Source organism: Salmonella sp. SJTUF14076 (genome assembly GCF_015534835.1).
Lineage (GTDB): Bacteria > Pseudomonadota > Gammaproteobacteria > Enterobacterales > Enterobacteriaceae > Salmonella > Salmonella enterica.
Genome location: NZ_CP064674.1, coordinates 461,374 through 519,044 on the forward strand (window position 1 = coordinate 461,374; position 57,671 = coordinate 519,044).

50 protein-coding genes, 1 tRNA gene and 3 rRNA genes (1 of these 54 running past the window's edge) are annotated in these 57,671 nt (G+C 52.8%); 31 read left to right on the forward strand and 23 right to left on the reverse strand.

Annotated features, from left to right (window positions below; all coding sequences use genetic code 11):
- From HU143_RS02190 to rrf (HU143_RS02205), 4 genes are all read left to right on the forward strand, one after another.
- A 23S ribosomal RNA gene (locus HU143_RS02190) occupies positions 1 to 2,212 on the forward strand; it begins 696 nt to the left of the window's first position.
- Positions 2,213 to 2,314: 102 nt separating this feature from the next.
- Positions 2,315 to 2,430, forward strand: a 5S ribosomal RNA gene (gene rrf, locus HU143_RS02195).
- A 14-nt stretch (positions 2,431 to 2,444) separates the two neighbouring features.
- Positions 2,445 to 2,520 (forward strand) — tRNA-Thr (locus tag HU143_RS02200).
- Positions 2,521 to 2,559: 39 nt separating this feature from the next.
- Positions 2,560 to 2,675: ribosomal RNA gene (rrf, locus tag HU143_RS02205) — 5S ribosomal RNA — on the forward strand.
- Between the two features lie 817 nt (positions 2,676 to 3,492).
- Here rrf (HU143_RS02205) and HU143_RS02210 read toward each other — a convergent pair.
- The 3 genes from HU143_RS02210 to HU143_RS02220 all read right to left on the reverse strand — a co-directional run bounded on the left by HU143_RS02210 (position 3,493) and on the right by HU143_RS02220 (position 8,232).
- Positions 3,493 to 3,714, reverse strand: a complete 222-nt coding sequence (locus HU143_RS02210) for a membrane protein (RefSeq protein WP_000825645.1) — start codon at positions 3,712 to 3,714, stop codon at positions 3,493 to 3,495.
- Positions 3,715 to 3,949: 235 nt separating this feature from the next.
- Positions 3,950 to 7,063 (reverse strand): efflux RND transporter permease subunit, encoded by a 3,114-nt coding sequence (locus tag HU143_RS02215; RefSeq protein WP_023227273.1) that lies wholly within the window; start codon positions 7,061 to 7,063, stop codon positions 3,950 to 3,952.
- 11 nt (positions 7,064 to 7,074) lie between these two features.
- The gene (locus tag HU143_RS02220) at positions 7,075 to 8,232 is read right to left on the reverse strand and encodes an efflux RND transporter periplasmic adaptor subunit (RefSeq protein ID WP_000160383.1); all 1,158 of its coding nucleotides are present in this window, start codon (positions 8,230 to 8,232) and stop codon (positions 7,075 to 7,077) included.
- Positions 8,233 to 8,645: 413 nt separating this feature from the next.
- On the opposite strand from HU143_RS02220, the gene envR reads away from it, so the two are divergent.
- On the forward strand, positions 8,646 to 9,308 hold the full coding sequence (gene envR / locus HU143_RS02225) for an acrEF/envCD operon transcriptional regulator (protein WP_001085725.1): 663 nt from the start codon (positions 8,646 to 8,648) through the stop codon (positions 9,306 to 9,308).
- A 26-nt stretch (positions 9,309 to 9,334) separates the two neighbouring features.
- Here the strand turns inward: envR and HU143_RS02230 are convergent, their stop codons facing one another.
- From HU143_RS02230 to HU143_RS02295, 13 genes are all read right to left on the reverse strand, one after another.
- Positions 9,335 to 11,410, reverse strand: a complete 2,076-nt coding sequence (locus HU143_RS02230) for a putative bifunctional diguanylate cyclase/phosphodiesterase (protein WP_001519073.1) — start codon at positions 11,408 to 11,410, stop codon at positions 9,335 to 9,337.
- Positions 11,411 to 11,560: 150 nt separating this feature from the next.
- Positions 11,561 to 11,725 (reverse strand): DUF2556 family protein, encoded by a 165-nt coding sequence (locus HU143_RS02235; RefSeq protein ID WP_000620015.1) that lies wholly within the window; start codon positions 11,723 to 11,725, stop codon positions 11,561 to 11,563.
- 82 nt (positions 11,726 to 11,807) lie between these two features.
- Entirely contained in the window at positions 11,808 to 12,692 is an 885-nt protein-coding gene (gene yhdJ / locus HU143_RS02240) for an adenine-specific DNA-methyltransferase (RefSeq protein WP_000642613.1), read from the reverse strand.
- 85 nt (positions 12,693 to 12,777) lie between these two features.
- Positions 12,778 to 13,074, reverse strand: coding sequence for a DNA-binding transcriptional regulator Fis (gene fis / locus HU143_RS02245; protein ID WP_000462905.1), 297 nt, complete (start codon positions 13,072 to 13,074; stop codon positions 12,778 to 12,780).
- Between the two features lie 25 nt (positions 13,075 to 13,099).
- Positions 13,100 to 14,065, reverse strand: coding sequence for a tRNA dihydrouridine synthase DusB (gene dusB, locus HU143_RS02250; RefSeq protein ID WP_001219664.1), 966 nt, complete (start codon positions 14,063 to 14,065; stop codon positions 13,100 to 13,102).
- A gap of 661 nt (positions 14,066 to 14,726) precedes the next feature.
- The gene (gene prmA / locus HU143_RS02260) at positions 14,727 to 15,608 is read right to left on the reverse strand and encodes a 50S ribosomal protein L11 methyltransferase (RefSeq protein ID WP_001145849.1); all 882 of its coding nucleotides are present in this window, start codon (positions 15,606 to 15,608) and stop codon (positions 14,727 to 14,729) included.
- An 11-nt stretch (positions 15,609 to 15,619) separates the two neighbouring features.
- Positions 15,620 to 17,071 carry a sodium/pantothenate symporter gene (gene panF, locus HU143_RS02265; RefSeq protein ID WP_001175682.1) on the reverse strand — a complete coding sequence of 484 codons (1,452 nt, stop codon included), beginning with the start codon at positions 17,069 to 17,071 and terminating at the stop codon, positions 15,620 to 15,622.
- Positions 17,061 to 17,303, reverse strand: a complete 243-nt coding sequence (locus tag HU143_RS02270; RefSeq protein ID WP_000340018.1) for a YhdT family protein — start codon at positions 17,301 to 17,303, stop codon at positions 17,061 to 17,063. Before HU143_RS02270 ends, panF begins: the two co-directional genes overlap by 11 nt.
- A gap of 108 nt (positions 17,304 to 17,411) precedes the next feature.
- Positions 17,412 to 18,761 carry an acetyl-CoA carboxylase biotin carboxylase subunit gene (gene accC, locus HU143_RS02275; protein WP_000884627.1) on the reverse strand — a complete coding sequence of 450 codons (1,350 nt, stop codon included), beginning with the start codon at positions 18,759 to 18,761 and terminating at the stop codon, positions 17,412 to 17,414.
- A 10-nt stretch (positions 18,762 to 18,771) separates the two neighbouring features.
- Entirely contained in the window at positions 18,772 to 19,242 is a 471-nt protein-coding gene (accB, locus tag HU143_RS02280; protein WP_000354626.1) for an acetyl-CoA carboxylase biotin carboxyl carrier protein, read from the reverse strand.
- A 392-nt stretch (positions 19,243 to 19,634) separates the two neighbouring features.
- On the reverse strand, positions 19,635 to 20,234 hold the full coding sequence (gene msrQ, locus HU143_RS02285; RefSeq protein WP_001240053.1) for a protein-methionine-sulfoxide reductase heme-binding subunit MsrQ: 600 nt from the start codon (positions 20,232 to 20,234) through the stop codon (positions 19,635 to 19,637).
- A complete protein-coding gene (msrP, locus tag HU143_RS02290; protein WP_000723876.1) occupies positions 20,235 to 21,239 on the reverse strand; it encodes a protein-methionine-sulfoxide reductase catalytic subunit MsrP in 1,005 nt (334 codons plus the stop codon).
- A gap of 112 nt (positions 21,240 to 21,351) precedes the next feature.
- A complete protein-coding gene (locus HU143_RS02295; protein WP_023227271.1) occupies positions 21,352 to 22,326 on the reverse strand; it encodes an MDR family oxidoreductase in 975 nt (324 codons plus the stop codon).
- A 203-nt stretch (positions 22,327 to 22,529) separates the two neighbouring features.
- On the opposite strand from HU143_RS02295, the gene csrD reads away from it, so the two are divergent.
- The 8 genes from csrD to tldD all read left to right on the forward strand — a co-directional run bounded on the left by csrD (position 22,530) and on the right by tldD (position 34,991).
- Positions 22,530 to 24,470: an RNase E specificity factor CsrD gene (csrD, locus tag HU143_RS02300; RefSeq protein WP_001241381.1), complete on the forward strand. Its 1,941-nt coding sequence runs from the start codon at positions 22,530 to 22,532 to the stop codon at positions 24,468 to 24,470.
- Positions 24,471 to 24,777: 307 nt separating this feature from the next.
- The gene (mreB, locus tag HU143_RS02305; RefSeq protein ID WP_000913396.1) at positions 24,778 to 25,821 is read left to right on the forward strand and encodes a rod shape-determining protein MreB; all 1,044 of its coding nucleotides are present in this window, start codon (positions 24,778 to 24,780) and stop codon (positions 25,819 to 25,821) included.
- A 64-nt stretch (positions 25,822 to 25,885) separates the two neighbouring features.
- Complete coding sequence (mreC, locus tag HU143_RS02310; RefSeq protein WP_000802538.1) at positions 25,886 to 26,938, forward strand: rod shape-determining protein MreC; 1,053 nt, start codon at positions 25,886 to 25,888, stop codon at positions 26,936 to 26,938.
- Positions 26,939 to 26,940: 2 nt separating this feature from the next.
- Complete coding sequence (gene mreD / locus HU143_RS02315; RefSeq protein WP_000179403.1) at positions 26,941 to 27,429, forward strand: rod shape-determining protein MreD; 489 nt, start codon at positions 26,941 to 26,943, stop codon at positions 27,427 to 27,429.
- An 8-nt stretch (positions 27,430 to 27,437) separates the two neighbouring features.
- Positions 27,438 to 28,031, forward strand: coding sequence for a Maf family protein (locus tag HU143_RS02320; protein WP_000210307.1), 594 nt, complete (start codon positions 27,438 to 27,440; stop codon positions 28,029 to 28,031).
- Positions 28,021 to 29,490 (forward strand): ribonuclease G, encoded by a 1,470-nt coding sequence (gene rng / locus HU143_RS02325; protein ID WP_000123188.1) that lies wholly within the window; start codon positions 28,021 to 28,023, stop codon positions 29,488 to 29,490. The genes HU143_RS02320 and rng overlap by 11 nt, the downstream gene beginning before the upstream one ends.
- A gap of 110 nt (positions 29,491 to 29,600) precedes the next feature.
- Complete coding sequence (gene yhdP / locus HU143_RS02330; protein WP_023227270.1) at positions 29,601 to 33,401, forward strand: AsmA2 domain-containing protein YhdP; 3,801 nt, start codon at positions 29,601 to 29,603, stop codon at positions 33,399 to 33,401.
- A 144-nt stretch (positions 33,402 to 33,545) separates the two neighbouring features.
- Entirely contained in the window at positions 33,546 to 34,991 is a 1,446-nt protein-coding gene (gene tldD, locus HU143_RS02335; RefSeq protein ID WP_000055940.1) for a metalloprotease TldD, read from the forward strand.
- A 122-nt stretch (positions 34,992 to 35,113) separates the two neighbouring features.
- Here the strand turns inward: tldD and aaeR are convergent, their stop codons facing one another.
- On the reverse strand, positions 35,114 to 36,043 hold the full coding sequence (gene aaeR / locus HU143_RS02340; protein WP_000440300.1) for an HTH-type transcriptional activator AaeR: 930 nt from the start codon (positions 36,041 to 36,043) through the stop codon (positions 35,114 to 35,116).
- Positions 36,044 to 36,224: 181 nt separating this feature from the next.
- Here aaeR and aaeX point away from each other — a divergent pair, with 181 nt between their 5' ends.
- From aaeX to HU143_RS02365, 5 genes are all read left to right on the forward strand, one after another.
- Positions 36,225 to 36,428, forward strand: coding sequence for a p-hydroxybenzoic acid efflux pump operon protein AaeX (gene aaeX, locus HU143_RS02345; RefSeq protein ID WP_000051840.1), 204 nt, complete (start codon positions 36,225 to 36,227; stop codon positions 36,426 to 36,428).
- A 7-nt stretch (positions 36,429 to 36,435) separates the two neighbouring features.
- Positions 36,436 to 37,368, forward strand: a complete 933-nt coding sequence (gene aaeA / locus HU143_RS02350; RefSeq protein WP_000855134.1) for a p-hydroxybenzoic acid efflux pump subunit AaeA — start codon at positions 36,436 to 36,438, stop codon at positions 37,366 to 37,368.
- 5 nt (positions 37,369 to 37,373) lie between these two features.
- On the forward strand, positions 37,374 to 39,341 hold the full coding sequence (gene aaeB, locus HU143_RS02355) for a p-hydroxybenzoic acid efflux pump subunit AaeB (protein ID WP_000510913.1): 1,968 nt from the start codon (positions 37,374 to 37,376) through the stop codon (positions 39,339 to 39,341).
- Between the two features lie 179 nt (positions 39,342 to 39,520).
- Entirely contained in the window at positions 39,521 to 39,979 is a 459-nt protein-coding gene (tnpA, locus tag HU143_RS02360) for an IS200/IS605-like element IS200F family transposase (RefSeq protein ID WP_053505584.1), read from the forward strand.
- 244 nt (positions 39,980 to 40,223) lie between these two features.
- Positions 40,224 to 40,496 carry a barstar family protein gene (locus tag HU143_RS02365; protein ID WP_001103887.1) on the forward strand — a complete coding sequence of 91 codons (273 nt, stop codon included), beginning with the start codon at positions 40,224 to 40,226 and terminating at the stop codon, positions 40,494 to 40,496.
- Positions 40,497 to 40,555: 59 nt separating this feature from the next.
- On the opposite strand, the gene yhcN-B is transcribed toward HU143_RS02365, so the two are convergent.
- The 3 genes from yhcN-B to argR form a co-directional block, all read right to left on the reverse strand.
- Positions 40,556 to 40,822, reverse strand: coding sequence for a DUF1471 family stress response protein YhcN-B (yhcN-B, locus tag HU143_RS02370; RefSeq protein WP_000853277.1), 267 nt, complete (start codon positions 40,820 to 40,822; stop codon positions 40,556 to 40,558).
- A gap of 115 nt (positions 40,823 to 40,937) precedes the next feature.
- A complete protein-coding gene (gene yhcN / locus HU143_RS02375) occupies positions 40,938 to 41,201 on the reverse strand; it encodes a peroxide/acid stress response protein YhcN (protein ID WP_000695693.1) in 264 nt (87 codons plus the stop codon).
- A gap of 365 nt (positions 41,202 to 41,566) precedes the next feature.
- Positions 41,567 to 42,037 (reverse strand): transcriptional regulator ArgR, encoded by a 471-nt coding sequence (gene argR / locus HU143_RS02380; protein WP_023227757.1) that lies wholly within the window; start codon positions 42,035 to 42,037, stop codon positions 41,567 to 41,569.
- A 414-nt stretch (positions 42,038 to 42,451) separates the two neighbouring features.
- Here argR and mdh point away from each other — a divergent pair, with 414 nt between their 5' ends.
- The 10 genes from mdh (at position 42,452) to HU143_RS02430 (ending at position 52,068) form a co-directional block, all read left to right on the forward strand.
- Positions 42,452 to 43,390 carry a malate dehydrogenase gene (gene mdh, locus HU143_RS02385; protein WP_000861586.1) on the forward strand — a complete coding sequence of 313 codons (939 nt, stop codon included), beginning with the start codon at positions 42,452 to 42,454 and terminating at the stop codon, positions 43,388 to 43,390.
- Positions 43,391 to 43,509: 119 nt separating this feature from the next.
- Positions 43,510 to 44,139 (forward strand): GntR family transcriptional regulator, encoded by a 630-nt coding sequence (locus HU143_RS02390; protein ID WP_023227758.1) that lies wholly within the window; start codon positions 43,510 to 43,512, stop codon positions 44,137 to 44,139.
- Complete coding sequence (locus tag HU143_RS02395; RefSeq protein ID WP_023227759.1) at positions 44,126 to 44,791, forward strand: GntR family transcriptional regulator; 666 nt, start codon at positions 44,126 to 44,128, stop codon at positions 44,789 to 44,791. The genes HU143_RS02390 and HU143_RS02395 overlap by 14 nt, the downstream gene beginning before the upstream one ends.
- A 210-nt stretch (positions 44,792 to 45,001) precedes the next feature.
- Complete coding sequence (locus tag HU143_RS02400; protein WP_000433390.1) at positions 45,002 to 46,270, forward strand: SLC13 family permease; 1,269 nt, start codon at positions 45,002 to 45,004, stop codon at positions 46,268 to 46,270.
- Between the two features lie 32 nt (positions 46,271 to 46,302).
- A complete protein-coding gene (ttdA, locus tag HU143_RS02405; protein WP_000045349.1) occupies positions 46,303 to 47,202 on the forward strand; it encodes a L(+)-tartrate dehydratase subunit alpha in 900 nt (299 codons plus the stop codon).
- Positions 47,202 to 47,819, forward strand: a complete 618-nt coding sequence (ttdB, locus tag HU143_RS02410) for a L(+)-tartrate dehydratase subunit beta (protein ID WP_023218130.1) — start codon at positions 47,202 to 47,204, stop codon at positions 47,817 to 47,819. The genes ttdA and ttdB overlap by 1 nt, the downstream gene beginning before the upstream one ends.
- A gap of 155 nt (positions 47,820 to 47,974) precedes the next feature.
- A complete protein-coding gene (locus tag HU143_RS02415; protein ID WP_023227760.1) occupies positions 47,975 to 48,214 on the forward strand; it encodes an oxaloacetate decarboxylase subunit gamma in 240 nt (79 codons plus the stop codon).
- Between the two features lie 16 nt (positions 48,215 to 48,230).
- Entirely contained in the window at positions 48,231 to 50,000 is a 1,770-nt protein-coding gene (gene oadA / locus HU143_RS02420) for a sodium-extruding oxaloacetate decarboxylase subunit alpha (protein WP_064441643.1), read from the forward strand.
- Positions 50,001 to 50,015: 15 nt separating this feature from the next.
- Positions 50,016 to 51,317, forward strand: coding sequence for an oxalacetate decarboxylase subunit beta (locus HU143_RS02425; RefSeq protein WP_064441820.1), 1,302 nt, complete (start codon positions 50,016 to 50,018; stop codon positions 51,315 to 51,317).
- 19 nt (positions 51,318 to 51,336) lie between these two features.
- Complete coding sequence (locus tag HU143_RS02430) at positions 51,337 to 52,068, forward strand: triphosphoribosyl-dephospho-CoA synthase (RefSeq protein ID WP_023226595.1); 732 nt, start codon at positions 51,337 to 51,339, stop codon at positions 52,066 to 52,068.
- A 33-nt stretch (positions 52,069 to 52,101) separates the two neighbouring features.
- Here HU143_RS02430 and degS read toward each other — a convergent pair whose 3' ends face one another.
- From degS to zapG, 3 genes are all read right to left on the reverse strand, one after another.
- The gene (gene degS, locus HU143_RS02435) at positions 52,102 to 53,172 is read right to left on the reverse strand and encodes an outer membrane-stress sensor serine endopeptidase DegS (RefSeq protein WP_000497705.1); all 1,071 of its coding nucleotides are present in this window, start codon (positions 53,170 to 53,172) and stop codon (positions 52,102 to 52,104) included.
- 92 nt (positions 53,173 to 53,264) lie between these two features.
- Positions 53,265 to 54,632 carry a serine endoprotease DegQ gene (degQ, locus tag HU143_RS02440; protein WP_000716692.1) on the reverse strand — a complete coding sequence of 456 codons (1,368 nt, stop codon included), beginning with the start codon at positions 54,630 to 54,632 and terminating at the stop codon, positions 53,265 to 53,267.
- 156 nt (positions 54,633 to 54,788) lie between these two features.
- Complete coding sequence (gene zapG, locus HU143_RS02445) at positions 54,789 to 55,187, reverse strand: Z-ring associated protein ZapG (protein ID WP_001519074.1); 399 nt, start codon at positions 55,185 to 55,187, stop codon at positions 54,789 to 54,791.
- A 192-nt stretch (positions 55,188 to 55,379) separates the two neighbouring features.
- On the opposite strand from zapG, the gene zapE reads away from it, so the two are divergent.
- The 3 genes from zapE to rpsI all read left to right on the forward strand — a co-directional run bounded on the left by zapE (position 55,380) and on the right by rpsI (position 57,643).
- A complete protein-coding gene (gene zapE, locus HU143_RS02450) occupies positions 55,380 to 56,504 on the forward strand; it encodes a cell division protein ZapE (protein ID WP_001191222.1) in 1,125 nt (374 codons plus the stop codon).
- A 302-nt stretch (positions 56,505 to 56,806) separates the two neighbouring features.
- Positions 56,807 to 57,235 (forward strand): 50S ribosomal protein L13, encoded by a 429-nt coding sequence (gene rplM, locus HU143_RS02455; protein ID WP_000847559.1) that lies wholly within the window; start codon positions 56,807 to 56,809, stop codon positions 57,233 to 57,235.
- Positions 57,236 to 57,250: 15 nt separating this feature from the next.
- Positions 57,251 to 57,643 carry a 30S ribosomal protein S9 gene (gene rpsI, locus HU143_RS02460; RefSeq protein WP_000829815.1) on the forward strand — a complete coding sequence of 131 codons (393 nt, stop codon included), beginning with the start codon at positions 57,251 to 57,253 and terminating at the stop codon, positions 57,641 to 57,643.
- Positions 57,644 to 57,671 lie beyond the last annotated feature (28 nt).

A 57,671-nucleotide genomic window follows, 5' to 3' on the forward strand; every position in this document is an offset into this window, starting at 1 on the left:
GGGCAGGTTGAAGGTTGGGTAACACTAACTGGAGGACCGAACCGACTAATGTTGAAAAATTAGCGGATGACCTGTGGCTGGGGGTGAAAGGCCAATCAAACCGGGAGATAGCTGGTTCTCCCCGAAAGCTATTTAGGTAGCGCCTCGTGAATTCATCTCCGGGGGTAGAGCACTGTTTCGGCTAGGGGGCCATCCCGGCTTACCAACCCGATGCAAACTGCGAATACCGGAGAATGTTATCACGGGAGACACACGGCGGGTGCTAACGTCCGTCGTGAAGAGGGAAACAACCCAGACCGCCAGCTAAGGTCCCAAAGTCATGGTTAAGTGGGAAACGATGTGGGAAGGCCCAGACAGCCAGGATGTTGGCTTAGAAGCAGCCATCATTTAAAGAAAGCGTAATAGCTCACTGGTCGAGTCGGCCTGCGCGGAAGATGTAACGGGGCTAAACCATGCACCGAAGCTGCGGCAGCGACACTCAGGTGTTGTTGGGTAGGGGAGCGTTCTGTAAGCCTGCGAAGGTGGCCTGTGAGGGTTGCTGGAGGTATCAGAAGTGCGAATGCTGACATAAGTAACGATAAAGCGGGTGAAAAGCCCGCTCGCCGGAAGACCAAGGGTTCCTGTCCAACGTTAATCGGGGCAGGGTGAGTCGACCCCTAAGGCGAGGCCGAAAGGCGTAGTCGATGGGAAACGGGTTAATATTCCCGTACTTGGTGTTACTGCGAAGGGGGGACGGAGAAGGCTATGTTGGCCGGGCGACGGTTGTCCCGGTTTAAGCGTGTAGGTGTGTGTTCCAGGTAAATCCGGTTCACTTTAACACTGAGGCGTGACGACGAGGCACTACGGTGCTGAAGCAACAAATGCCCTGCTTCCAGGAAAAGCCTCTAAGCATCAGGTAACATCAAATCGTACCCCAAACCGACACAGGTGGTCAGGTAGAGAATACCAAGGCGCTTGAGAGAACTCGGGTGAAGGAACTAGGCAAAATGGTGCCGTAACTTCGGGAGAAGGCACGCTGACACGTAGGTGAAGTGATTTACTCATGGAGCTGAAGTCAGTCGAAGATACCAGCTGGCTGCAACTGTTTATTAAAAACACAGCACTGTGCAAACACGAAAGTGGACGTATACGGTGTGACGCCTGCCCGGTGCCGGAAGGTTAATTGATGGGGTCAGCGCAAGCGAAGCTCCTGATCGAAGCCCCGGTAAACGGCGGCCGTAACTATAACGGTCCTAAGGTAGCGAAATTCCTTGTCGGGTAAGTTCCGACCTGCACGAATGGCGTAATGATGGCCAGGCTGTCTCCACCCGAGACTCAGTGAAATTGAACTCGCTGTGAAGATGCAGTGTACCCGCGGCAAGACGGAAAGACCCCGTGAACCTTTACTATAGCTTGACACTGAACATTGAGCCTTGATGTGTAGGATAGGTGGGAGGCTTTGAAGTGTGGACGCCAGTCTGCATGGAGCCGACCTTGAAATACCACCCTTTAATGTTTGATGTTCTAACGTGGACCCGTAATCCGGGTTGCGGACAGTGTCTGGTGGGTAGTTTGACTGGGGCGGTCTCCTCCTAAAGAGTAACGGAGGAGCACGAAGGTTGGCTAATCCTGGTCGGACATCAGGAGGTTAGTGCAATGGCATAAGCCAGCTTGACTGCGAGCGTGACGGCGCGAGCAGGTGCGAAAGCAGGTCATAGTGATCCGGTGGTTCTGAATGGAAGGGCCATCGCTCAACGGATAAAAGGTACTCCGGGGATAACAGGCTGATACCGCCCAAGAGTTCATATCGACGGCGGTGTTTGGCACCTCGATGTCGGCTCATCACATCCTGGGGCTGAAGTAGGTCCCAAGGGTATGGCTGTTCGCCATTTAAAGTGGTACGCGAGCTGGGTTTAGAACGTCGTGAGACAGTTCGGTCCCTATCTGCCGTGGGCGCTGGAGAACTGAGGGGGGCTGCTCCTAGTACGAGAGGACCGGAGTGGACGCATCACTGGTGTTCGGGTTGTCATGCCAATGGCACTGCCCGGTAGCTAAATGCGGAAGAGATAAGTGCTGAAAGCATCTAAGCACGAAACTTGCCCCGAGATGAGTTCTCCCTGAGACTTAAAGTCTCCTGAAGGAACGTTGAAGACGACGACGTTGATAGGCCGGGTGTGTAAGCGCAGCGATGCGTTGAGCTAACCGGTACTAATGAACCGTGAGGCTTAACCTTACAACGCCGAAGATGTTTTGGCGGATGAGAGACGATTTTCAGCACTGATTCCGGATTTTCGGGAACGAAAGATAAAAGATTCGTTTCCGGCAACAGAATTTGCCTGGCGGCACTAGCGCGGTGGTCCCACCTGACCCCATGCCGAACTCAGAAGTGAAACGCCGTAGCGCCGATGGTAGTGTGGGGTCTCCCCATGCGAGAGTAGGGAACTGCCAGGCATCAAATTTAGTGTGCTGATATGGCTCAGTTGGTAGAGCGCACCCTTGGTAAGGGTGAGGTCCCCAGTTCGACTCTGGGTATCAGCACCACTTAATACGGTTAAAGTTCGGCATTTGAAAAAGAATTTGTCTGGCGGCAGTAGCGCGGTGGTCCCACCTGACCCCATGCCGAACTCAGAAGTGAAACGCCGTAGCGCCGATGGTAGTGTGGGGTCTCCCCATGCGAGAGTAGGGAACTGCCAGACATCAAATAAAGCAAAAGGCCCAATCGAAAGATTGGGCCTTTTTGCATTTATCTCTCTATGGAAAAAGTTATCGGATAATGACGCCGACGCGTTTTATATTTGGTTTATACCTTTCATACTTCAAGTCGCTTATGTGTTGGCTACGGATTACTCGGCCCATTCATGGGCCTCGCCCTGACGGGCCGTCGCACGCGACGTTTAAATCTGCTCCCGGCAGATTTGTCGCTCACCCCAGTCACATAGTTATCTATGCTCCTGGGGACTCACTCCCTTGCCGCCTTTAAGCAACTCGAATTATTTTGGGTATATAACATCTTCGTAGAGTGGATAAAAACCGTTTTAGTAAACGTGATTTCCCGCCATATATCCGCCTGAACCATCGAATGTGAACCGTGCTGAAGTAGATGTACAAACGGCTTTTACTTACGCCTCTAATAAGCAGTAGAGATATTCGCTGAGGACTAAGAATCTGGCCCATTAGGCTATTTTATTTGCCAGTTTGGCCGTGGGACAGTGCTCAAAATCCTCATGTATTACGTGTATGCTCCGGTTTATATCCAGACTGTCTGTAATAATTACGCCTAATGACCACGCTCTAAGTCTTACTGTATAAAGCCTGTTTTTAATGCGGCTTACGATGCTATCAAGCTACAATTTTGTCTGCATCGGACAAGGAATAGAATAAATACCATCGGGATGGGTGAGTAAGAAAAGAGAGCGTTTTATCGTGTTAACTTTCGGGGGACAGGCTGAATAGATTACGTCGCTGAGCATCCTTACGATTACTGAAAGCGCGGCATTGCCGCGCCTGCATGTATCATTTAGAAAGCGCAATGATACCCATCGTCAACCCTGCTACCGCCGCAGCGCCGCCAGCAATAGCGCCTGCTGTCTCCCAGTTATCCTGCGTTGTACCTTTCATACATGTATTGGTATGAACCAGCCGCCCTTGATCGTCATAAACCGGTACGCAAGGAGAATCATGTGCACAACCTGCCAATAAGGTGGTAAGCAATGCAACTGGAATTAGTCTTTTCATGGTGTTACCTCATTAATCAGCGTTTCGCAAAGTACAGCAACGTAAATGCTGGCTCTAACCGCTGCGAAAACGAGAGTTATTTTACCACCACAGAAAAAATGGCTGACATGAGGAATCATCTCAATTCATGTGAATTGTAAAAACTATGGAGAATGCAGAGGTAAGCGGAGAGGGGGAATAGCGGAGATAAAGACGTACCGTTTAAAAGGCGTCCGAAGACGCCTCTGTTTACCGGTTAATCATGATGGCGATTAAATCGGCGTTTTACAACAACGAAGAATACTGGCACGAAGAAGATAGCTAATAAGGTTGCGGTTAACATTCCCCCCATAACCCCTGTGCCTACTGCGTTCTGTGCCCCACTACCTGCGCCACGACTGATAACTAACGGCATTACCCCGAGAATAAAGGCCAGCGAGGTCATTAGAATAGGACGTAAACGCATACGGGATGCTTCCAGCGTCGCTTCAATCAATCCACGTCCTTCTTTTTCCATGAGATCTTTGGCGAACTCGACAATCAGGATGGCGTTTTTAGCAGAAAGGCCAATAGTGGTTAACAAGCCAACCTGGAAGTAAACGTCATTGTTCAGACCGCGCAATGACGCTGCAAGCAGAGCGCCAACCACGCCGAGCGGTACGACCAGCATTACCGAGAACGGAATTGACCAGCTTTCATACAGAGCGGCAAGGCAGAGGAAAACGACAATGAGTGAGATTGCGTACAGTGCCGGCGCCTGGTTACCTGACAACCGTTCCTGATACGACATACCTGTCCAGTCATAGCCAATACCGTTTGGCAGCTGTGAAGCCAGGTTTTCCATTAACGACATGGCTTCACCGGTACTTCGTCCGGGCGCTGCTTCACCGAGCAGTTCCATTGACGGCATCCCGTTATAGCGTTCCAGGCGTGGCGAACCATAAATCCACCGTGCTGAGCTAAAGGTAGAGAAGGGCACCATCTCGCCATTGGCGCTGCGTACATAAAGATTGTTGATATCTTCCGGCAGCATACGGAACTGAGCGTCAGCCTGAACGTATACTTTTTTCACTCGTCCGCGATCGATAAAGTCGTTAACGTAATAGCCGCCCAACGCCGCGGAGATGGTTTCGTTGATATCAGACAGCGAAACGCCGAGCGCCTGTGCTTTTTCTTGATCGACATCCAGCTTGAACTGTGGCGTGTCTTCCAGCCCGTTCGGGCGTACGCGCACTAATAGATCAGGATGCTTCGCGACCATACCCAGGAGTTGATTACGCGCTTTTGTTAACGCATCATGACCGAGTCCTCCCTGATCAATCAGTTCGAAGTCGAAACCTGTTGCGGTACCTAACTCGACAATTGCCGGCATGTTGAAGGGGAACACCAACCCGTCGCGAATCTGGCTAAAGGCGCGTGTCGCTCTGGCGATAACGGCTTCGACGCTATTTTCTTCACCGCTACGCTCTTCCCAGGGTTTAAGGCTGACAAATGCCATCCCTGAGTTTTGTCCCTGACCGCTAAAGCTAAAGCCGTTTACGGTAAACACGCTTTCGACGTTCGCTTTTTCATTATTCAGGTAGTAATGAGTGACTTGATCCAGCACTTTCTGCGTACGTTCTTGCGTAGCGCCAGAGGGGAGCTGAATCATGGTCAGGAATACCCCCTGATCTTCTTCCGGCAGGAAGGAGGTCGGGAGGCGTAAAAACAGAACCGCCATTCCGACTACAATAAGTAGATAGATAATGAGATAGCGACCCGTATTACGCACGATGCCGCTTACGCTGTTAGTATAGTGGTTAACGCTGTGGTCAAACCTGGTATTGAACCAGCCAAAGAAGCCGCTTTTTTTCTCGTGATGTTCAGCAGATACGGGTTTAAGCAGCGTAGCGCATAGCGCTGGCGTCAGAATCAACGCAACCAGAACGGATAGCGCCATTGCTGAAACAATAGTAATAGAGAACTGGCGATAAATTGCCCCGGTCGAGCCGCCAAAAAAGGCCATCGGGATAAATACCGCAGACAGTACCATCGCGATACCAACCAGCGCTCCCTGAATCTGCGACATGGATTTTTCTGTCGCCTCTCGGGGAGAAAGGTTATCCTCCATCATTACACGTTCAACGTTTTCTACGACCACTATCGCATCGTCAACCAACAGCCCTATCGCCAGTACCATACCAAACATCGTCAGAGTATTGATGGAATAGCCAAAGGCGGCGAGTACCGCAAAAGTGCCTAGCAACACGACAGGAACAGCGATGGTAGGAATCAGGGTTGCCCGGATATTCTGTAAGAACAGATACATTACCAGGAACACCAGAATAATTGCTTCAAACAGCGTTTTTACCACTTCGTGGATAGATATTTTTACGAAGGGCGTTGTGTCATAAGGATAAACCACCTTCATTCCCTGGGGGAAGAAAGGCTGCAGCTCCGCCAGTTTCGCTTTGATTGCGGTTGCGGTATCCAGCGCGTTAGCGCCGGTCGCCAGTTTAATACCGAGACCGGAGGCCGGTTTACCGTTAATGCGCGCTACAACATTATAGTTTTCACCGCCAAGCTCAATACGCGCGACATCTTTGAGATGGACGACAGAACCGTCGGTATTGACACGCAACGTAACTTTGCCGAACTCTTCCGGATCTTTCAGACGCGTTTGGGCGATGATTGAGGCGTTAAGCTGCTGGCCCGGTAATGCTGGCGTGCCGCCCAGTTGGCCTGCCGCAATCTGGTCGTTCTGTACTTTTAACTGGTTGATGACGTCAACTGGCGTGAGCTGGTATTTATTTAGCAGATTCGCATCCAGCCAGATACGCATGGCGTACTGTGCGCCAAATAGCTGAACGTCGCCCACACCATTAAGACGGCTGATAGAATCCTTAATGTTAGAGGCGACATAGTCAGAGATGTCGTCCTGGGTAGTGTTCGGATTATCCGAGACGAACCCGGCGACCATCAAAAAGCTGCTGCTGGACTTTTCAACGCTAATCCCCTGCTGCTGGACTTCTTGCGGCAGTAAAGGCGTGGCGAGCTGCAATTTATTTTGCACCTGAACCTGCGCGATATCCGGATCGGTTCCGGACTGGAAGGTCAGGGTGATGGTCACGCTACCAGCAGAGTCGCTGGTAGAGGACATATACATCAGGTTATCGATACCGTTCATATTTTGTTCGATAACCTGAGTAACCGTATCCTGTACCGTCTGCGCATCCGCGCCAGGATAGGTTGCAGAAATAGAAACCGCTGGCGGCGCAATGGTTGGATACTGCGCAACGGGAAGTTGCATTATTGCCAGTGCGCCAGCCATCATCAGGATAATGGCCAGAACCCAGGCGAAAATAGGACGTCTAATAAAAAAGTTTGCCATGTACGGTTACCTTATTGCGCCGTTTTCGCTGCAGGAGCATCGGTAGTGGCTTTCACCTGGACGCCCGGTCGCGCTTTTTGTAAGCCGCTGACGATGACCTTATCGCCCGGTTTTAACCCTTCGCTGATGAGCCATTTATCGCCAATAGCCTGCGCCGCCACGACATTGCGGGCTTCGACCTGGCTTTTATCGTTAACCACCATCACCATTGCGTCGCCGCGCGGCGTGCGGGTCACGCCCTGCTGGGGGACAAGGATGGCATTGGGCTGGACGCCTTCATCAATGCGGGCGCGAACAAACATACCGGGAAGCAGACTGTGTTGCGGGTTAGGGAACACCGCCCTGAGCGTGATAGAGCCGGTGCTTTCATCTACGGTAACGTCGGAAAATTGCAGCGTGCCTTTAATCGGGTAGACCTGACCATTTTCCATTACCAGTTGAACCGTGCTACTGGCGCTGTCTTTATGCAGGTTACCTTGTTCGACGGATTGCTTGAGTCGCATAAAGTCGTTGCTTGATTGCGTCACGTCGACATAAATCGGGTCGAGTTGTTGCACGGTAGCCAGTTCAGTTGACTGACCATTAGTCACCAGCGCGCCTTCAGTCACATTAGATTTTCCTATACGCCCGCTGATGGGTGAGGTGACTTTGGTATACGCAAGGTTAATACGCGCGCTTTCAACAGCGGCTTTTGCCGCCACAACGGCGGCATCGGCCTGGCGGGCGTCGGCAATCGCCTGATCATATTCCTGTTGGCTGATATATTTTGTGCCGACCAGTGGAACATAGCGTTTGACCGTCAGGTGCGCGATAGCCGCAGCCGCTTCGCTTTTAGCAAGTTCGCCTTTAGCGCTGTCATAATCAGCCTGATAAGTGGCAGGATCGATCTGATAGAGCGACTGCCCGGCCTCTACATCGCTACCTTCGGTGAAGTTTCTTTTAAGCACGATCCCGCTCACCTGGGGGCGAACCTCCGCAATGCGAAATGCGGACGTACGTCCGGGAAGTTCGGTCGTTACGGCTAGCGGCGCTGTTTCGACCACATGGACGGTGACTTGCGGCTCGCCGGCATGAGCCTGGGTATCTCCCTGGTCATTACAACCGGCCAGCAGCGCAGCAGAGAATATGATGAATGAGGGCAGGAGTGAAAACCTGGCATGTTTCGTCATTACTGTTCCTTAAAAAACCGAAAGCTCGTTATTCACCGGATAACGGTAAGGCGTTAACGCGCGAAAAATAGAATAGCAGTGGGGTATCCTACAAATTATTAGCTTGTGATGTAAGCAATACTTATTTTGGGATGGGGTTCACGGCACATAAAAGCAAAAAAAAAGAACTATTCCCTGTCGTTTCATAATGTCCCGATTAGTAAAATCATGATGTTGAATAACATAATTAGAAATATATATTTTATATGAATATGTTTTATTAATTTATTTGTTTTTATTATTGATTTGGCGATATTGTGCGAAATAAAAATAGCTGTCTCTCGTCTGACTAAAAAGGACATGGTAAAGTTGTTTTTTGTGCTGAGTATTTTATCAGCGTATTTATCGTTTTTATGGTCCAGGATATCTTAATTATGGCGAAGAAAACGAAGGCGGATGCGCTTAAAACGCGGCAACATTTGATTGAAACCGCTATTGCGCAGTTCGCTTTGCGCGGCGTTGCCAACACGACGTTGAATGATATCGCTGATGCCGCTGATGTCACGCGGGGCGCCATCTACTGGCACTTTGAGAATAAAACGCAGTTGTTTAATGAGGTTTGGTTACAGCAACCACCTTTACGCGAACTTATTCAGGACAGGCTTACGGGATGCTGGAATGATAATCCTTTACAGGATCTACGAGAGAAATTTATTGCAGCCTTACAATATATTGCGGCAGTGCCTCGTCAGCAGGCATTAATGCAGATTTTATATCATAAATGTGAATTCCATAATGGTATGATATCGGAACAGGCCATTCGGGAGAAGATGGGTTTCCATCATCAGTCGCTGCTTGAAGTATTACAGCGATGTATGGATAAAAAGCTGATCTCAGGCAGTCTTGATCTGGATGTCATATTAATTATTCTGCATGGTAGTTTTAGCGGAATAGTAAAGAACTGGTTAATGAATCCCACAAGTTATGATCTTTATAAGCAGGCGCCTGCATTAGTCGATAATGTATTAAAAATGCTAAGCCCGGATGGCAGTGTGAGGCAATTAATGCCAAATGAACAACAGGCGGAAGAAGCCTGAGATTATTTTGAGTTGATATTATATATTTACCTTGTGAATATATTGGCAGGGTCCCGAATATCGCGAGCAATTTCCTCTGCCGTACGCGGCTTGCCAAGCAGGAACCCCTGAAGCGTATGGCATCCTAACTGGGTCAAAAATTGTTGCTGCGTTTCATTCTCTACCCCTTCTGCCACAATTTGCAGATTTAACGCTTTCGCCAGCGCGACAATAGCCGCAACAATGGTCGCGCCGTCGCCTGCCTCGCTGAGTTCATGTACGAAAGCGCGATCAATTTTTAGTTCGCACGCCGGAAGACGTTTCAGATAGAGAAGGCTGGAATAACCGGTGCCAAAGTCGTCAATAGAGGCCTTAACCCCCATTTCCGTTAATCTGGTGAGTATAGCGACGCTTTGCTCTGGCTTGTTCATCGCCGTGGTTTCGGTGATTTCCAGAATCAATAAATCGGGACGGATACTGTGTCGGGCCAGGCTCCGCGTAATGGTGTCCACAAGCCCGGGCTGCTCAAATTGTAAGGCGGACAGGTTTACCGCCACTGACCATAAGGCGTATCCCTGTAAGTGCCACTCGCGGAGCTGTCGACACGCCTCGTCTATCACCCAGCTACCGATAGTGACGATAAGACCCGTTTTTTCCGCCAGCGGTAAAAACTGGTCAGGATTCAGTACGCCTTGTTTTGGATGATACCAGCGCAACAGGGCCTCAAATCCTACAATGGGGCCGGCAGGGGCCTGAAATTTAGGCTGGTACACCAGCCTGAGCTCTTGTCTTTCCAGCGCCAGCCACAGATCATTCATTAGCTGAAGCTGGGTTTGCGCCAGCATATTCATTGATGGCTGAAAGAAATGGTATCCGTTACGCCCCGTATGTTTCGTGTGGTACATTGCGGCATCGGCGTTGAACATCAGTTCCCGTTCGTTTTTTCCGTCCAGCGGATAGAGCGCTATTCCCACGCTAAGGGTGACGACCAGTTCGTACGGATCTATCGTAAAGGGCGCATCTATCGAATGTACCAGCGCGCTGGCAAGGGAAGCCGCTTCGTCAGGCGCGCTAACTTCCGCAAGCAGCACAAATTCGTCGCCGCCAATCCGCGCCAGGGTAAACTGCCCGCTCAGCGGTTGGTTCAGACGATGCGTGACCGCCACCAGTAGCTTATCGCCAATATCATGACCATAAGCGTCATTAACGGCTTTAAAGCCATCCAGATCCATAAACAGTAGCGCGAAAGACGTGCCTTCCCGATTCGCTTTGCTGATGGCCTGTTCCAGACGATCCTCAAGGAGTACCCGGTTTGGTAAACGGGTGAGCGTATCATGCAGCGCCAGCTGCGCCAGTTCCTGGTTCGCCTGCGCCAGCGAAGAGGCAAGTAGTGCGGTACGGGCCTGAAGCCGGGCGTCAAATAAAGAAACCAGCAGAGTAATACCCAGGATAGTCAGCGCGACCACGCTGACAAGAACAGCCAGCCAGTTGCTATCGACGCCACGATGCTCCATCGGCCAGTTTTGGGGGAAGTGTGCGGCCTTCATGCCGGCGTAATGCATGCCGGCGATAGCTATCCCCATTAATACCGCGGCGCCTGCTCGCCTCAGGGCGACATCTGTTCCCTCATGACGCAGGCGGAACGTGAGCCACAGCGCGCCGCAGGACGCCAGTAGCGCGATAATGATAGAGAGGGCAACCCACGCGCTATTCCAGACGATAATGGAAGCAAATTGCAGCGCCGCCATCCCGGTATAATGCATTGCGCTGATGCCCAGTCCCATCACCAGCGCGCCCGGCAGTAAACGGCGCAGGCGCAGTTTTTCAGCGCTGACCAGCCATAGCGCAAACAGGGAGGAGCCGATCGCGATCAGCATGGAGAGGCCGGTGAGGAACGGATCGAAGCGCATGTTCATCGCGTGATCCATCGCCAGCATCCCGACAAAATGCATCGCCCAAATACCGACACCCAGCGCGAAGCCGCCGCCCATTAGCCATATTCTGGCGTTTGATCGGGCGCTTCCGGCTACGCGTCCGGCCATATTTAATGCGGTATAGGACGCAAAAATAGCGACAGCAAATGAAACCGCCACAAGGATGTGGTTGTACTCACTAACCGGCATGTATCATTAGCTCATTGGTTATGCAGGAAAAGAACAGGACGAGACAGTATCACCCCTTCTTTTATCCTCAACGTGTTTTAATTCCCTGTTTTTATAAGGGATAAAAGAAATCCGGGCGATAAATAATCATAGGTTAAATCGCCCGATTCGCTACTCCAGATCGGTACAATTGATCAATTTAAGAGGGTTAACCGAATCCATGTTTCGGCACTTATCCTGTTCAGTCGCCATCAATTCGATCCATTGCATCAAAAGCGCATCAAAAAGAAAAACGGAGACGGCAAAAACAACCAGCCACCAATACTTACGTATCATCGTCAAATCCTGTGTATTCATGCCCATGCGTGCTGGGAATATACATGAAATTTTGACGCTGAAAAGCGGACTTACAATGCTTTTACTTCTCTGAAGATAGCGCGTTTATCCCGACATTTCGCTGCTTTTTGGACAGGTTTTGTGTTTTTCGCTTTTTGACTTTTGCAAGTTCATTTTCTGAATAATGCGAAGTGACGCTCAATCTTCTGAGCCCCATTTTTACGTACTCATTATTGAGTTCAATACCGATAAACTTACGACCTGACGCCGCTGCGACAGCGCCTGTGGTGAAACTGCCTGCGAAAGGGTCCAATACGGTATCGCTCGGGTTAGAAGAGGCCAGTATGATCCGTTTTAACAGCGCGCTGGGCTTTTGCGTAGGATGGTTTTCATATTCATCCATCAGATAACGTACGCGAGGAAATGACCAAACGTTGCCCGGCACTTTTTTCTGATTGTATGGTTGGGGCGGGTTTTTTCGATAATCGATTAGCGCGCGCTTAGCGCCCGTAGTGGTTTCGACCAGAATCGCATCACGGTTAAAGGTATAGCTTTTCGGGTTTTTTACCATCATCAGGATCGGTTCATACATAGAACCAAAGTATTTTTTCGCCTGCACCCCGGAACTATCATAGGACCAGACGATACGGCTTTTGATGGTAAAAAGCGTTCGGCATTTGAGATCGATATACGGCATATTTTCTGTGCTATTCATGATGTACATGGTGCCGTGTTTCTTCAGTACGCGGTGGCACTCATCAATGCATTCATACAGCCAGGCCAGAAAAGACGTTTCGTCCCAGGATTCCACCATACCGTCGAAATCTTTTCCGATATTGTAAGGCGGATCGGCAAAAATTAAGTCAATGCTTTCAGAAGGCAGTTTTTTAAGTTCTGTTAGCGCGTCACCGTGAATAATCTTCTTCGATTCATCGCCAAAGTACTGAGGTTCACATTCCGCTTTCATGACCAAATTCCATGTGATGCGTATAAAAAAGGCGCTTCCCCATGCCGAGTAGCGCCTTTTTAAACAAGCAGTTAGCTAATCGAAATTAGTTCATGCCGTATTTTTTTAATTTTTTACGCAGCGTACCACGGTTGATGCCCATCATCAGAGCAGCACGGGTCTGGTTACCACGGGTGTATTGCATCACCATGTCCAACAGGGGCTGTTCTACTTCAGCCAGTACCAGCTCATACAGGTCATTAACGTCCTGACCATTCAGTTGAGCAAAATAGTTCTTCAGTGCCTGTTTAACCGAGTCACGCAGGGGTTTTTGGGTTACCTGATCCTGAGAGTTAACGGTAGAAACGGTCAGTACGTCAGAATTTACGCGTTGTTCGAACATAGTTCTGTCAGCTCTTTATTTCTGTTTACGCAAAATTTTCGAAGTATGCCTCCAACGCCTCCAGCTGTTCGCTGGCGTCCTCAATAGCGTTGAATGTGCGCCGAAACTGGTCGTCTGGAGCGTGCTCCTGGAGATACCAGGAGACGTGTTTACGCGCGATTCGGTACCCTTTTGCCTGACCGTAAAAGTCATGCAGTTCCCGAACATGCGTGCAAAGCAAGCGCTTTACCTCTGCCAGCGGCAGCGGCGGAAGCAGCTCCCCAGTGTCCAGATAATGCTGGATTTCCCGAAAGATCCAGGGTCTTCCCTGAGCTGCGCGGCCTATCATCAGGGCATCCGCCCCTGTATAGTCGAGAACAGCTCTGGCTTTATGCGGGTTAGTAATGTCGCCATTCGCGATAATCGGAATGGAAACTTTCTGCTTAACTGCCCGAATACTGTCGTATTCAGCTTCTCCGTTGAACAAACAGGCGCGGGTGCGGCCATGAATGGTCAGAGCCTGAATACCACAATCTTCAGCCAGTTGGGCAATCTCTACGCAGTTACGGTGTTCCGGCGCCCAGCCGGTGCGAATCTTGAGAGTCACAGGAACGTCCACTGCGTTTACGACCCCGATGAGTATAGACTTCACTAAATCCGGGTACTGCAAGAGGGCTGAACCTGCCAGCTTACGATTCACTTTCTTCGCCGGGCACCCCATATTGATATCAATAATCTGGGCGCCGCTTTCCACGTTAATACGTGCGGCATCGGCCATCTCAACAGGGTCGCTACCGGCAATTTGCACCGTGCGAATTCCTGGCTCATCAACGTGCACCATCCGTAAACGAGATTTGTCGCTTTCCCACACTTGCGGGTTAGAAGACATCATCTCGGATACTGTCAATCCTGCTCCCATCTCATAGCACAGCGTCCGGAAAGGTCTGTCAGTAATGCCAGCCATGGGCGCTGCGATCAGGCGATTTCTGAGCTGATATTGTCCGATGCGCATGAGTTAAGAAATGACCATACTGTGACTGCAAGGCGGCGTATATTACGCATTTTTTGCACGAGATGAAAGGCCAAACTTTGAACAATCCACTGTTGTAGATCAATGAATCGTGCTTCAAAACAGCAAAATAAATTTATAATTCAGTAAAATCATAGGGTTATTTATTGTCGGCGGTTTTGTACGCGCTTACAAATTCCCGTAACTTCTCTCTATTTCTTCGTCCAGAAACAAGATAAGCGGAATAATCTGCTTTTTTTATAAGCTAATTACCCCAAATGAATGGGATCGCCGTCTCGTTTCAGGACAAGATCACTTCCCGCTGCGCGTGACTTTTCTCCATTGCCAGTCGGAAGGGGGCGCACAGATGCGCTTTTGTGTTCATGAATGGCACGCATAAATTTTTCCAGCTGCGCTGAAGAGAGGGCTAGCGGATGCTGCAGAACAACCCGGATAGCATTTACTAAGTACGAGGGCGATGGCTGCGACCCGTTAAAACGCCAGTACCTTTTGTCCGCTGGTAGCAGCTGTTTATCCAGACGGATAGTGACAAAGAAGTTATTTCAGGCATTCATTTGATGAATTTAATGATGTCTCGGTGACAGAAAGGTGTTAAGGCAGTTGTGTGGAGAAAAGCGTGGCCGGGCGACCACGCTGACAAGAATTATTTCTTACGGCCAGTAATGCGGCACCACTCTTCTTTTTCGACGACCGGGTCGAGAGTGAAAAGCTCGGCGTAAGCATCGCAGACGCTTTCCGCCTGGCTGGCGAGAATACCTGAAAGCCCCAGCAGACCGCCCTCAACGGGCAGTACGCTGATTAACGGGGCCAGTTCGCGTAATGGGCCTGCCAGGATGTTAGCGACAACCACGTCGGCTTTCATGGCTTCTGGCTGGTCTTTCGGCAGGTACAGCTCCAGCCGGTCAGACACGCCGTTGCGTTCGGCATTATCGCGACTGGCCTGAATAGCTTGCGGATCGATATCAATACCAATCGCCTTTGCCGCTCCCAGCTTCAGCGCGGCAATCGCCAGAATGCCTGAACCGCAGCCAAAGTCGATCACGGTTTTGCCGTTGAGATCGAGCCCGTCCAGCCATTGCAGACATAAAGAGGTGGTGGGGTGCGTACCCGTACCGAACGCCAGTCCCGGGTCGAGCATCACGTTGACGGCATTCTCGTCCGGAATGTCACGCCAGCTGGGACAAATCCACAGACGCTCGCCAAAACGCATCGGATGGAAATTATCCATCCATTCGCGTTCCCAGTCTTTATCTTCCAGTTGTTCGATTTTATGGGCAAATCCGGCACCCAGCAGTGGATGTTGCTCCAGAATCGCGACAACGTCTTTCATGTCTGTTTCGGCGTCGAACAGACCGATCACATCGGTATCGCCCCACAGACGGGTTTCGCCCGGCAACGGCTCAAAAACCGGCGTATCGTGCGTATCCTGAAAGGTAATGGAAACGGCGCCCGCTTCCATCAGCGCATCACTTAGCTCTTCAGCATTCGCGCCGGTGGTATTCAGTTTCAATTGGATCCATGGCATGGCAAAACTCTTTATTTATCAGTAGACAATACGGTGGCTTGCGAAGCGGAAGAGCCGAATCGGTTTCCGATCAAAAAAGCCAATAAACTTAACAGTAACGCGGGCACAATCGGATGAAAGCCCAGATACTGAATATTAAATGTGGCAAGCAGGGCATATAGCACGCCGCCCACGATCATGGCGCTTAATGCGCCTGCCGCGTTTGCCCGCTCCCAGTAAAGACCCAATACCAGCGGCCATAAGAACACCGCTTCCAGGCCGCCAAACGCCAGCAGGTTGAGCCAAATGATCATCTCTGGCGGTTTCCATGCTGCCAGCAGCAACAGCGCGCCTAGCAGTAATGTAATCGCTGCCGACATACGCTTCAGCCGGATCTCATTTTGCATCTGATCGGGGCGCAGGTTGAGATAGAGATCTTTAATGATCGTCGCGGAACTTTGCAGCAGTTGGGCGTTAATTGTTGACATGATCGCCGCCATTGGCGCAGCGAGGAAGATCCCGGCGGCAAACGGCGGCAAAACTTTCACCATTAGCGTTGGGATCACCAGATCCGGCACCGTCAGATCCGGAAGCACCGCGCGACCCAGCGCGCCGGCAAGGTGCATCCCGAACATTAAAATCGCTACGACAATCGTACCGATAATAATGCCCCGGTGTACCGCTTTACTGTCTTTATAGGAGATGCAGCGCACCGCCGTATGCGGCAGGCCAATCACACCAAAACAGACCAGTACCCAAAAAGAGGTCATAAAGGCGGGAGAAAGTATGTCATCGGCGCCCTGCGGCGTTACCAGTTTGGGGTCGAGAGCGTGCAGCGTGTCAACGGCCTGACTTAGACCGCCCGCCGCATGGATCACGCCCACCAGCAGCACTATCGTGCCGACCAGCATCACCAGGCCCTGTAGCGTATCGTTAAGTACGCTGGCGCGAAAGCCGCCAAACGCCGTATAGAGTGCGATACTGACGCCAAATATTAGCAGGCCGGTTTCGTAGGGAATTCCCGCCGCGGTTTCCAGCAGTCGCGCGCCGCCGATAAATTGTACGGTCATTGCGCCAATAAACGCGACCAATAAACTCAGGCTTGCCAACCACACCAGCAGGCGGCTTTGGTAACGCGCGAATAGCATATCGTTAAGCGTGACGGCATTATAGCGACGCGCCAGGATAGCGAATTTTTTACCCAGAATACCCAGTGAAAGCCAGACGGCGGGAAGCTGGATCATCGCCAGCAAGACCCAGCCCAGACCGTATTTATAAGCCGCGCCGGGACCGCCGATAAATGAACTGGCGCTAATATAGGTGGCGGTCAGCGTCATCGCGAGCACGATCCCGCCCATCGAACGGCTGCCAAGAAAATATTCGTTTAAAAAAGTGCCGGCGGTACGCTTGCGCATAGCGTAAATCGAGACCCCGAAGACCACGATCAGATAGGCTACCAGCGGTAGAATGACCTCAAGCTGCATCGTCATCCTCCAGCGAAATATCGCGATAAATGAATTTCACCATCGCCCAGCACAGCAAAATAAAGACCAGCGGCGTCAATAAGCAGGCCATCTCGAACCAGTGCGGCAGACCGGTAATTCCCGGCGAGTCTCCAGGTAAGTAAGCAGCCACTAACCATGCCGCCAGATAGCAAAGGGTCAGCCACAGCGCCCAGCGCGCCTCTTTATGGGCCTGAACAAAACGAGCGTCCATTTTTTGTCCCTTATGGGTGAAGAAAGCGGGAATTGTACATGATGGGGCATCGCTATCCCCAGAAATAAAAAAGGCCGGATTCACCGGCCTTTTGAGATTAACGTGCGATTACTTTTCCTGAAGACCGAGTTTTTTCTCCAGATAGTGGATGTTGGTTCCACCGTGCTGGAAGTGCTCGTCATTCATGATGCGGGTCTGCAGATCGATATTGGTTTTGATACCATCGATAATCAGTTCCTGCAGGGCATTTTTCATACGGGCAATCGCCACGTCGCGGTTTTCACCGTAGCAGATGAGTTTGCCGATCATGGAATCATAGTACGGCGGCACCGTGTAGCCCGCGTAGATATGAGATTCCCAGCGAACGCCAAAGCCGCCAGGCGCATGGAAGCGCGTGATTTTGCCAGGGCTTGGCAGGAAAGTGTTCGGATCTTCGGCATTGATACGGCATTCTACCGCATGGCCTCGAACGACAACTTCGTCCTGTGTGATCGACAGCGGCTGACCCGCCGCGATGCGCAACTGCTCTTTGATCAAATCGACGCCGGTAATCATTTCAGTCACCGGGTGTTCAACCTGAATACGGGTGTTCATTTCGATGAAATAGAACTCGCCGTTTTCGAACAGGAATTCGAACGTCCCTGCGCCGCGATAGCCGATGTCTACGCACGCTTTCGCGCAGCGTTCGCCGATATAGCGACGCAGTTCCGGCGTAATGCCTGGCGCCGGGGCTTCTTCAACCACTTTCTGGTGGCGACGCTGCATGGAACAGTCGCGTTCCGCCAGATAGATAGCGTTGCCCTGGCCGTCCGCCAGCACCTGAATTTCGATGTGGCGTGGATTTTCCAGGTATTTTTCCATGTATACCATGTCGTTGCTGAAAGCCGCTTTCGCTTCCGCTTTGGTCATGGAGATGGACTGCGCCAGTTCAGCATCGCTACGAACCACGCGCATACCGCGGCCGCCGCCGCCGCCGGACGCTTTGATGATCACCGGATAGCCAATACGTTTGGCATGAGCGCGGTTCGCATTCATATCGTCGCCCAGCGGGCCGTCAGATCCTGGTACGGTCGGCACGCCCGCTTTTTTCATCGCGGTAATCGCGGACACTTTATCGCCCATCAGGCGGATGGTGTCCGCTTTCGGGCCGATAAAGATAAAGCCGGAGCGTTCAACCTGCTCGGCAAAATTGGCGTTCTCAGAAAGGAAGCCGTAACCCGGGTGGATTGCCACCGCGCCGGTGATTTCAGCGGCGCTAATGATAGCCGGGATGTTCAGATAACTTTTTACGGACGGTGCCGGACCAATACAGACCGTCTCATCCGCCAGCAATACGTGTTTTAAATCGCGATCCGCGCTTGAGTGCACAGCGACGGTCTTGATGCCGAGTTCTTTACAGGCTCGAAGAATACGTAGTGCGATCTCGCCGCGGTTGGCGATGACAATTTTATCCAACATGTTCGCCTCGTTACTCGATGACGACCAGTGGCTCGTCAAATTCTACCGGTTGACCACTTTCGACCAGAATCGCTTTCACAGTACCTGCTTTGTCTGCTTCGATCTGGTTCATCATTTTCATGGCTTCAACGATGCACAGGGTATCGCCCACGTTCACTTTCTGGCCCACTTCGATGAACGCTTTCGCGTCCGGGCTTGGGGTGCGGTAGAAAGTACCAACCATTGGGGAGCGTACGATGTGACCACTGATTTCCGCTGCGGCAGGCGCTTCCATTGCTGGAGTAGCCGCTGGCGCGACAGCGTTAGACAGAGCGGGTTGCTGCATCATCGGCGCCGCATAAGCCTGCTGCATCACCGGAAAACCGGCGTTTGCCGTTGTGCGGCTGATGCGAACAGATTCTTCGCCTTCAGAAATTTCCAGTTCGGAGATACCTGATTCTTCAACCAGCTCGATCAGTTTTTTAATCTTACGAATATCCATGAGTGGGTTCCGTACTCTTTGTTTAGTGTGATTGTGACAGGCGTTTTAGCGCCGTCTGTAAAGCATGTGAATGACTGCCGCGGGTAAAATACCGCGCATCTTTGATTTGCCTGTTATGCCGTAGCACCCGAAGGTGAAATTCATGATTTGCCAGTCATTGTGTGGCTATCTTCTGCCATTTTCGGGCAAAAAACAAAATATACCTTCATTGCTCGATTGTCACCCTTTCTGCGAACGAAAATCGCCGTTGGGCAATGTAAAGTCGCACATTATAACTATTTCGTCGCAATTGGCAGCTAAATACTGGTCTTATCAGGGAAGATAATCAACCCGAAACATAAAAAGGACATTACCTGTTTTGCGTTTTGCAATCGACCGCACAGTTCACCAAACTAGCGCCACCACTGGCGAAACTTCCGGTAACGCAACGCTAAAAGGGCTAACGCTAATGCCGCGTAGATGACCGGTTGCGGTGATAAAATCTTTACCGACCACAGGTAATGTATGGGAGCCAGGATCGCGACAAGATAGACGACGTTATGCAGTGTTTGCCAGCGTTTGCCCAATTTACGCTGCGCAAATTGCGTTGAGGTCAACGTCAGCGCCAATAACACCAGCCAGCTAATGATCCCAAGCGTCAAATAAGGGCGTGAAATCAACTCGCTTCCTAACAGCGCCAGGTTATGTATCCCCAGTTCCAGTAAGGCATAGCTGGTTAAATGCAGCGTAGCCCAAACGAAACACCATAACCCCAACAGGCGGCGTGTGCGTATCAATAATGGCTGTTTAGCGTAGCGCGCCAGCGGTGAAACCAGCAAGGTGGCGAGCAAAAATTTGAGCGCGGTTCTGCCGGTAAAGTGTTGGATATCCTTTACCGGGTCTGCGCTGAGTCCACCGTGATTTATCGCCCAAAAGAGCCACAGAAGCGGCAAAAAACCGGCAAGATGCAGACAAACTTTTAGCCAGGTTATCTGTTTTGCTGTCAGACGCACTTAAAAATTCTCCCGCAAATTGAGACCGCGATACAGCGAAGCGACTTCATTGGCGTAGCCGTTAAACAGCAGCGTCGGCTGCCTTTGTACATCGAGGATACCGCCTGAACCAATAAAGCGTTCGGTAGCCTGAGACCAGCGTGGATGATCCACATGCGGGTTCACATTGGCATAAAAACCATATTCGTTGGGAGCCGACAAATTCCAGGTGGTTGGCGGACGTTCGCGGGTGAGTTTAATGCTAACAATAGATTTAATACCTTTAAAACCATACTTCCATGGAACGATGAGGCGAATGGGCGCGCCGTTTTGCGGGGGTAACGCTTTACCATAGACGCCAACGGTCATCAGCGTCAGCGGATGCATGGCTTCGTCCAGACGTAGCCCTTCGACATAAGGGTATTTCAGTCCGCCGCCAATAAAGCGATCTTTCTGTCCCGGCATATCATCCGGCGCGTATAGCGTTTCGAATGCCACATATTTAGCGTGGCTGGTGGGCTGTGCCTGCGCGAGTAGCTTATATAAAGGGAAACCAATCCACGGCACGACCATGGACCACGCTTCGACGCAGCGCATTCGATAGATACGCTCTTCTAATGGGAAACGATGTGTTAAATCGTCGTAATCCAGCGTAAATGGCTTCGCGACTTCCCCGCTGATTTTCAACGTCCACGGTTCGGTTTTCAGACTTCCGGCATTGGCCGCCGGGTCGGCTTTATCAAGGCCAAACTCATAGAAATTGTTGTAGCCCGTCACCTTATCTTCCGGCGTTAACGCTAAATCGCTTCGCCAGGCGGCAGGCTGACTAAACTCAAGCGGTTTACCGGCAGGCGCTTTCGGACGATCGTTGCCTTTAAACCAACTGAAGAGATCGGCCTGCGCCGTTGAGGGTAAGGATAAGGCGGCCGCGCTGATGCCTAATGCTTTTAGCACCTGTCGGCGCTGCATAAAAAAAGCCGATTCCGCAGTCACATCGGCTTCTGTTAATGGACGTATCTTTTTCATCACAGACTCCCGGTCTACCCACCACAACATGGCGTGTAGTGAATATGACAGGGAGTGTGTCAATGTGTAAAAATAAATAGTTAATTAAGTGTAAATTTTTTTATACGTGACGTTATTTTATCTTCACCAGCGTACGGCCCTGAACCTGATTATTGATGATGGCATCGGCGAACTTCGGCGCATCCGCCAGCGTAATCTCTGTGGCGGCCTGAGCATAGAACGATTCCGGCAGATCCTTAACCAAACGCGCCCAGGCTTCTGCGCGACGTGCCGGTGGGGTCATCACCGAGTCCACCCCTTGCAAACGCACATTACGCAGAATGAATGGCATAACGGTGGTCGGCAGCGCGAAGCCGCCCGCCAGGCCGCAGGCGGCCACGCAACCGCCATAGTTCATCTGTGCCAGGACTTTCGCCAGCACTTTATCGCCAACGGTATCAATTGCACCGGCCCACAGTTGTTTTTCCAACGGGCGAGATTCAGCAAACTCATCGCGGCCAAGAATACGGTTAGCGCCCAGGCTCTTCAGGTAGTCGTGGGTGCTTTCGCGGCCTGATACTGCCGCAACCTGATAGCCCAGCTTATGCAGTAATGCAACGGCAGTGCTGCCCACGCCGCCGCTGGCGCCGGTGACGACAACCTCACCGTCTTGCGGGCGAATACCGGCATCTTCAAGCGCCATGACGCACAGCATGGCGGTAAAACCGGCGGTGCCGATGATCATGGCATTACGGCTGCTCAGTCCCGCAGGCAGCGCGACCAGCCAGTCGCCTTTAACGCGTGCGCGTTCGGCCAGGCCGCCCCAGTGGTTTTCGCCCACGCCCCAGCCAGTCAGTAGTACTTCCTGGCCTGCATGAAAGCGAGGATCTTCGCTTGCGTGAACGGTGCCGGCGAAATCAATACCAGGAATCATCGGAAAATGACGGATAATTTTCCCTTTTCCGGTGATAGCCAGAGCATCTTTATAATTCAGGCTGGACCAGTGGACATCCACCGTCACATCACCTGCCGGCAGTTGACTCTCTTCGAGATGTTGCACGGATGCGAGGGTTTTACCGTCCTGCTGTTCTAATATCAACGCCTGCATAACCTGTCCTCACTTTACATGGTAGATTGGAAAAATAGCTACGAAGACTATACTCGCTAATTAAAACGTGATGCCGATGCAACGCAATAAATTGCCAGATAGATCCATTTTGGTAGTATGCCTGCTTCATTGCGCGCCGTGGCGAATTCCGCCTTCAGATTCGCTTTTTCATACTGTTTATAACCGTCGGAGTTAACTCAAGGATGCGATTAACGACGAAATTCTCAGCTTTTATCACGCTGCTCACGGGGTTAACGATCTTCGTGACTCTGATAGGTTGCTCGCTAAGCTTTTATAACGCCGTACAGTATAAGTATGTCAGCCGTGTGCAGGCGACGGCGACAGCCATTGATACGCACCTGGTGACCCATGATATTGTCTCGCTGACGCCGCAAATCGACGAACTCATGATCGCTTCCGATATTGTGCGTGTCGATCTGTTGCAGGGGGAGCGCAGCGTCTACAGCCATTCTCGCGCCAGAGGTTATCGGCCAGCCGGCACCAGCGACATGTATCGCGAGCTGGTCGTACCGCTGATAAAACATCCAGGAATGTCGCTACGTCTGGTTTATCAGGACCCGATGGGTAACTATTTTCACTCACTGATCACCACGGCGCCGCTGACGCTGGCGATCGGTTTTATCGTTCTGATTTTGTTTTTATCGGTGCGCTGGCTGCAGCGGCAGCTTTCCGGGCAAGAGCTTCTGGAAATTCGCTCCACGCGTATTCTGAACGGCGAACGTGGGGCGAATGTCCGCGGTTCTGTTTACGAATGGCCAGCGCGCACCAGTAGCGCGCTTGATGTATTGCTTTCCGAAATTCAGTTTGCTCACGAACAGCGTAGCCGCCTGGACACCCTCATTCGCTCCTACGCCGCGCAGGACACCAAAACCGGACTCGGTAACCGTCTGTTCTTTGATAACCAACTGGCAACGCTGCTGGAAGATCAGGAAAAAGTGGGAGTGCATGGCGTGGTGATGATGATCCGCTTGCCAGACTTCAATCTTCTGCGCGACAGCCTGGGAGGCAATCAGGCGGAAGAGCAGATGTTTATGCTTATCAATCTGCTATCGACATTTATTATGCGTTACCCAGGCTCGCTGCTGGCGCGTTATCACCGCAGCGACTTTGCCGTGCTGCTACCGCATCGAACGCTGAAAGAAGCGGAAAGTATTGCCGGACAACTTTTAAAAGCTGTCGATGCGCTACCGGCTAACAAAATGCTCGATCGTGACGATATGGTACATATCGGCATTTGCGCCTGGCGCAGCGGACAGTCCACCGAGCAGGTGATGGAACATGCTGAAGCCGCGGCGCGGAATGCCGCCCTGCAGGGGGGAAATAGCTGGGCTATCTACGACGACACGCTGCCGGAAAAAGGGCGCGGCAATGTGCGCTGGCGCACATTGATTGAGCAGATGCTGAACCGGGGCGGACCGCGACTTTATCAAAAACCGGCGGTCACGCGAGAAGGTCGCGTACATCATCGGGAATTGATGTGTCGCATCTATGACGGTAAAGAAGAGGTGAGCTCGGCGGAATATATGCCGATGGTGTTGCAATTTGGTTTATCGGAAGAGTATGACAGATTACAAATTAGCCGCCTGATTACGTTGCTGGGCTACTGGCCGGATGAAAATCTGGCAATGCAGTTGACGGTCGAGTCGCTGATTCGTCCGCGTTTTCAGCGCTGGTTGCGCGATACGTTAATGCAGTGTGAAAAATCACAGCGAAATCGCATAATTATTGAACTTGCGGAGGCAGATGTTTGTCAACACATCAGCCGGTTACAACCCATCCTTCGCTTAGTCAATGCGCTTGGCGTTCGGGTGGCGGTGACACAGGCGGGTTTGACGCTGGTTAGCACGAGCTGGATTAAAGCGCTCAATGTGGAATTACTCAAGCTGCATCCGAGTCTGGTCAGAAACATTGAGAAGCGAACGGAAAACCAGCTTCTGGTTCAAAGTCTGGTAGAGGCCTGCGCGGGTACGCCTACGCAGGTTTACGCGACGGGCGTCCGTTCGCGCGGCGAGTGGCAGACGCTGACAAAACGCGGCGTGGCTGGCGGGCAGGGTGATTTTTTTGCCTCCTCCCAACTACTTGACACAAACGTGAAAAAATATTCGCAAAGATACTCGGTTTAACCTGCCGTTTAATTTGTTTTCACGTAGAATAACGCGCGCTGTGCCTCATGGGGGTGTGCTTGTCTGCTCGCCAGATTGTTGCAGCAAATATGCAGGTGAATGACCTTTGACAGGTTGCAAACGAAGGCGAGGATTGCTGCTGATTTTTTCAGCCCTGAGGGACTCAGGCCGAGATTTGTAACAAAGGAAACGAACTGCACTAATTTTCACCGTAGCAGATGATTTTTGCGCCTTGTCGCTGCTGCGTGTGGTTGGTAAAGTAAGCGGATTTTGTTTTCCGCCCCAGCTTTCAGGATTATCCCTTAGTATGTTGAAAAAATTTCGTGGCATGTTTTCCAATGACCTGTCCATTGACCTGGGTACCGCGAATACCCTCATTTATGTAAAAGGACAAGGCATCGTATTGAATGAGCCTTCCGTTGTGGCCATTCGTCAGGATCGTGCCGGTTCGCCGAAAAGCGTGGCTGCAGTCGGTCATGATGCGAAGCAGATGCTGGGCCGTACGCCGGGCAATATCGCTGCGATCCGTCCGATGAAAGACGGCGTTATCGCTGACTTCTTTGTGACCGAAAAAATGCTCCAGCACTTTATTAAACAAGTGCACAGCAACAGCTTTATGCGCCCAAGCCCGCGCGTACTGGTATGCGTGCCGGTCGGCGCGACGCAGGTAGAACGCCGCGCGATTCGTGAATCCGCTCAGGGTGCAGGCGCCCGTGAAGTCTTTTTGATCGAAGAGCCGATGGCGGCCGCGATCGGCGCAGGTCTGCCAGTTTCTGAAGCAACCGGTTCAATGGTTGTGGATATCGGTGGTGGTACCACTGAAGTTGCCGTGATTTCCCTGAACGGCGTGGTTTACTCTTCTTCTGTCCGTATTGGTGGTGACCGCTTCGACGAAGCCATCATTAATTACGTTCGTCGTAACTACGGTTCTCTGATTGGTGAAGCCACCGCAGAACGTATTAAACACGAAATCGGTTCCGCTTATCCGGGCGACGAAGTCCGCGAGATTGAAGTGCGTGGCCGTAACCTGGCGGAAGGCGTTCCACGCGGCTTTACTCTGAACTCAAACGAGATTCTGGAAGCGTTGCAGGAACCGTTGACCGGTATCGTCAGCGCGGTAATGGTGGCGCTGGAACAGTGTCCGCCGGAGCTGGCGTCAGACATCTCCGAGCGTGGTATGGTGCTCACCGGCGGCGGCGCGCTGCTGCGTAACCTTGACCGTCTGTTAATGGAAGAGACGGGCATTCCTGTCGTGGTTGCTGAAGATCCGCTGACCTGTGTGGCGCGCGGCGGCGGCAAGGCGCTGGAAATGATCGATATGCACGGCGGCGACCTGTTCAGCGAAGAGTAGTTGGATACGGGCAGGATTATCCCTGGATTGTCCTGCCTCTCCGACGCGAGAATACGCATAGCCTATGAAGCCAATTTTTAGCCGTGGCCCGTCGCTACAGATTCGCCTTATTCTGGCGGTGCTGGTGGCGCTCGGCGTTATCATTGCCGACAGCCGCCTGGGGACGTTCAGTCAAATCCGAACGTACATGGACACTGCCGTCAGTCCTTTCTATTTTATTTCAAACGGCCCTCGTGAACTGCTCGACAGCGTGTCGCAAACGCTGGCTTCTCGCGACCAGCTTGAGCTGGAAAACCGGGCGCTGCGCCAGGAATTACTGCTAAAAAACAGCGACCTGCTGATGCTGGGGCAGTACAAACAGGAGAACGCGCGGTTGCGCGAGCTGCTGGGGTCGCCGCTGCGTCAGGACGAGCAGAAAATGGTGACGCAGGTTATTTCAACGGTTAACGATCCTTACAGCGATCAGGTCGTTATCGATAAAGGCAGCGTTAATGGCGTATATGAAGGTCAACCGGTCATTAGCGACAAAGGCGTCGTAGGACAGGTTGTCGCCGTGGCGAAACTGACCAGCCGCGTGTTGCTGATTTGCGATGCGACTCATGCGCTGCCGATTCAGGTACTGCGCAATGACATCCGCGTGATTGCCGCCGGTAACGGCTGTACTGACGATCTTCAGCTTGAACATCTGCCCGCCAATACCGATATTCGCGTTGGCGATGTGCTGGTAACGTCCGGACTTGGCGGGCGTTTCCCGGAAGGGTATCCGGTGGCGGTGGTCTCCTCCGTCAAGCTGGACACTCAGCGCGCCTATACCGTCATTCAGGCACGTCCAACCGCGGGTTTGCAGCGTTTACGCTATCTGCTGCTGTTGTGGGGAGCCGATCGTAACGGCGCCAATCCGATGACGCCGGAAGAGGTTCACCGCGTCGCCAATGAGCGCCTGATGCAGATGATGCCGCAGGTGTTGCCTTCTCCGGATGCGATGGGGCCGCCGGCGCCAGTGCCGGACCCGGCGACGGGGATTACTCAGCCATCTGCGGGCCAGACTGCGCCGGTATCAACGCAACCATCGCCTTCGGGCGCGACCACGCCGCCTGCGCGTGCGCCGGGAGGGTAATGGTGGCGAGCTATCGTAGCCAGGGGCGCTGGGTTATCTGGCTCTCGTTTCTTATTGCGCTGTTGCTGCAAATCATGCCCTGGCCGGACGACATCATTGTTTTCCGGCCAAACTGGGTTTTACTCATCTTACTGTACTGGATTCTGGCCCTGCCGCACCGCGTAAATGTGGGGACGGGATTTGTGATGGGTGCCATACTTGATCTCATCAGCGGTTCCACACTTGGCGTGCGCGCTCTGTCGATGAGTATTGTCGCCTATCTGGTCGCTCTGAAATTCCAGCTCTTCCGTAACCTGGCGCTCTGGCAGCAGGCGCTGGTGGTAATGTTGCTTTCACTGGCCGTGGACATTATTGTTTTCTGGGCCGAGTTTTTAGTGATCAACGTCTCTTTCAGACCGGAAGTGTTCTGGAGTAGTGTAGTCAATGGCGTGCTGTGGCCCTGGCTCTTTTTGCTGATGCGTAAAGTACGCCAGCAGTTTGCTGTGCAATAAAGGTCGATATGACAACTCTGTATCTTGCTTCCGGTTCCCCGCGTCGCCAGGAATTATTGACTCAACTTGGATTTTCATTCGAGCAGGTCGTGCCTGGTATTGAAGAGCAACGGCGTGCTCAGGAAAGCGCGCAGCAGTATGTTGTTCGGCTGGCGCGCGAAAAGGCGCAGGCTGGCGTGGCGCTGGTTCCCCGTGATCTGCCGGTGTTGGGCGCGGATACGATAGTCGTGTTAAACGGCGAGGTGCTGGAAAAGCCGCGCGACGCCGCTCATGCCGCAGAAATGCTGCGTTTGCTTTCCGGAAATACGCATCAGGTGATGACTGCTGTTGCGCTTGCGGACTCGCAGCAGACGCTGGATTGTGTGGTGGTAACGGAGGTGACTTTCCGCACGCTTTCTGCGCAGGATATTACTGGCTATGTCGCCAGCGGCGAGCCTTTAGATAAAGCAGGTGCATACGGTATTCAGGGGCAGGGTGGCTGTTTTGTCAGGAAGATAAATGGCAGCTACCACGCCGTGGTCGGCTTACCGCTGGTTGAAACGTATGAGTTGTTGAGTCATTTTAACGCACTGCGTGATAAAAGGGATAAACATGACGGCTGAATTGTTGGTAAACGTAACGCCATCGGAAACGCGCGTGGCGTACATTGATGGCGGTATTCTTCAGGAAATCCATATTGAGCGCGAAGCGCGACGCGGAATCGTAGGCAATATCTACAAAGGTCGTGTAAGTCGTGTACTTCCAGGTATGCAGGCGGCTTTTGTAGATATTGGGCTGGATAAAGCCGCATTTCTTCACGCTTCCGACATTATGCCGCATACCGAATGCGTGGCGGGCGACGAGCAAAAACAGTTTACCGTGCGCGATATCTCCGAACTGGTGCGTCAGGGACAGGATCTGATGGTGCAGGTAGTGAAAGATCCGCTCGGCACGAAAGGCGCGCGTTTGACCACGGACATCACGTTGCCCTCCCGTTACCTTGTTTTTATGCCCGGCGCATCACACGTTGGCGTTTCCCAGCGTATCGAAAGCGAAAGTGAACGCGAGCGCCTGAAAAAGGTGGTGGCGGAATATTGCGACGAACAGGGCGGGTTTATTATCCGTACTGCGGCGGAAGGCGTGTGTGAAGAGGATCTCGCGTCTGACGCCGCCTATCTCAAGCGCGTCTGGACGAAAGTCATGGAGCGCAAAAAGCGTCCGCAAACGCGCTACCAGATGTATGGCGAACTGGCGCTGGCGCAGCGCGTGCTGCGCGATTTCGCCGATGCGCAGTTGGACCGAATTCGCGTTGACTCACGTCTGACCTATGAGTCGCTGCTGGAGTTTACCGCAGAATACATCCCGGAAATGACCAGTAAGCTGGAGCATTACAGTGGCCATCAGCCGATCTTCGATCTTTATGACGTGGAAAATGAAATCCAGCGCGCGCTGGAGCGTAAGGTTGAACTCAAGTCCGGCGGTTATCTGATTATCGACCAAACCGAAGCGATGACGACGGTAGATATTAATACCGGCGCGTTTGTCGGACACCGTAATCTCGACGACACCATTTTTAATACCAATATTGAAGCGACTCAGGCCATTGCCCGCCAGCTACGCCTGCGTAATCTGGGCGGCATTATCATTATCGATTTTATCGACATGAATAATGAAGATCATCGCCGCCGGGTGCTGCATTCGCTGGAACAGGCGTTAAGTAAGGATCGCGTGAAAACCAGTATTAACGGTTTTTCGCCGCTGGGACTGGTGGAAATGACCCGTAAACGGACCCGTGAAAGCGTGGAACATGTGCTTTGTAACGAGTGTCCAACCTGTCATGGCCGCGGGACGGTAAAAACGGTGGAAACCGTCTGCTATGAGATCATGCGTGAAATTGTACGTGTTCATCACGCTTATGACTCCGATCGCTTCCTGGTTTATGCTTCTCCTGCGGTGGCGGAAGCGCTGAAAGGCGAAGAATCACACGCGCTGGCGGAAGTCGAAATCTTTGTCGGCAAACAGGTTAAAGTTCAGGTCGAACCGCTTTATAACCAGGAGCAGTTTGACGTCGTAATGATGTAATTGAGTAGTAGCACCAGCGCATGTAGGCCGGATAAGGCGCAAGCGCCGCCATCCGGCAATATACCTTCAAGGGGTGTGAGTCGTATTTTTTGGCAGACAAGGAGAGACGCGTGAGGCGATTGCCGGGGATTTTATTGCTCACTGGAGCCGCGCTCATCGTCATTGCAGCGCTGTTGGTTAGCGGGCTGCGCCTGGCGTTGCCTCATCTTGACGCCTGGCGTCCAGCTATCCTGAATAAAATTGAGTCTGTGACCGGCGTGCCGGTGGCCGCCAGCCAACTCTCCGCAAGCTGGCAAAATTTTGGCCCTACGCTGGAAGCGCATAATATTCATGCCGCCCTGAAAGATGGCGGCGAACTGTCGATAAAACGCGTTACGCTGGCGCTGGACGTCTGGCAAAGCCTGTTGCATATGCGCTGGCAGTTTCGCGACCTGACCTTCTGGCAACTCAATTTCCGCACCAACACGCCTCTTCAAAGCAGCGACGGCGAAGGCATCGAAACCAGCCGTTTAAGCGATCTTTTCCTGCGGCAGTTCGATCATTTCGATCTGCGCGATAGCCAAATCAGTTTTCTGACGCTTTCCGGACAACGCGCGGAGCTGGCGATCCCACAGCTTACCTGGCTAAACGGCAAAGAGCGGCACCGCGCCGAAGGCGAGGTCAGCCTCTCCAGCCTGACCGGGCAGCACGGCGTGATGCAGGTGCGGATGGATTTACGCGATGACGACGGTTTGCTGAATAACGGCAGAGTCTGGTTACAGGCCGACGATATTGACGTCAAGCCGTGGCTGGGCAAATGGATGCAGGATAATGTGGCGCTCCAGACGGCGCGTTTCAGTCTGGAAGGCTGGATGACGCTCAGTAAAGGCGAAATCGCCGGAGGAGACGTCTGGCTGAAACAGGGCGGCGCAAGCTGGCTGGGCGATAACACGACGCACACGCTGTCTGTCGATAACCTGACGGCGCAGATTAGCCGCGAGCAGCCGGGCTGGCAGTTTTATATTCCGGACACACGGATTACGCTTGATGGTAAACCCTGGCCGAGCGGAGCCTTAACCGTGGCCTGGCTCCCGCAGCAGGACGTCGGCGGCGAGAATCACACACGTAGCGATGAGCTACGCATTCGCGCCAGTAATCTTGAACTGGCGGGGCTGGAAGCATTACGTCCGCTGGCGGCTAAACTGTCGCCTGTGCTGGGCGAAATATGGCAGGCTACGCAGCCGAGCGGAAAGATCGCCACACTGGCGCTGGATATTCCGCTACAGGCCACCGAAAAAACGCGTTTTCAGGCATCGTGGGAAAATCTTGCCTGGAAACAGTGGAAGCTGTTGCCCGGCGCGGAGCATTTTTCCGGTACGCTGGCGGGAAGCGTAGAAGACGGGCAGATGAAGGTTGCGATGCAGCAGGCTAAAATGCCCTATGAAACCGTTTTTCGCGCGCCGCTGGAAATTGAAAACGGCGTCGCGACGCTTAGCTGGTTGAAGAATGAGAACGGCTTTCAGCTTGATGGCCGTGACATTGACGTCAAAGCAAAGGCGGTACATGCGCGCGGCGGGTTCCGCTATCTGCAACCGACGGGCGACGAACCGTGGCTGGGCATTCTGGCCGGAATCAGTACCGACGATGGATCTCAGGCGTGGCGCTATTTTCCGGAAAACCTGATGGGCAAAGCGCTGGTCGATTACCTTAGCGGCGCGATTCAAGGCGGCGAGGCGGATAACGCCACGTTGGTTTACGGTGGTAACCCGCACCTCTTTCCCTATAAGCATAACGAAGGTCAGTTTGAAGTGCTGGTGCCGCTACGCAATGCGACGTTTGCCTTTCAACCCGACTGGCCGGCGCTAAAAAATCTCAACATTGAACTGGATTTCCTGAACGACGGCCTGTGGATGCGTTCGGATAGCGTCGATTTGGGCGGGGTGAAGGCCAGCAAACTCGCGGCGGCGATTCCGGATTATTCCAAAGAGAAACTGCTCATTGATGCCGATATTAACGGGCCGGGAAAAGCCGTTGGGCCTTATTTTGACGAGACGCCGCTAAAAGACTCGCTTGGCTCGACGCTGGCGGAGCTCCAATTAGATGGCGATGTGAATGCTCGCTTACATCTTGATATTCCGCTGGACGGAGAACAGGTTACCGCCGAGGGCGATGTCTCGTTGCGTAATAACAGTCTGTTTATTAAGCCGCTAAACAGCACGCTCAAAAATCTGAACGGTAAATTCAGCTTTGTGAATGGCGCGCTAAAAAGCGGGCCGCTGACGGCAAACTGGTTTAATCAGCCGCTTAACCTGGATTTCAGTACGACGGAAGGGGCAAAAGCCTATCAGGTCGCCGTCAACCTGAACGGTAACTGGCAACCAACGCGTATGGGCGTCTTACCGCCGCAACTGAATGACGCCCTGAGCGGCAGCGTGACGTGGAATGGTAAAGTCGGCATCGATCTTCCGTATCACGCTGACACCACTTATCACATCGAACTGAACGGCGATCTGAGAAATGTGAGCAGTCACTTACCTTCTCCGCTAAATAAACCCGCAGGCGAAGCCATTCCGGTGAACATTCAGGCTGACGGCAACCTGAAAAGTTTTGCGCTAACGGGGAGCGCAGGGAGTAAAAATCACTTTAACAGCCGCTGGTTATTAAATCAGAAGCTGACGTTGGATCGGGCTATCTGGACGACGGACAGCCGGACGATTCCGCCATTACCTGCTCAACAAGGCGTTGAGCTCAATCTGCCGGCGCTGGATGGCGCGCAGTGGCTGGCGTTATTCCAGAAAGGCGCGGCGGATAACGTGAGCAGTTCGGCCGAGTTTCCTCAACGCGTCACGTTGCGTACTCCCGCGCTATCGCTGGGCGGCCAGCAGTGGAACAATTTGAGCGTCGTTTCAGCCCCCTCGCTGAACGGAACAAAAATTGAAGCGCAGGGCCGTGAGGTGAACGCCACGCTGCTCATGCGCAACCATGCGCCGTGGCTGGCGAATATTAAGTACCTGTACTACAACCCTGGCGTCGCAAAAACGCACGCCTCGTCACCAACGCCGACATCGCCGTTGGCTTCGGCGAACACGATTAGCTTCCGCGGCTGGCCGGACTTACAGCTTCGCTGCGAAGAGTGCTGGCTGTGGGGGCAAAAATATGGGCGTATTGATGGCGATTTCGCCATCAAAGGCAATACGCTGACTCTGGCGAATGGCCTGATCGATACCGGATTCGCCCGTTTGAAAGCGAACGGCGAGTGGGTGAATGCGCCGGGTAATGAACGAACCTCGCTGAAAGGTAGTCTGCATGGTAGTAACCTCGACACGGCTGCCGGGTTCTTCGGCGTCTCGACGCCAATCCAGAACGCGTCTTTTAACGTAGATTACGATCTGCACTGGCGAAACCCGCCCTGGCAACCTGATGAAGCCACGCTCAACGGGATTTTACGCACGCGTCTGGGCAAAGGCGAGTTTACTGATCTCAGTAGCGGTCATGCCGGACAGCTACTGCGGCTGCTCAGTTTTGATGCGTTGCTGCGTAAGCTGCGGTTTGACTTCAGAGATACCTTTAGCGAGGGCTTCTATTTCGACTCTATTCATAGTACCGCGTGGATTAAAGATGGCGTCCTGCATACTGACGATACGCTGGTGGATGGGCTGGAAGCGGATATTGCAATGAAAGGTTCTGTTGATCTGGTGCGTCGTCGTCTTGATATGGAGGCCGTTGTCGCGCCGGAAATTTCCGCCACCGTGGGCGTCGCCGCCGCGTTTGCCGTTAACCCGATTGTCGGCGCGGCGGTATTTGCCGCCAGTAAAGTGTTGGGGCCGCTATGGAGCAAGGTCTCCATTTTGCGATATCGCATTACCGGTCCGGTCGATGCGCCGCAGATCAACGAAGTTCTGCGCCAACCGATAAAAGAAAGCCAGCAATGATTTGACGGGGGCGAGGAATTGCCCCACTCTCAGTAAATAGTCATGCCGGACGGCGCTGCGTTTATCCGGTTTGTACAATCTAACAACGTAGTCCGGATAAGGCGTGAACCGCCATCCGGCAGAAATCAACGAGTAGCAAAAACGATGAGTCTGAACCTGGTAAGTGAACAATTGCTAGCGGCGAATGGCCTGAACCATCAGGATCTGTTCGCTATTTTGGGCCAACTGGCCGAACGCCGTCTTGATTATGGCGACCTCTATTTTCAGTCGAGCTATCACGAATCCTGGGTTTTAGAAGACCGCATCATTAAAGATGGTTCATATAATATCGACCAGGGCGTTGGCGTTCGCGCCATTAGCGGCGAAAAAACCGGTTTTGCTTATGCTGACCAGATAAGCCTCCTGGCGCTGGAGCAGAGTGCGCAGGCCGCGCGAACCATTGTACGCGAGAACGGCGAAGGCAAGGTAAAAACGCTCGCCGCCGTAGCGCATCAGCCGCTCTACACCACCCTTGATCCACTGCAAAGTATGAGCCGCGAAGAGAAGCTGGATATCCTCAGACGCGTTGACAAAGTGGCGCGAGAAGCCGATAAACGCGTGCAGGAAGTTAACGCCAGCCTGACCGGCGTATATGAATTAATCCTCGTGGCGGCGACCGACGGGACGCTGGCGGCGGATGTCCGTCCACTGGTGCGGTTGTCCGTTAGCGTGCAGGTGGAAGAAGACGGTAAACGCGAGCGCGGCGCCAGCGGCGGCGGCGGTCGCTTTGGTTATGAGTATTTTCTTGCCGATCTCGACGGCGAGGTTCGCGCCGACGCGTGGGCGAAAGAAGCGGTACGCATGGCGCTGGTTAATCTCTCCGCGGTCGCTGCGCCAGCGGGGACGTTACCGGTGGTTCTGGGCGCCGGGTGGCCGGGCGTATTGCTGCACGAAGCGGTCGGTCACGGGCTGGAAGGTGATTTTAACCGTCGTGGGACATCTGTGTTTAGCGGTCAGATCGGCGAGCAGGTTGCCTCCGCGCTTTGCACCGTAGTGGACGACGGCACAATGATGAACCGTCGCGGCTCCGTTGCTATCGATGATGAAGGTACGCCAGGCCAGTACAACGTATTGATTGAAAATGGCGTGCTGAAAGGATACATGCAGGACAAGCTGAACGCGCGCCTGATGGGCGCTGCGCCGACCGGTAACGGGCGTCGCGAATCTTACGCGCATCTGCCAATGCCGCGTATGACGAATACCTATATGTTGGCGGGGCAGTCAACGCCGCAGGAAATTATCGAATCCGTTGAATACGGCATCTATGCGCCTAACTTTGGCGGTGGTCAGGTGGATATCACCTCCGGCAAGTTTGTGTTCTCTACCTCGGAAGCGTATCTGATTGAAAACGGCAAAGTCACGACGCCGGTGAAGGGCGCGACGTTGATTGGATCAGGCATTGAAACGATGCAACAGATCTCCATGGTCGGCAACGACCTTAAGCTGGATAACGGGGTGGGGGTCTGCGGTAAAGAGGGTCAAAGTCTGCCGGTAGGCGTAGGCCAGCCGACGCTGAAAGTCGATAACCTGACGGTTGGCGGCACCGCATAACTGTCCGCCTTATCAGGCCTGTGGTGTGTGCCGCCCAGGCCTGATAAGCGCAGCGCCACCAGGCAATGTCTGCGTCGGGTGGCATCTGACCTACAATCGTCTTCAGCAATTACCCGGTGTTTTTATTTTTCTTTCCCTCGCCCGTGCATCCCCTGAAACAGGTGTGCGACATCGACAAAATAGTCAGTTAACGCGTTAATCACTACCTGCACTTTAAGCGGCAGCTTATCTTTTTCGGTGTACAGCGCGTACACCGGACGAGGATCGGACTGATAGCGAGGCAGCAGGATCTCCAGATCGCCACGATTGATCTCATCGATCACCCACATCAGCGGCACATAGGCGATTCCGGTTCCGGCGGTCAGCCAGCGTACCAGCGTCATCGGATCGTTAGTGACGAACCGCCCCTGTGGAATCAGTCGGGTAGAAATTCCTTCCGGCGCGATAAGTTCAAACTCATTATCCGGGCGCACGCTATATTCCAGCCAGGAATGGCTACTGAGATCGGCGGGTTTTTCCGGGACGCCGTACTGAGCGAGGTACGGCTTGGCGGCGCACACAACCATCGGCATCGCGCCAAGTCGACGGGAAAACAGGCTGGAGTCTTGCAGCGCGCCCACGCGGATCACCACGTCCAGCCCGTCGGCAATTAAATCCGGAGCCGGAATTCCTGTCACCAGATTGACCGCCAGACCGGGATACTCTTTTAATAATTTTGCGGTAAGCCCGGCCAGCACATTTTGAGCCATGGTTGAAGAACAGCCGATACGCAATGTACCGATAGGCGTGTTATTAAAAGCGTAAAGCTGCTCGTGAACATCCTGCACTTCATGCAACATACGCCGACAGCCCTGATAATAGATTTTTCCAGCTTCGGTGAGCCCAATGCTGCGTGTGCTGCGGTTGAGCAATTTAACCTGAAGCTCATCTTCCAGTTTCGCCACAGTCTGGCTGATGGACGATACGCTCATTTGCAGCTGTCTGGCTGCGGCGGTAAAAGAGCCAAACTCAACAACTTTGGCGAATACCGACATTCGTTTTAATCGTTCCATTATTCACTCTGGCTTAAAAGTGATTTAGATCACATAATATAGATAACAGCATAACAATTACGTTAATATACTATTATTCGAATAAGAGCTATGTCGCTCTCGCCTGGCGTCTCTTGCCCTTCTCTGCGGCGATGTAGCTTAACAATCTATCGCCTGCTCTCTCTCAGAAATCAAGGTCAACATGAGTCTGTTTCCCGTTATCGTGGTGTTTGGTCTTTCCTTCCCACCGATATTTTTCGAATTGCTTTTGTCACTGGCTATTTTTTGGCTGGTGCGTCGGATGCTTGTGCCGACGGGTATCTATGATTTTGTCTGGCATCCGGCTCTGTTCAATACCGCGCTGTATTGTTGTCTGTTTTATTTAATATCGCGCCTGTTCGTTTGAGGTTGAAGTGAAAACACTAACAAGAAAACTCTCCCGTACGGCCATTACCCTCGTACTGGTTATTCTGGCCTTTATCGCCATTTTCCGCGCCTGGGTGTATTACACCGAATCTCCCTGGACGCGCGACGCGCGTTTTAGCGCCGATGTCGTCGCTATTGCCCCGGATGTCGCGGGCCTGATTACCCATGTAAACGTGCATGATAACCAACTGGTGAAAAAGGATCAGGTCCTGTTTACCATCGATCAGCCACGCTATCAAAAAGCGCTGGCGGAAGCGGAAGCTGATGTAGCCTATTATCAGGTCCTGGCGCAGGAAAAACGCCAGGAAGCCGGTCGCCGTAATCGCCTCGGCGTACAGGCGATGTCCCGGGAAGAGATCGATCAGGCGAACAATGTCTTGCAGACTGTACTGCATCAACTGGCTAAAGCCCAGGCGACGCGCGATCTGGCTAAACTCGATCTGGAACGCACCGTCATTCGCGCGCCTGCCGACGGCTGGGTGACTAACCTCAATGTTTATGCCGGTGAATTTATTACCCGTGGTTCCACAGCCGTCGCCCTGGTGAAAAAGAACTCTTTTTACGTGCAAGCCTATATGGAAGAGACCAAGCTGGAAGGCGTGCGTCCGGGATATCGTGCCGAAATCACGCCGCTTGGCAGCAACCGGGTATTAAAAGGTACCGTCGATAGCGTGGCGGCAGGGGTAACGAATGCCAGCAGTACCAGTGATGCGAAAGGGATGGCGACGATAGACTCTAACCTCGAATGGGTGCGTCTGGCCCAGCGTGTCCCGGTGCGCATCCGGCTTGACGAGCAGCAGGGGAATCTGTGGCCTGCCGGTACGACGGCAACCGTCGTGATCACCGGTAAGCAGGATCGTGACGCAAGCCAGGACTCCTTCTTCCGTAAACTGGCGCACCGGCTGCGCGAATTCGGTTAATCGTCATGGGCATTTTCTCCATAGCCAACCAGCACATTCGCTTTGCGGTAAAGCTGGCGTGCGCCATTGTGCTGGCATTATTTATCGGCTTCCATTTTCAACTGGAGACGCCGCGTTGGGCGGTACTGACCGCCGCGATCGTGGCGGCAGGCCCGGCATTTGCCGCCGGCGGGGAACCCTATTCCGGCGCTATCCGTTATCGCGGAATGTTGCGTATTATCGGGACGTTTATTGGCTGTATCGCCGCGCTTATCATTATTATCTCTATGATCCGCGCGCCGCTATTGATGATTCTGGTGTGCTGCGTCTGGGCCGGTTTTTGTACCTGGATCTCCTCTTTAGTACGGATCGAAAACTCTTATGCGTGGGGACTGTCAGGTTATACTGCGCTGATCATTGTGATTACCATTCAGACGGAGCCGCTGCTCACGCCGCAATTTGCGCTTGAGCGCTGTAGCGAAATCGTCATCGGCATTGGCTGCGCTATTTTAGCGGATCTGCTTTTCTCGCCGCGATCGATAAAGCAGGAGGTTGATCGCGAACTGGACAGTTTACTGGTAGCGCAATATCAGCTAATGCAACTTTGTATTAAGCATGGCGACAGCGAAGAAGTCGACAACGCCTGGGGCGATCTGGTGCGACGCACGGCGGCGCTGGAGGGGATGCGAAGTAATCTGAATATGGAATCTTCGCGCTGGGTACGCGCTAACCGCCGCCTGAAAGCGTTGAATACGCTTTCGCTCACGCTGATTACGCAATCCTGTGAAACTTATCTTATTCAAAACACGCGGCCGGAACTGATTACCGATACATTCCGGGAACTGTTCGAGACGCCGGTTGAAACGGTACAGGATGTCCACAGACAGTTAAAACGGATGCGGCGTGTCATTGTCTGGACCGGTGAGCGCGAAACGCCCGTCACGCTTTATAGCTGGGTAGGCGCAGCGACGCGCTATCTGCTGCTTAAACGCGGCGTGATCAGTAACACCAAAATCAGCGCGACGGAAGAAGAGATCCTGCAAGGCGAGCCCGTAGTTAAAGTGGAATCCGCTGAACGTCACCATGCGATGGTGAACTTCTGGCGCACCACGCTTTCCTGCATACTGGGGACATTATTCTGGCTATGGACCGGCTGGACATCGGGTAATGGCGCGATGGTGATGATTGCCGTGGTGACCTCGCTGGCGATGCGTTTACCCAATCCGCGCATGGTCTGCATTGATTTTATTTATGGCACTCTGGCGGCGTTGCCGCTGGGATTGCTCTATTTCCTGGTGATTATTCCCAATACGCAGCAAAGTATGCTGTTGTTATGTTTGAGCCTGGCGGTATTGGGGTTCTTTATCGGCATTGAGGTCCAGAAACGGCGTCTGGGGTCGATGGGGGCGCTGGCCAGTACGATTAACATTATTGTGTTGGATAATCCGATGACGTTCCATTTCAGCCAGTTCCTCGACAGCGCGTTGGGGCAAATTGTCGGCTGTATGCTGGCGTTTATCGTCATCCTGCTGGTGCGTGATAAATCCAAAGATCGAACCGGTCGCGTGCTGCTTAATCAGTTTGTTTCCGCTGCGGTCTCGGCAATGACGACCAACGTGGTACGTCGTAAAGAAAACCGTCTGCCTGCGTTATATCAGCAACTCTTTTTGCTGATGAATAAATTCCCTGGCGATTTGCCGAAGTTTCGCCTGGCGCTAACGATGATCATTGCTCATCAACGTCTGCGCGACGCGCCGATACCGGTTAATGAGGATCTGTCAGTGTTCCACCGCCAGCTTCGTCGTACCGCAGACCATGTTATTTCCGCCGGAAGCGATGATAAACGGCGACGCTACTTTGGTCAGTTGCTGGATGAGCTGGATATCTATCAGGAGAAATTACGTATCTGGGAGGCGCCGCCGCAGGTGACGGAACCGGTTAAACGTCTGACGGGCATGTTACATAAATACCAGAACGCGCTTACCGATAGCTAACCCACAAGAACCGATGCCAAAAGCGTCGGTTTTTTTGTCTATGGAAAACCCCCAGCTAGGCTGGGGGTTCCGGAAAGCTTTCAGCTTTAAGCCAGTTATTAAAACCCCTTTTGATTTGTTAAAACATCTTGCGGTCTGGCAACTGCAAAAGTTCAACAAGAAATCAAAAGGGAGTCCCAATGGGGGACGAAAAGAGCTTAGCGCACACCCGATGGAACTGTAAATATCACATAGTTTTCGCGCCCAAATACCGAAGACAAGCGTTCTATGGAGAGAAGCGTAGGGCAGTAGGCAGCATATTAAGAAAATTGTGTGAATGGAAAAACGTACGAATTCTGGAAGCAGAATGTTGTGCAGATCATATTCACATGCTTCTGGAGATCCCGCCGAAGATGAGTGTGTCGAGTTTCATGGGATATCTGAAGCGTAAAAGTAGTCTGATGCTTTACGAGCAGTTTGGGGATCTAAAATTCAAATACAGGAACAGGGAGTTCTGGTGCAGAGGGTACTATGTCGATACGGTGGGTAAGAATACGGCGAAGATACAGGACTACATAAAGCACCAGCTTGAAGAGGATAAAATGGGTGAGCAATTATCGATCCCTTATCCGGGCAGCCCGTTTACGGGCCGTAAGTAACGAAGTTTGATGCAAATGTCAGATCGTATGCGCCTGTTAGGGCGCGGCTGGTAAGAGAGCCTTACAGGCGCATCTGAAAAACCTCCGGCTATGCCGGAGGATATTTATTATGACTATACTTATTTGAGATACAAAAACAGCGCAAGAGTGCTCCGGGGCTAAAAGCGTTTCTGGAAGTGAAACCTCTGCATAATGATGCTTAGTAGTAAAACAGACAATTGTCTGTCGGGGATGGTGGCTGGCTATGAATGTCTATACTTTTGATTTTAATGATATTAAAAACCAAAGCGATTTTTATCGCGAGTTTACGCAGACGTTTGGTCTTGCCAGTGAGAAAGTAAGCGATCTTGATACATTATGGGATGCGGTAATGAGCGATATCTTACCCCTACCGCTAGAGATTGAGTTCGTTCACCTGCCTGATAAACTGCGCAGGCGCTACGGGGCGCTGATTTTACTCTTTGATGAAGCGGAAGAAGAGCTGGAGGGGCGGCTACGGTTTAATGTCCGGCATTGAAAAAGCATAAAAAAGCCCCCGGCAGGCGGGGGCAAGTCGTCGGGTTAGACGACGAGGGTTTACTTATACAACTCGGCGGTGGCGTGCCAGTTATCACCTTCTTTTAATTCGATGATGCGATAGCTATTAGCGCCTGCTTTTTCAGCTTTAGCGACGATCTCCTGGCGCATATCCATTGGCGTACTGCCAATCTGCGAGACGGAAATGGTGCCCATCGGTTGCAGATTCTGCGCCTGTTCCGCGTTGACCTGATGTACTGCGGCATTTGCGCCGAAAGAGAGCAGAGTGGCCAGGCCGAGTGATGCGATAATGTATTTCGTTTTCATGGTCTTTTATTCCTTTATAGGGTCAACTATAGGGTCAACCTCGCGGATTAATGGGCTTTTCTTATGCGATATCTCCGCGAAGCAATGACACGTTATATGCGATGGCAGGTGAATTTTATTTGTACAGTTCGGCAGTGGCGTGCCAGTTGCTGCCGCTACGCGCTTCGGTAATGTGGTAGGCCGTAGCGCCTTGTTCATCCGCTTTTTTGCTCAGCATGGCGTTCATATCCATAGGCGATGAGCCGATAGCGCTGACTGAAACCGATCCGATTGCTTCACGGTTTTGCGCTTGCTCTGCGCTGATAGGTTCTGCGGCGAAAGCGCCAAAAGAGAGAACGGACAGAATACTTAATGTTGCAACAGTGGTTTTGATTTTCATGATTTTTACCTCGTCGAATTCCTTTACTGGGGTCTTTGTTTCGTGACCCTCATCACAAAATTAAGTATACACTAATCACGCTATTAATTAATACCACGCTAATTGTTTCTGCTTTTTAAAAACATTAAAAATTTTATTTTTTATAACGTTATGGAATTAAAATTGCTGTTTTTCGCCGCTGTTATTTAAAAAATAAAAGAAAATCAATAGGTTAAAAAATTTGACATTTTGTGCGTTTTTTTGATTTGTCATTCATGTGGTGAATGTTTAAGGGCATGATTTGCCAAATGATAGCCGTACAGGAAAGCGGCGAGGGGGAGAGGACAAAAAGATGCCTCCGCCGTACGACGACGGAGGAAGTGGGACTAAAGCTCTTGTTCAAAAAGTTCCAGAATGGCTTCGTACAGATCTCTTACGGAAAAGCCGCTGGTAGGCGTAGTGAAGATAGTATCGTCGCCGGCAATCGTGCCGAGAATACCTTCTGCTTTCCCCAGTGAATCCAGCAGGCGCGCGATGAGTTGTGCCGCGCCGGGGCTGGTATGAATCACCACGACAGCGTCGTTATAGTCGATATCCAGCACCAGATTTTTCAACGGACTGGATGTTGTTGGGACGCCCAGTTCAGCCGGAAGACAGTACACCATTTCCATTTTTGCGTTACGTGTACGCACTGCGCCGAACTTAGTCAACATGCGCGAGACCTTGGACTGATTGATATTTTCAAAGCCCTGATCCTGCAACGCGAGGACGATTTCGCCCTGTGAGCTGAATTTTTCTTCTTTGAGGAGCGCTTTAAACGCTCTTACTAGTTCTTCTTGTTTAGCCGAGCTTCGCATAAGTCACCCGTAATATGGCGGTAGAAACAACATTATTGTGCATACAGATGAATTTTTATGCAAACAGTCTGCCTTGTTTAAGGCTGAAATAATGTTATGAAAGAGCGGAATTTTATCAAATTTCGTTATCAAGAAACATGCCTGTGTCACGCCTCGCAAATAAGATTAAAAGTAAATTAATTGTTATCAAAATGATGTTGTTTTGAGAGGATAGTAGGGTATATTGTCACCACCTGTAGGAACGTTGCTCTCTGGTTGCAGTCGATCCGGATTACGCAAATTAAATGCATAAAAGCCAAAATTGCGCGACTCCGCATTCTTGATGAGTGAGGATTGTAATCATTGAATTTGTGAATTAAGGTCGCCGCCGCGGAGCAATAGACACTTAGCTAATCATATAATAAGGAGTTTAGGATGAAAGTCGCAGTCCTCGGCGCTGCTGGTGGTATCGGTCAGGCGCTGGCATTACTTTTAAAAAACCAACTGCCTTCAGGTTCAGAACTCTCCCTGTACGACATCGCTCCAGTGACTCCCGGTGTGGCCGTTGATTTGAGCCACATCCCCACCGCTGTAAAAATCAAAGGTTTCTCCGGTGAAGACGCAACCCCGGCGCTTGAAGGCGCTGACGTAGTACTGATTTCTGCGGGTGTGGCGCGTAAGCCGGGTATGGACCGTTCCGACCTGTTTAATGTTAACGCCGGCATCGTGAAAAACCTGGTGCAGCAGATCGCTAAAACCTGTCCAAAAGCGTGCGTGGGCATTATCACCAACCCGGTGAACACCACCGTTGCGATTGCGGCGGAAGTGCTGAAAAAAGCAGGCGTATACGATAAAAACAAACTGTTTGGCGTCACCACGCTGGATATCATCCGCTCTAATACCTTTGTCGCAGAGCTGAAAGGTAAGCTGCCAACGGAAGTTGAAGTCCCGGTGATTGGCGGGCACTCCGGCGTGACGATTCTGCCGCTGCTGTCGCAGATTCCAGGCGTAAGTTTTACCGAACAAGAAGCGGCCGAGCTGACTAAACGTATTCAGAACGCCGGTACTGAAGTCGTCGAGGCGAAAGCCGGCGGCGGATCGGCAACCCTCTCTATGGGTCAGGCTGCCGCACGTTTCGGTCTTTCTCTGGTTCGCGCTCTGCAGGGCGAAAAAGGCGTGGTGGAATGCGCCTATGTGGAAGGCGACGGTCAGTATGCCCGTTTCTTCTCTCAGCCGCTGCTGCTGGGTAAAAACGGTGTAGAAGAGCGTAAATCCATCGGCACACTGAGCGCTTTCGAGCAACATTCGCTGGACGCTATGCTGGATACGCTGAAAAAAGATATTCAGTTGGGTGAAGATTTTATTAATAAATAAGCTGTTCCTGCCCGATGCCGGGGCTTTTGCTCCGGCTTCTTTGACTGTAAACAAGCCACGAAATCAAGCACTAAATCTGCTAAACTCCTCACGTCTTATCGGTTATTAACGAGAACGTCGTGAAAAAGATCCAAAGAACGCAAACCCGCGATCACATTACGCAAATGCTTCGCTATGAAATTCTTTCCGGCAATATAAAAGCGGGAGAAGAACTCGCGCAGGAAAGTATTGCGGAGCAGCTCGGTCTTTCACGAATGCCGGTTCGAGAAGCGCTACAGTCACTCGAACAGGAAGGTTTTTTAATCCGACTGCCCAACAGGCACATGCAGGTCGCGCATCTTGAGGCCGATCGCGTGAGTCATATTTTTCGCGTGATTGCCGCGATGGCCGCCGAAATGTTTTCGCTGATACCCAGCGAAGCAGGCGATGCCCTCCTGATACGTGCGCAAGCGCTGGCTGTCGCAGAAGACAAATCCTGCGAACTGGAGTGTCATGCGATGCTGATTTCTTATGTGAATAACCGCTATCTGGAAAAGGTGTATCAGCAGTTCCTGGACGGTTATGTCTCTTATGTTATTTTGCATCTGAAAAAAGATAATCAGGAGTCGGCGCAGCTTTTCGCTGAACTGGCTGACGTCATACGCCAGGGGCGGCGTGATGAGATTGGGCAAGTTATGCAGCGTTATTTCCTCTCTTTAGCAGAAATAATGCGTCAACATATGAAGGATTGGGAAAGTGCAGAAGCCTAAGTTAGGGAAGATTAAGCTTCTTTCAGCGAAAGAACAGGTCGCGGCGGTGCTGCGTAAAGCGATTCTTTCGAGGGAGTTAGTGGAAGGGCAGGAGATTACGTTAGAAGGCATTGCCGGAATGGTCGGCGTGTCCAGTATGCCAGTGCGCGAGGCGTTTCAGATTCTGGCGGCGGATGGGCTGATAAAAGTGCGCCCTAATAAAGGGGCGGTGGTGTTGGGCATCAATGAACAAACGATCCGCGAACACTATGAAATTCGCGCGCTGTTAGAAAGTGAGGCGGTGGCTAAAGCTTCTCGTCCTGGCACCGATATCTCGCGGATAGCCCAGGTGCATTATGCCGCTGAAAAGGCTCTCGCGGAAAATAACTCGGCGGAATACTCCGACCTGAATCAGGCATTTCATATGGAAATATGGAATGTTGCTGGCAACGAAAAAATGAAAATGTTGCTCTGTAATATGTGGAACGGCCTGTCGATGGGCCATAAGGTCACCGAAGAAGAGTATGCCGTGATTTCCATTCAGGAACATAAAAGTATTCTGCAAGCTCTTGAACTTCATGACGAAACATTGGCTCGCCAGCGCATGCGCGATCACATTATTCGCTCGATGGAGAATATGCTGACCCGCTATGTTGGTGACCCTTCTGCCTGATCTTTTCGCCTGCGTGAGCATCGCAGGCGCTTCAACCAATTCTTCAATTCTATTAATCACGTCCAGTAACGATCCAACTACGATCTTGATGTAGATCCCACTCCTGCATCTTTCCTGAGAAACGATTTGACTTAGTTTTTGTATGGGAATAATTTCTCCCTGTCAACATTGGATACAATATCATATATCATTGATTGGATAATTATAAATATGGAACCCATTACCCTTACCTTATGTTTATTGGTGTTCGCTATCGTCATGTTTGTATGGGAAAAAGTGCCACTTGCCGTCACTTCCATGATTGTCTGCGTGGCCTTAGTGATCACCGGCGTTCTGAATATCAAACAGGCCTTTGCTGGCTTTATCGACACTAACGTTATCCTCTTTGTCGCGATGTTCATCGTGGGGGGCGCGTTGTTCGAGACCGGTATGGCAAACAAAGTGGGCGGCGTCATCACGCGCTTCGCGAAAACAGAAAAACAGCTGATCTTCACCATTATGGTGGTGGTGGGTTTGATGTCTGGCGTCCTCTCTAACACCGGTACCGCTGCGGTTTTGATTCCGGTGGTGATCGGCGTGGCGGCAAAATCGGGCTTCTCGCGTTCTCGTCTACTGATGCCGCTGGTTTTCGCCGCTGCGTTGGGCGGTAACCTGTCGTTAATTGGCGCGCCGGGAAATCTTATCGCGCAGTCTGCGCTACAGAATATTGGCGGCGGCTTTGGCTTTTTTGAATACGCAAAAATCGGTCTCCCGATGCTCATCTGCGGCATTCTCTACTTCCTGACTATTGGCTATCGCTTCCTGCCGAATAATGCGACCGGCGGTGAGGTGGGGAGCGTCGGGGAGCAACGTGACTACAGCCATGTTCCACAGTGGAAACAACGGCTCTCACTCGTGGTGTTGATCGCAACGATCCTCGGCATGATCTTTGAGAAGAAGATCGGTGTCAGCCTGGCCGTGACCGGTTGTATTGGCGCTCTTGTGCTGGTCGTAAGCGGCGTACTCACGGAAAAACAGGCCTATAAAGCCATTGATTCACAGACTATTTTTATCTTTGGCGGCACCCTGGCGCTGGCAAAAGCGCTGGAAATGACCGGGGCAGGCAAGCTGGTTGCGGACTATGTAATCGGCATGCTGGGGCAAAACTCCTCACCGTTCATGTTGCTGATCGCCGTTTTCGCCTTATCCGTTGTGATGACCAACTTTATGTCCAATACCGCAACGACAGCGCTATTGGTGCCGGTGAGTTTGTCCATTGCCGCAGGCATGGGGGCCGACCCGCGTGCGGTTCTGATGGCGACGGTCATTGGCGGTTCCTGCGCCTACGCAACCCCTATCGGTATGCCTGCCAACATGATGGTGCTCTCCGCGGGTGGCTATAAATTTGTCGACTACGCTAAGGCCGGTATCCCCCTGATTATCGTTTCAACCATTGTCAGCTTGATCCTGCTGCCAATCCTTTTCCCTTTTCATCCGTAATTAACGGAAGCTGTTCTGACTAAGGAGCATTTATGAGTAAAAGTGAACAGATATCCCATATGACCGACGTTATGGCCAAGTTTGTGGGATATACCGGCAAAGTTTTGCCTGATGATGTCACTGCAAAACTGGAAGATTTGCATAAGAAAGAGACCAGTAAACTGGCCGACGTCATCTTTACTACCATGATTGAGAACCAGCGGCTGGCGAAAGAGCTGGATCGACCTTCCTGCCAGGACACCGGTGTCATTCAGTTTCTGGTGGAGTGCGGGACGAACTTTCCGCTGATTGGCGAGCTGGAAGCGTTGTTGCGTGAGGCGGTGATCAAAGCAACTGTAGATTCTCCGCTGCGCCACAACAGCGTAGAAACTTTTGATGAATACAACACCGGTAAAAACGTGGGTAAAGGTACGCCGACGGTCTTCTGGGAGATCGTTCCCAATTCCGATCAGTGCAGCATTTATACCTATATGGCGGGCGGCGGTTGTTCTCTGCCGGGGAAAGCGATGGTGCTGATGCCGGGTGCTGGCTATGAAGGCGTGACCCGCTTTGTACTGGATGTGATGACCAGCTACGGCCTCAACGCGTGTCCGCCGCTGCTGGTTGGCGTGGGCGTAGCGACCTCTGTTGAAACGGCGGCACTGCTATCGAAAAAAGCGCTGATGCGTCCGATCGGTTCGCATAACGAGAATGAGCGTGCAGCCTCGCTGGAAAAAATGCTGGAAGACGGCATTAACAAAATTGGCCTGGGGCCGCAGGGGATGTCCGGTAATACCTCCGTTATGGGCGTGAACATTGAAAACACCGCGCGTCATCCTTCTACCATCGGCGTGGCGGTAAACGTCGGCTGCTGGTCGCACCGTAAAGGGCATATCGTTTTCGATAAAGATTTGAATTACACCATTACGTCTCACAGCGGAGTGAATTTCTGATGACTAAAAAAATCCTGACTACGCCAATTAAAGATGAAGATTTAGCGGATATTAAGGCTGGCGATATTATTTATCTCAACGGTCATATTGTTACCTGCCGTGACGTAGCCCATCGCCGTTTAATTGAAGGTGGTCGCGAACTTCCGGTAGATGTTCGCGGCGGCGCTATTTTACACGCTGGCCCAATTGTCCGCCCAATTAAAGGCGAAGACGATAAGTTTGAAATGGTCTCCGTTGGACCAACCACCAGCATGCGTATGGAGAAATTCGAAAAAGAGTTTATTGCGCAGACTGGCGTGAAATTAATTGTGGGTAAAGGCGGTATGGGTAAAGGTACCGAAGAGGGCTGTGCTGAACACAAAGCGCTGCACTGCGTATTCCCTGCCGGTTGTGCGGTTGTAGCCGCCGTGTGCGTGGAAGAAATTGAAGATGCCCAATGGCGCGATCTGGGGATGCCGGAAACGCTGTGGGTCTGTCGGGTTAAAGAGTTTGGCCCGCTGATTGTTTCTATTGATACCCATGGGAATAATCTGTTTGAACAGAACAAAATTATTTTTAATCAGCGTAAAGAGCTCGTCGCTGATGAAATATGCCAGAACGTAAGTTTCATCAAATAAACCTGATTACGTAAATTGCACGATAATGGTGGTAATACGTTATGACGATAATAATAACCAAGGGCTCTGGCCGGGGCGGCTCAGGGAAATCCACCCTTATTATTTCATCGTCATAAATAGCCCCATTATCGTGCCTCCTGCCTGAAGGCTATTTTATGACTAATGCAGCTCTGCTATTAGGTGAAGGCTTCACTCTGATGCTCCTCGGCATGGGATTCGTGCTGGCGTTTCTGTTCCTGCTGATCTTTGCCATTCGCGGTATGTCTGCCGTGATTACTCGCTTCTTCCCGGAACCCGTCGCCGCGCCAGCACCGCGCGCCGCGCCCGCGGACGACTTCACCCGCTTAAAGCCGGTGATTGCCGCCGCCATTCACCATCACCGCCACCACGTTTAATTTCCCGGAGGGATCCATGACCATTGCCATTACCGACGTCGTCCTGCGTGACGCCCACCAGTCCCTGTTCGCCACCCGCCTGCGCCTTGACGATATGCTGCCGATTGCCGCTCAGCTCGACGACGTGGGCTACGGCTCGCTGGAGTGCTGGGGCGGCGCCACCTTTGACGCCTGCATCCGTTTCCTCGGCGAGGACCCGTGGCTGCGCCTGCGCGAACTCAAAAAAGCCATGCCCAAAACCCCGCTGCAGATGCTGCTGCGCGGCCAGAACCTGCTCGGCTACCGCCACTACGCCGACGACGTGGTGGAGCGCTTCGTCGAACGCGCGGTGAAAAACGGCATGGACGTGTTCCGCGTCTTCGACGCCATGAACGACCCGCGCAATATGAAGGCCGCCCTGCAGGCGGTGCGCAGCCACGGCGCCCACGCCCAGGGCACACTCTCGTACACCACCAGCCCGGCCCACACGCTGCAGACCTGGCTGGATTTAACGGAGCAACTGCTGGAAACAGGCGTCGATTCCATTGCGATTAAGGATATGTCCGGCATTCTCACGCCGATGGCGGCGTATGAGCTGGTCAGCGAAATCAAAAAACGTTTTGAGGTGCGCCTGCATCTGCACTGTCACGCCACCACCGGGATGGCGGAGATGGCGCTGCTGAAGGCCATTGAAGCGGGCGTCGACGGCGTGGACACGGCGATTTCCTCCATGAGCGCCACCTACGGCCACCCGGCCACCGAAGCGCTGGTGGCGACGTTGGCAGGTACTGAGCACGACACCGGGCTGGATATCCTGAAGCTGGAAAATATCGCCGCGTACTTCCGCGAGGTGCGCAAAAAGTACCACGCCTTTGAAGGCCAGCTGAAAGGCTACGACAGCCGCATCCTTGTGGCGCAGGTGCCGGGCGGAATGCTCACTAACCTCGAAAGCCAGCTGAAGCAGCAGAACGCGGCGGACAAACTCGACCAGGTGCTGGCGGAAATCCCCCGCGTGCGCGAGGACCTCGGCTTTATCCCGCTGGTGACCCCGACCTCGCAGATTGTCGGCACCCAGGCGGTGCTCAACGTCCTGACCGGCGAACGCTACAAAACCATCGCCAAAGAAACCGCCGGCATTCTGAAAGGCGAATACGGCCACACCCCGGTGCCGGTTAACGCCGCGCTACAGGCCCGCGTGCTGGAAGGGAGCGCTCCGGTAACCTGCCGTCCGGCGGATTTACTCAAACCGGAACTGGCTGAACTGGAAGCGGACGTCAGGCGCCAGGCGCAGGAGAAGGGCATTCAGCTTGCGGGAAACGCCATCGACGACGTGCTCACCGTGGCGCTGTTCCCGCAAATCGGCCTCAAATTCCTTGAGAACCGCCATAACCCGGCGGCGTTTGAGCCGGTACCGCAGGCGGAAGCCGCGCAGCCGGTGGCAAAAGCAGAGAAGCCTGCAGCTTCCGGTATCTACACCGTGGAAGTGGAAGGCAAAGCCTTTGTGGTGAAGGTCAGCGACGGTGGCGATATCAGCCAGCTCACTGCTGCCACCCCGTCTTCCGCACCGGTTCAGGCAGCCGCCCCGGCGGGCGCCGGCACCCCGGTCACCGCCCCGCTGGCGGGGAATATCTGGAAGGTGATTGCCGCTGAAGGCCAGACGGTGGCCGAAGGTGATGTGCTGCTGATTCTGGAAGCCATGAAAATGGAAACCGAAATCCGCGCCGCGCAGGCCGGGACGGTACGCGGTATCGCGGTGAAGTCCGGCGATGCGGTCTCCGTCGGCGACACCCTGATGACGCTGGCGTAAGGACGAGGAGCGGAAATGGAAAGTCTGAACGCCCTGCTTCAGGGCATGGGGCTGATGCACCTTGGCGCAGGCCAGGCCATCATGCTGCTGGTGAGCCTGCTGCTGCTGTGGCTGGCGATAGCGAAGAAGTTCGAGCCGCTGCTGCTGCTGCCGATTGGCTTCGGCGGGCTGCTCTCCAACATCCCGGAAGCGGGTATGGCGCTGACCGCGCTGGAAAGCCTGCTGGCGCATCACGACGCCGGGCAGCTGGCGGTGATTGCCGCGAAGCTGAACTGCGCGCCGGACGTGCACGCCATTAAAGAGGCATTAGCGCTGGCGCTGCCGTCGGTGCAGAGCCAGATGGAGAACCTGGCGGTGGACATGGGCTACACGCCGGGGGTGCTGGCGCTGTTCTATAAAGTGGCGATTGGCTCCGGTGTCGCGCCGCTGGTCATCTTTATGGGCGTGGGCGCGATGACCGACTTCGGCCCGCTGCTGGCGAATCCGCGCACCCTGCTGCTCGGCGCGGCGGCGCAGTTCGGCATCTTCGCCACCGTGCTGGGGGCGCTGACGCTGAACTACTTCGGCCTGATTGCCTTCACCCTGCCGCAGGCGGCGGCCATCGGCATTATCGGCGGCGCGGACGGCCCGACGGCGATTTATCTGTCGGGCAAGCTGGCGCCGGAGCTGCTGGGGGCCATTGCGGTGGCGGCGTACTCGTATATGGCGCTGGTGCCGTTAATCCAGCCGCCGATTATGCGCGCGCTGACCAGCGAGAAAGAGCGGAAAATCCGCATGGTGCAGCTGCGCACGGTGAGTAAGCGGGAAAAAATCCTCTTCCCGGTGGTGTTGCTCATGCTGGTGGCGCTGCTGCTGCCGGACGCCGCGCCGCTGCTGGGGATGTTCTGCTTTGGCAACCTGATGCGTGAAAGCGGCGTGGTGGAGCGTCTGAGCGACACGGTGCAGAACGGGCTGATTAATATCGTGACCATCTTCCTCGGGCTGTCGGTGGGCGCCAAGCTGGTCGCGGATAAGTTCCTGCAGCCGCAGACGCTGGGCATTCTGCTGCTGGGGGTGATTGCGTTCGGGATTGGGACGGCGGCCGGGGTGCTGATGGCGAAGCTGCTGAACCTGTGCAGTAAGAACAAAATCAACCCGCTTATCGGTTCGGCGGGGGTGTCGGCAGTGCCGATGGCGGCACGCGTATCGAACAAAGTGGGGCTGGAATCAGACCCGCAGAACTTCCTGCTGATGCACGCGATGGGCCCGAACGTGGCGGGGGTTATCGGTTCGGCCATTGCGGCGGGCGTGATGCTGAAGTACGTGCTGGCAATGTAATCCAATCTAATCGGGAGCAGTGATTCTGCTCCCGCAAAATGAGGACACAGTAATGAGTGAAATGGTTGCGTTTCGGCAAGGTACATCCATGCCATCCAGAGAAACCATCTTGCGTTATGTTGTTGAGACGGTGAATCAGATAACTGAGCTTGAGCCAGCGCTGCATTTGCTGCCGTGGTCTGGCGTCAACTCAGCAATATATGAGCAACGTTTTGCACAGTGTTACGACGAGGGGCTTTGTGCCGCACAGACGTCGGCACCGAATGTTCCGCAGGGGATTCTGCCATCGACCGATTGGGCTCAGGGTATCGGGTTACTCTGTTTTGCCGCAGGGTATATGAGCGCAGGCGAGCGGCCATTAACACACAATCAGTTATGCGATTTCGTCAAACAGGCGGCTGTTGGTTTATCGCCGATTGAGGAGGAGGCGGCGAGCGGTTTCTCGACGGTACGTAGTATTGCATTACCCGTATTCAGGCGATTACAACGCGATGGTCACGCGTCTCGGATCCTGCTGTTACAAACGTTGCTGCATCTGGTTGCCTGGAAAAGCGCATCGCAGTATGCGCGTCAACAGGCGCAACGACTGCTCTGGATGGGCGGCATTTTGGGGGAAGGGGGGGAGCATAGCCTGCTTGCACTGGATAAGGCGCTGCGTGAAGAAGCCGTCGGGGAGAAAAGTCTCCCCGCTCTGCTGATCTTCACGAGTTTCCTGGCACATTTTCCGGCAGGGCCAGTCTTTATTGACTAGCCGTCGAACGACGCGGGCAAAAGCTGCGTCGTTTTAGTTCGACGCCGGGTATTCCTGCACCGTCACCTGGAACGTGAGCTGCTTATCATCCCGCATTACCACGACCGGAATGACGGAGCCCGGGCGAATTTCCGCCACCTGATCCATCGTCTCCAGCGCGGACACGGCGGGTTTATTATTGACCGAAATAATCAAATCATTAACCTGAATACCGGCAAGCGCGGCGGGGCCGTTTGGCGTGACTTCATTAACGACAATGCCCTGAATCGGGTCCATGCCGCTACCCTGCTGCGCGTGCAGCGGCGCGATTTCTCGTCCGCCAATACCGATATAGCCGCGAATCACGCGACCGTCGCGGATAAGCTTATCCATAATTTTCGTGGCTAGCTGGAAGGGAATCGCAAAACCAAGGCCTTCCGGCGTTTCGCCATCGTTACTCTTATCAAAAGAGAGGGTGTTGATCCCCATCAGTTCGCCTAACGAGTTGACCAGCGCGCCGCCGGAATTACCGTGGTTAATCGAGGCGTCGGTCTGGAGAAAATTCTGTCGCCCCGTCGGGTTCAGGCCGATACGACCCGTTGCGCTGATGATCCCCTGGGTAATGGTCTGTCCCAGATTATATGGGTTGCCGATAGCCAGTACGACGTCGCCAATATGCGGTGTACGCTTTGTATTAATCGGGATGGTAGGCAGCCCGCCAGTGGCGTTGATCTTCAGCACCGCCAGGTCGGTAAGCGAATCGGAGCCAACCAGTAGCGCTTCAAAGACGCGGCCATCCTGTAGCGCGACGATAATCTGATCGGCATCGTTAATCACGTGCTTGTTGGTAATAATATAACCGCGTTGATCCATGATCACGCCGGAACCCAGCGTGCGGATCTCCAGTTGATTATGCGCGGTACTGTTCATACTGCGGTTATAGACATTGACGACGGCAGGCGCGGCGCGGCGAACCGCAAAATTATAACTGGCTGGCGTCTCATCGGTACTGTCGAATTGCGGGACGGCGATAGGATTAATTTTGCGCAAAGAAGGCATGACGGCCAACAGAATAGCGCCGACAATTAAACCTATTGCGACCGAACGTAAGAGCTTCACAAACATGATGGAGGCGTCGTTAAAAAAGGGAACGGCAGCAGCATACCATGAGTTAACCGGACATCACATCGCAGGCTGATGCCCGGTTTAAGACAGGATTAGCGCAGCAATAGATAAATGTTCTCGTTGCCGCGTACTACCTGAAGAGCAATGATGGACGGTTTTGCCGCCATCACTTTGCGCATTTCGGCGATAGAACTGATGCGATCGCGATTAACGCCGATGATAACATCATCTTTTTGCAAACCGGCCTGCGCGGCAGGACTGCTTTTTTCGACGCTATCAACCTTAACGCCTTTCGTCCCGTCTTTCAGTTGGCCGTCGCTCAACGTCGCGCCTTGCAACGCCGGGGCGATCATTTCGGCGCTGGCGGAAGAAGAGGTATTGGAATCCAGCGTGACTTCCACCTCCAGCGGCTTACCATCGCGCAGCAGGCCCAGCTTCACTTTCGTGCCCGGTTCGGTGGTGGCGATACGTGAACGCAGTTCGGCAAAGCTATTCAGCTGCTTACCGTTAAGACTGATAATCACGTCTCCGGATTTCACCCCGGCCTTCGCCGAACCTGAATTGGGTAAAACCTCGCTGACAAAAGCGCCACGCTGAACGTTCAGTTTGAATGCCTTGGCGATATCAGCGGTCATTTCAGTGCCTTTAATTCCCAGCAATCCGCGTTTGATTTCGCCGAACTGAATCAACTGCTGCGCCAGCGTCTGCGCCATATTGGAAGGAATAGCAAAGCCAATGCCGATGCTCCCGCCCCCTGGCGCGAGGATCGCGGTATTAATCCCGATCAGCTCGCCGTTCAGGTTAAGCAGCGCGCCGCCGGAGTTGCCGCGGTTAATAGAGGCATCGGTTTGAATAAAGTTCTCAAGTCCTTCCAGATTAAGCCCGCTGCGTCCCAGCGCTGAAATAATCCCGGAGGTGGCGGTTTGTCCAAGACCAAACGGATTACCGACCGCCACGGCGAAATCGCCGACGCGGAGTTTGTCGGAATCGGCGATGGCAATTTGCGTTAACTTGCTGGGATTCTGAATTTGTAACAGAGCGATATCGCTCTGGTCGTCGCCGCCGATCAGCTTCGCGTCGAATTCGCGTCCGTCATTCAGTTGAATACTGATCTTCTGTGCCTGATTAATCACATGATTATTGGTTAATACATAGCCTTTCGCGGCATCGATAATCACCCCCGAACCGAGTCCTTCAAACGGCTGGGACGGCTGGTCTGGCAGATCCTCGCCAAAGAATTTTTTAAACTCCTCCGGCACTTTTTGGCTCTGGGCGGCGGTTCCCTCGACTTTTACGCTGACGACAGCAGGCAGCACTTTCTCCAGCATAGGGGCAAGGCTTGGCAGCGTCGCCTGGCCTGGCACCTGGCCTGGTATCGATGCAAGGGCTGGAAACGGCGCCGAAAGAGTTAACCCGACACTTAACGCTAATGCACTTAACAGCTGGGTGTGTTTTTTCATGGATGCTGCTCTCGTACCTTGAATGAACGGATAGACAATTCAAAACAGATTGATGTTATTGAATTTTCAGCCTGGTAACAATGATAATAGCTGGGACAGGAAAGATAGAGAGAGGGCGCAAGCGATGCGCCCGATAAATTTCTTAACGGCGTGCGATTAATCGCGCTTTGCGCCGCTACGTAACAGGCCAGACGCGCCTTCAGAATAATCACGTGGCATTTGTACCGGCGCCTGATCGTTGCTCGCCTCAGACTCCGCCAGACGGTTACGGAACGGATTCGACTCCGCAGACATTTCCGGCAGCAGGCTGCTGGAGCTTTTCGCCATATGCTGATATAGCTGGCGGTAATCATGCGCCATGGTATCCAGCAGTTCCGCGCTGCGGGCAAAGTGGCTAACCAGCTCTTCACGGTACTCTTCCAGCTCAGCTTTGTTTTTTTCCAGTTCGTACTGCAATGCCTGCTGTTGACGTAACTTACGATTACCAAAACGCATGGCCACGGCACCAATGATGATACCGACGACTAATCCAATTAGCGCATATTCCCAGGTCATGAACATCTCCCGTTGTCTTATGTTTCCGTAGGGTGTTGGCTCCAGGCTCCATGCCCGCGCCTGATTATGCCACTATAACCGCTAATTCCGTAGAAGTGGAATCCCGACAGCATATCGCGTAGTGTAGAACGGCCTTTTTTTCGTCAGCCGTGAACGATGGCACATCGATTTTCAAGGAATAACAATAACATTATGCAAAGCCTTTCCCCTACATCGCGTTATCTCCAGGCACTCAACGAAGGCACCCATCAGCCTGACGACGTACAGAAAGAGGCGGTCGACCGTCTGGAAACCCTTTATCAGGCGCTCACCGCGAAAAAATCGTCGGCTACGCCACCCGGCGGACTGATAGCGCGACTGGGGAAATTATTAGGCAAAAACGAACCGGACGCGCAAATACCGGTTCGCGGGCTGTATATGTGGGGGGGCGTGGGTCGCGGCAAAACCTGGCTCATGGATCTCTTCTATCACAGCCTGCCGGGCGAGCGAAAACTACGCCTGCATTTTCATCGGTTTATGCTGCGCGTGCATGAAGAACTTACCGCTCTACAGGGGCAGATCGATCCGTTAGACATTATTGCCGATCGGTTTAAAACCGAGACGGACGTACTGTGTTTCGATGAGTTTTTCGTCACCGATATTACCGACGCCATGCTGCTGGGCGGTTTAATGAAAGCGCTGTTTGCACGCGGCATTACGCTGGTCGCGACCTCCAATATTCCGCCGGATGAACTCTACCGCAACGGTTTGCAACGCGCCCGCTTCCTGCCGGCTATCGATGCCATTAAACAGCACTGCGACATTATGAATGTGGACGCCGGCGTCGATTACCGGCTGCGGACGCTGACGCAGGCCCATTTATGGCTAACGCCGCTTAATGATGAAACCCGGCGGCAAATGGATAAACTGTGGCTGGCGTTAGCGGGGGCCGCGCGCGAGCACGCTCCGACGCTGGAAATCAATCATCGCTCTTTATCCACCCTGGGCGTTGAAAACCAAACGCTAGCGGTCTCTTTCGCTACGCTGTGCGTCGAGGCCCGCAGCCAGCATGATTACATTGCGCTCTCAAGGTTATTTCACACGGTTCTGCTGTTTGACGTGCCGGTCATGACGCCGCTGATGGAGAACGAAGCGCGCCGCTTTATTGCGCTGGTGGATGAGTTTTACGAGCGCCACGTTAAGCTGGTGGTCAGCGCCGCCGCGCCGTTATATGAGATTTATCAGGGGGAGCGGCTCAAGTTTGAATTTCAGCGCTGTCTGTCGCGCCTGCAAGAGATGCAGAGTGCGGAGTACCTCAAGCGGGAGCATATGCCGTAAGCCGGACAAGCGCAGCGCCCCGGCATTGTGCGGTATCATATCTGTGCAACCTCCCCTACCGGAGGGGGAACCAGGCCTGAACAAAACCCGCGGCAAATCGCAAAAAGGGGTCGATCTTTGACCTGGACTTCTCTATAATCCTGCCACCCCACGTTACAAGAGAGTTTTTTCCCAAACTTTCTCTGTGCCGGCTAAACATATCCGAGGGGGTAGGTTTACCGGACTTTGTCGTGTGAACCTCAACTATTTAAAACGTTTGGGTGTTCACCAACGTGTAACTTATTTATTTGGGTAAGCTTTTAATGAAAACTTTTACAGCTAAACCAGAAACCGTAAAACGCGACTGGTATGTTGTTGACGCGACCGGTAAAACTCTGGGCCGTCTGGCTACTGAACTGGCTCGTCGCCTGCGCGGTAAGCACAAAGCGGAATACACTCCGCACGTAGATACTGGTGATTACATCATCGTTCTGAACGCTGACAAAGTTGCTGTAACCGGCAACAAGCGTACTGACAAAGTGTACTATCACCACACCGGCCACATCGGTGGTATCAAACAAGCGACCTTTGAAGAGATGATTGCCCGCCGTCCTGAGCGTGTGATTGAAATCGCGGTTAAAGGCATGCTGCCAAAAGGCCCGCTGGGTCGTGCTATGTTCCGTAAACTGAAAGTTTACGCGGGCAACGAGCACAACCACGCGGCACAGCAACCGCAAGTTCTTGACATCTAATCGGGATTATAGGCAATGGCTGAAAATCAATACTACGGCACTGGTCGCCGCAAAAGTTCCGCAGCTCGCGTTTTCATCAAACCGGGCAACGGTAAAATCGTTATCAACCAACGTTCTCTGGAACAGTACTTCGGTCGTGAAACTGCCCGCATGGTAGTTCGTCAGCCGCTGGAACTGGTCGACATGGTTGAGAAACTGGATCTGTACATCACTGTTAAAGGTGGTGGTATCTCTGGTCAGGCTGGTGCGATCCGTCACGGTATCACCCGCGCTCTGATGGAGTACGACGAGTCCCTGCGTGGCGAACTGCGTAAAGCTGGCTTCGTTACTCGTGACGCTCGTCAGGTTGAACGTAAGAAAGTCGGCCTGCGTAAAGCACGTCGTCGTCCGCAGTTCTCCAAACGTTAATGGGGTTCTGCTTCGGCAGACAACTGTT

Bases quoted from the DNA above. Each gene is read 5' to 3' on its own strand.
- dusB (WP_001219664.1), bottom strand. From the start codon at position 14,065: ATGCGCATCGGACAATATCAGCTCAGAAATCGCCTGATCGCAGCGCCC.
- rpsI (WP_000829815.1), top strand. From the start codon at position 57,251: ATGGCTGAAAATCAATACTACGGCACTGGTCGCCGCAAAAGTTCCGCA.
- panF (WP_001175682.1), bottom strand. From the start codon at position 17,071: ATGCAGCTTGAGGTCATTCTACCGCTGGTAGCCTATCTGATCGTGGTC.
- mreB (WP_000913396.1), top strand. From the start codon at position 24,778: ATGTTGAAAAAATTTCGTGGCATGTTTTCCAATGACCTGTCCATTGAC.
- msrP (WP_000723876.1), bottom strand. From the start codon at position 21,239: ATGAAAAAGATACGTCCATTAACAGAAGCCGATGTGACTGCGGAATCG.
- ttdA (WP_000045349.1), top strand. From the start codon at position 46,303: ATGAGTAAAAGTGAACAGATATCCCATATGACCGACGTTATGGCCAAG.
- oadA (WP_064441643.1), top strand. From the start codon at position 48,231: ATGACCATTGCCATTACCGACGTCGTCCTGCGTGACGCCCACCAGTCC.
- zapG (WP_001519074.1), bottom strand. From the start codon at position 55,187: ATGACCTGGGAATATGCGCTAATTGGATTAGTCGTCGGTATCATCATT.
- csrD (WP_001241381.1), top strand. From the start codon at position 22,530: ATGCGATTAACGACGAAATTCTCAGCTTTTATCACGCTGCTCACGGGG.
- rng (WP_000123188.1), top strand. From the start codon at position 28,021: ATGACGGCTGAATTGTTGGTAAACGTAACGCCATCGGAAACGCGCGTG.
- tnpA (WP_053505584.1), top strand. From the start codon at position 39,521: ATGGGGGACGAAAAGAGCTTAGCGCACACCCGATGGAACTGTAAATAT.
- ttdB (WP_023218130.1), top strand. From the start codon at position 47,202: ATGACTAAAAAAATCCTGACTACGCCAATTAAAGATGAAGATTTAGCG.
- yhdJ (WP_000642613.1), bottom strand. From the start codon at position 12,692: ATGAAAGCGGAATGTGAACCTCAGTACTTTGGCGATGAATCGAAGAAG.
- accC (WP_000884627.1), bottom strand. From the start codon at position 18,761: ATGTTGGATAAAATTGTCATCGCCAACCGCGGCGAGATCGCACTACGT.
- envR (WP_001085725.1), top strand. From the start codon at position 8,646: ATGGCGAAGAAAACGAAGGCGGATGCGCTTAAAACGCGGCAACATTTG.
- aaeB (WP_000510913.1), top strand. From the start codon at position 37,374: ATGGGCATTTTCTCCATAGCCAACCAGCACATTCGCTTTGCGGTAAAG.
- HU143_RS02220 (WP_000160383.1), bottom strand. From the start codon at position 8,232: ATGACGAAACATGCCAGGTTTTCACTCCTGCCCTCATTCATCATATTC.
- HU143_RS02365 (WP_001103887.1), top strand. From the start codon at position 40,224: ATGAATGTCTATACTTTTGATTTTAATGATATTAAAAACCAAAGCGAT.
- yhcN-B (WP_000853277.1), bottom strand. From the start codon at position 40,822: ATGAAAACGAAATACATTATCGCATCACTCGGCCTGGCCACTCTGCTC.
- HU143_RS02295 (WP_023227271.1), bottom strand. From the start codon at position 22,326: ATGCAGGCGTTGATATTAGAACAGCAGGACGGTAAAACCCTCGCATCC.
- prmA (WP_001145849.1), bottom strand. From the start codon at position 15,608: ATGCCATGGATCCAATTGAAACTGAATACCACCGGCGCGAATGCTGAA.
- yhcN (WP_000695693.1), bottom strand. From the start codon at position 41,201: ATGAAAATCAAAACCACTGTTGCAACATTAAGTATTCTGTCCGTTCTC.
- HU143_RS02415 (WP_023227760.1), top strand. From the start codon at position 47,975: ATGACTAATGCAGCTCTGCTATTAGGTGAAGGCTTCACTCTGATGCTC.
- HU143_RS02215 (WP_023227273.1), bottom strand. From the start codon at position 7,063: ATGGCAAACTTTTTTATTAGACGTCCTATTTTCGCCTGGGTTCTGGCC.
- degS (WP_000497705.1), bottom strand. From the start codon at position 53,172: ATGTTTGTGAAGCTCTTACGTTCGGTCGCAATAGGTTTAATTGTCGGC.
- aaeX (WP_000051840.1), top strand. From the start codon at position 36,225: ATGAGTCTGTTTCCCGTTATCGTGGTGTTTGGTCTTTCCTTCCCACCG.
- zapE (WP_001191222.1), top strand. From the start codon at position 55,380: ATGCAAAGCCTTTCCCCTACATCGCGTTATCTCCAGGCACTCAACGAA.
- HU143_RS02320 (WP_000210307.1), top strand. From the start codon at position 27,438: ATGACAACTCTGTATCTTGCTTCCGGTTCCCCGCGTCGCCAGGAATTA.
- rplM (WP_000847559.1), top strand. From the start codon at position 56,807: ATGAAAACTTTTACAGCTAAACCAGAAACCGTAAAACGCGACTGGTAT.
- HU143_RS02400 (WP_000433390.1), top strand. From the start codon at position 45,002: ATGGAACCCATTACCCTTACCTTATGTTTATTGGTGTTCGCTATCGTC.
- HU143_RS02235 (WP_000620015.1), bottom strand. From the start codon at position 11,725: ATGATACGTAAGTATTGGTGGCTGGTTGTTTTTGCCGTCTCCGTTTTT.
- degQ (WP_000716692.1), bottom strand. From the start codon at position 54,632: ATGAAAAAACACACCCAGCTGTTAAGTGCATTAGCGTTAAGTGTCGGG.
- argR (WP_023227757.1), bottom strand. From the start codon at position 42,037: ATGCGAAGCTCGGCTAAACAAGAAGAACTAGTAAGAGCGTTTAAAGCG.
- HU143_RS02425 (WP_064441820.1), top strand. From the start codon at position 50,016: ATGGAAAGTCTGAACGCCCTGCTTCAGGGCATGGGGCTGATGCACCTT.
- accB (WP_000354626.1), bottom strand. From the start codon at position 19,242: ATGGATATTCGTAAGATTAAAAAACTGATCGAGCTGGTTGAAGAATCA.
- HU143_RS02210 (WP_000825645.1), bottom strand. From the start codon at position 3,714: ATGAAAAGACTAATTCCAGTTGCATTGCTTACCACCTTATTGGCAGGT.
- mreC (WP_000802538.1), top strand. From the start codon at position 25,886: ATGAAGCCAATTTTTAGCCGTGGCCCGTCGCTACAGATTCGCCTTATT.
- mdh (WP_000861586.1), top strand. From the start codon at position 42,452: ATGAAAGTCGCAGTCCTCGGCGCTGCTGGTGGTATCGGTCAGGCGCTG.
- aaeR (WP_000440300.1), bottom strand. From the start codon at position 36,043: ATGGAACGATTAAAACGAATGTCGGTATTCGCCAAAGTTGTTGAGTTT.
- HU143_RS02270 (WP_000340018.1), bottom strand. From the start codon at position 17,303: ATGGACGCTCGTTTTGTTCAGGCCCATAAAGAGGCGCGCTGGGCGCTG.
- tldD (WP_000055940.1), top strand. From the start codon at position 33,546: ATGAGTCTGAACCTGGTAAGTGAACAATTGCTAGCGGCGAATGGCCTG.
- fis (WP_000462905.1), bottom strand. From the start codon at position 13,074: ATGTTCGAACAACGCGTAAATTCTGACGTACTGACCGTTTCTACCGTT.
- HU143_RS02230 (WP_001519073.1), bottom strand. From the start codon at position 11,410: ATGCCGGTTAGTGAGTACAACCACATCCTTGTGGCGGTTTCATTTGCT.